At 72.2% G+C, this 55,541-nt stretch carries 56 protein-coding genes and 1 pseudogene (1 of these 57 running past the window's edge); 37 read left to right on the top strand and 20 right to left on the bottom strand.

Annotation, left to right across the window (positions count from 1 at the left end; all coding sequences use genetic code 11):
- The 4 genes from hpxO to MHO01S_RS13210 form a co-directional block, all read right to left on the bottom strand.
- Positions 1-84, bottom strand: the 5' portion of a protein-coding gene (hpxO, locus tag MHO01S_RS13225; protein ID WP_060960213.1) for an FAD-dependent urate hydroxylase HpxO. Its footprint begins 1,107 nt before the window's first position; only the first 84 of its 1,191 coding nucleotides appear in the window; the start codon lies at positions 82-84; the stop codon falls past the left edge of the window.
- 96 nt (positions 85-180) lie between these two features.
- On the bottom strand, positions 181-501 hold the full coding sequence (gene uraH, locus MHO01S_RS13220; protein ID WP_060960212.1) for a hydroxyisourate hydrolase: 321 nt from the start codon (positions 499-501) through the stop codon (positions 181-183).
- The gene (uraD, locus tag MHO01S_RS13215; RefSeq protein WP_061782428.1) at positions 498-1,004 is read right to left on the bottom strand and encodes a 2-oxo-4-hydroxy-4-carboxy-5-ureidoimidazoline decarboxylase; all 507 of its coding nucleotides are present in this window, start codon (positions 1,002-1,004) and stop codon (positions 498-500) included. Before uraD ends, uraH begins: the two co-directional genes overlap by 4 nt.
- A 1-nt stretch (position 1,005) precedes the next feature.
- Positions 1,006-1,650, bottom strand: a complete 645-nt coding sequence (locus MHO01S_RS13210) for a helix-turn-helix domain-containing protein (protein ID WP_061782427.1) — start codon at positions 1,648-1,650, stop codon at positions 1,006-1,008.
- Between the two features lie 224 nt (positions 1,651-1,874).
- Here MHO01S_RS13210 and allB point away from each other — a divergent pair, with 224 nt between their 5' ends.
- From allB to MHO01S_RS13185, 5 genes are all read left to right on the top strand, one after another.
- On the top strand, positions 1,875-3,335 hold the full coding sequence (allB, locus tag MHO01S_RS13205; protein WP_061782426.1) for an allantoinase AllB: 1,461 nt from the start codon (positions 1,875-1,877) through the stop codon (positions 3,333-3,335).
- Positions 3,332-4,501 (top strand): acetamidase/formamidase family protein, encoded by a 1,170-nt coding sequence (locus MHO01S_RS13200; protein ID WP_060960209.1) that lies wholly within the window; start codon positions 3,332-3,334, stop codon positions 4,499-4,501. Before allB ends, MHO01S_RS13200 begins: the two co-directional genes overlap by 4 nt.
- Positions 4,502-4,838: 337 nt before the next feature.
- Positions 4,839-6,422 carry an AtzH-like domain-containing protein gene (locus MHO01S_RS13195; RefSeq protein ID WP_061782425.1) on the top strand — a complete coding sequence of 528 codons (1,584 nt, stop codon included), beginning with the start codon at positions 4,839-4,841 and terminating at the stop codon, positions 6,420-6,422.
- Positions 6,419-7,699, top strand: coding sequence for a pyridoxal-phosphate-dependent aminotransferase family protein (locus MHO01S_RS13190; protein ID WP_061782424.1), 1,281 nt, complete (start codon positions 6,419-6,421; stop codon positions 7,697-7,699). The genes MHO01S_RS13195 and MHO01S_RS13190 overlap by 4 nt, the downstream gene beginning before the upstream one ends.
- Positions 7,696-8,988 carry an allantoate amidohydrolase gene (locus MHO01S_RS13185; protein WP_061782423.1) on the top strand — a complete coding sequence of 431 codons (1,293 nt, stop codon included), beginning with the start codon at positions 7,696-7,698 and terminating at the stop codon, positions 8,986-8,988. The genes MHO01S_RS13190 and MHO01S_RS13185 overlap by 4 nt, the downstream gene beginning before the upstream one ends.
- A gap of 117 nt (positions 8,989-9,105) precedes the next feature.
- Here the strand turns inward: MHO01S_RS13185 and MHO01S_RS13180 are convergent, their stop codons facing one another.
- Positions 9,106-9,723: an LOG family protein gene (locus MHO01S_RS13180; protein ID WP_060959426.1), complete on the bottom strand. Its 618-nt coding sequence runs from the start codon at positions 9,721-9,723 to the stop codon at positions 9,106-9,108.
- Between the two features lie 93 nt (positions 9,724-9,816).
- Here MHO01S_RS13180 and MHO01S_RS13175 point away from each other — a divergent pair, with 93 nt between their 5' ends.
- A complete protein-coding gene (locus MHO01S_RS13175; protein WP_060959427.1) occupies positions 9,817-11,193 on the top strand; it encodes an amidohydrolase family protein in 1,377 nt (458 codons plus the stop codon).
- A gap of 626 nt (positions 11,194-11,819) precedes the next feature.
- Here MHO01S_RS13175 and MHO01S_RS13170 read toward each other — a convergent pair.
- Positions 11,820-14,540 (bottom strand): molybdopterin-dependent oxidoreductase, encoded by a 2,721-nt coding sequence (locus tag MHO01S_RS13170; RefSeq protein WP_061782422.1) that lies wholly within the window; start codon positions 14,538-14,540, stop codon positions 11,820-11,822.
- Positions 14,537-15,340 carry an FAD binding domain-containing protein gene (locus MHO01S_RS13165; protein WP_060959429.1) on the bottom strand — a complete coding sequence of 268 codons (804 nt, stop codon included), beginning with the start codon at positions 15,338-15,340 and terminating at the stop codon, positions 14,537-14,539. The genes MHO01S_RS13170 and MHO01S_RS13165 overlap by 4 nt, the downstream gene beginning before the upstream one ends.
- Before the next feature lie 146 nt (positions 15,341-15,486).
- Between MHO01S_RS13165 and MHO01S_RS13160 the strand changes: the two genes are divergently transcribed.
- The 7 genes from MHO01S_RS13160 to add all read left to right on the top strand — a co-directional run bounded on the left by MHO01S_RS13160 (position 15,487) and on the right by add (position 21,850).
- The gene (locus MHO01S_RS13160) at positions 15,487-16,566 is read left to right on the top strand and encodes an XdhC family protein (protein ID WP_061782434.1); all 1,080 of its coding nucleotides are present in this window, start codon (positions 15,487-15,489) and stop codon (positions 16,564-16,566) included.
- Entirely contained in the window at positions 16,563-17,126 is a 564-nt protein-coding gene (locus MHO01S_RS13155) for a nucleotidyltransferase family protein (RefSeq protein ID WP_061782421.1), read from the top strand. Before MHO01S_RS13160 ends, MHO01S_RS13155 begins: the two co-directional genes overlap by 4 nt.
- Before the next feature lie 125 nt (positions 17,127-17,251).
- Positions 17,252-18,325, top strand: a complete 1,074-nt coding sequence (locus MHO01S_RS13150) for an ABC transporter substrate-binding protein (protein ID WP_061782420.1) — start codon at positions 17,252-17,254, stop codon at positions 18,323-18,325.
- Between the two features lie 58 nt (positions 18,326-18,383).
- Positions 18,384-19,172 carry an ABC transporter ATP-binding protein gene (locus MHO01S_RS13145; RefSeq protein ID WP_060960779.1) on the top strand — a complete coding sequence of 263 codons (789 nt, stop codon included), beginning with the start codon at positions 18,384-18,386 and terminating at the stop codon, positions 19,170-19,172.
- Complete coding sequence (locus tag MHO01S_RS13140; RefSeq protein ID WP_231735184.1) at positions 19,162-19,998, top strand: ABC transporter permease; 837 nt, start codon at positions 19,162-19,164, stop codon at positions 19,996-19,998. The genes MHO01S_RS13145 and MHO01S_RS13140 overlap by 11 nt, the downstream gene beginning before the upstream one ends.
- Entirely contained in the window at positions 19,995-20,795 is an 801-nt protein-coding gene (locus MHO01S_RS13135; protein WP_060960770.1) for an ABC transporter permease, read from the top strand. Before MHO01S_RS13140 ends, MHO01S_RS13135 begins: the two co-directional genes overlap by 4 nt.
- Before the next feature lie 23 nt (positions 20,796-20,818).
- The gene (gene add / locus MHO01S_RS13130; protein WP_060960769.1) at positions 20,819-21,850 is read left to right on the top strand and encodes an adenosine deaminase; all 1,032 of its coding nucleotides are present in this window, start codon (positions 20,819-20,821) and stop codon (positions 21,848-21,850) included.
- 11 nt (positions 21,851-21,861) lie between these two features.
- Here the strand turns inward: add and MHO01S_RS13125 are convergent, their stop codons facing one another.
- The 3 genes from MHO01S_RS13125 to purS all read right to left on the bottom strand — a co-directional run bounded on the left by MHO01S_RS13125 (position 21,862) and on the right by purS (position 23,490).
- On the bottom strand, positions 21,862-22,458 hold the full coding sequence (locus MHO01S_RS13125) for a nucleoside deaminase (protein WP_060960768.1): 597 nt from the start codon (positions 22,456-22,458) through the stop codon (positions 21,862-21,864).
- A gap of 82 nt (positions 22,459-22,540) precedes the next feature.
- On the bottom strand, positions 22,541-23,248 hold the full coding sequence (purQ, locus tag MHO01S_RS13120) for a phosphoribosylformylglycinamidine synthase subunit PurQ (RefSeq protein ID WP_061782419.1): 708 nt from the start codon (positions 23,246-23,248) through the stop codon (positions 22,541-22,543).
- Positions 23,245-23,490 (bottom strand): phosphoribosylformylglycinamidine synthase subunit PurS, encoded by a 246-nt coding sequence (purS, locus tag MHO01S_RS13115; protein ID WP_060960766.1) that lies wholly within the window; start codon positions 23,488-23,490, stop codon positions 23,245-23,247. Before purS ends, purQ begins: the two co-directional genes overlap by 4 nt.
- A gap of 342 nt (positions 23,491-23,832) precedes the next feature.
- Between purS and MHO01S_RS13110 the strand changes: the two genes are divergently transcribed.
- The 5 genes from MHO01S_RS13110 (at position 23,833) to MHO01S_RS13090 (ending at position 29,769) form a co-directional block, all read left to right on the top strand.
- Complete coding sequence (locus MHO01S_RS13110) at positions 23,833-25,107, top strand: ABC transporter substrate-binding protein (protein WP_060960765.1); 1,275 nt, start codon at positions 23,833-23,835, stop codon at positions 25,105-25,107.
- A gap of 126 nt (positions 25,108-25,233) precedes the next feature.
- Complete coding sequence (locus MHO01S_RS13105) at positions 25,234-26,298, top strand: carbohydrate ABC transporter permease (protein ID WP_061782418.1); 1,065 nt, start codon at positions 25,234-25,236, stop codon at positions 26,296-26,298.
- Positions 26,295-27,212: a carbohydrate ABC transporter permease gene (locus MHO01S_RS13100; protein ID WP_060960764.1), complete on the top strand. Its 918-nt coding sequence runs from the start codon at positions 26,295-26,297 to the stop codon at positions 27,210-27,212. The genes MHO01S_RS13105 and MHO01S_RS13100 overlap by 4 nt, the downstream gene beginning before the upstream one ends.
- A 29-nt stretch (positions 27,213-27,241) precedes the next feature.
- A complete protein-coding gene (locus MHO01S_RS13095) occupies positions 27,242-28,753 on the top strand; it encodes a GH1 family beta-glucosidase (protein WP_061782417.1) in 1,512 nt (503 codons plus the stop codon).
- A 2-nt stretch (positions 28,754-28,755) separates the two neighbouring features.
- Positions 28,756-29,769 carry a LacI family DNA-binding transcriptional regulator gene (locus tag MHO01S_RS13090; RefSeq protein ID WP_060960762.1) on the top strand — a complete coding sequence of 338 codons (1,014 nt, stop codon included), beginning with the start codon at positions 28,756-28,758 and terminating at the stop codon, positions 29,767-29,769.
- Positions 29,770-29,791: 22 nt separating this feature from the next.
- On the opposite strand, the gene MHO01S_RS13085 is transcribed toward MHO01S_RS13090, so the two are convergent.
- The 3 genes from MHO01S_RS13085 to MHO01S_RS13075 form a co-directional block, all read right to left on the bottom strand.
- The gene (locus tag MHO01S_RS13085) at positions 29,792-31,147 is read right to left on the bottom strand and encodes a uracil-xanthine permease family protein (protein WP_060960761.1); all 1,356 of its coding nucleotides are present in this window, start codon (positions 31,145-31,147) and stop codon (positions 29,792-29,794) included.
- Positions 31,148-31,275: 128 nt separating this feature from the next.
- On the bottom strand, positions 31,276-32,175 hold the full coding sequence (locus MHO01S_RS13080) for a hypothetical protein (protein ID WP_061782416.1): 900 nt from the start codon (positions 32,173-32,175) through the stop codon (positions 31,276-31,278).
- Between the two features lie 42 nt (positions 32,176-32,217).
- Positions 32,218-32,532 (bottom strand): hypothetical protein, encoded by a 315-nt coding sequence (locus MHO01S_RS13075; RefSeq protein ID WP_060960759.1) that lies wholly within the window; start codon positions 32,530-32,532, stop codon positions 32,218-32,220.
- Between the two features lie 378 nt (positions 32,533-32,910).
- On the opposite strand from MHO01S_RS13075, the gene MHO01S_RS16705 reads away from it, so the two are divergent.
- Together MHO01S_RS16705 and MHO01S_RS13065 are read left to right on the top strand one after the other, a co-directional pair.
- Positions 32,911-34,137 carry a peptidoglycan-binding domain-containing protein gene (locus MHO01S_RS16705; RefSeq protein ID WP_060960758.1) on the top strand — a complete coding sequence of 409 codons (1,227 nt, stop codon included), beginning with the start codon at positions 32,911-32,913 and terminating at the stop codon, positions 34,135-34,137.
- The gene (locus MHO01S_RS13065; protein WP_060960757.1) at positions 34,134-36,104 is read left to right on the top strand and encodes an ABC transporter ATP-binding protein/permease; all 1,971 of its coding nucleotides are present in this window, start codon (positions 34,134-34,136) and stop codon (positions 36,102-36,104) included. Before MHO01S_RS16705 ends, MHO01S_RS13065 begins: the two co-directional genes overlap by 4 nt.
- A gap of 45 nt (positions 36,105-36,149) precedes the next feature.
- Here MHO01S_RS13065 and MHO01S_RS13060 read toward each other — a convergent pair whose 3' ends face one another.
- Together MHO01S_RS13060 and MHO01S_RS13055 are read right to left on the bottom strand one after the other, a co-directional pair.
- Entirely contained in the window at positions 36,150-37,106 is a 957-nt protein-coding gene (locus tag MHO01S_RS13060; RefSeq protein ID WP_061782415.1) for a phosphoribosylaminoimidazolesuccinocarboxamide synthase, read from the bottom strand.
- A gap of 40 nt (positions 37,107-37,146) precedes the next feature.
- The gene (locus MHO01S_RS13055) at positions 37,147-37,473 is read right to left on the bottom strand and encodes a hypothetical protein (protein WP_060960755.1); all 327 of its coding nucleotides are present in this window, start codon (positions 37,471-37,473) and stop codon (positions 37,147-37,149) included.
- 91 nt (positions 37,474-37,564) lie between these two features.
- Here MHO01S_RS13055 and MHO01S_RS13050 point away from each other — a divergent pair, with 91 nt between their 5' ends.
- Together MHO01S_RS13050 and MHO01S_RS13045 are read left to right on the top strand one after the other, a co-directional pair.
- On the top strand, positions 37,565-38,188 hold the full coding sequence (locus MHO01S_RS13050; protein WP_060960754.1) for a PadR family transcriptional regulator: 624 nt from the start codon (positions 37,565-37,567) through the stop codon (positions 38,186-38,188).
- Positions 38,185-39,669: an MFS transporter gene (locus MHO01S_RS13045; RefSeq protein ID WP_060960753.1), complete on the top strand. Its 1,485-nt coding sequence runs from the start codon at positions 38,185-38,187 to the stop codon at positions 39,667-39,669. Before MHO01S_RS13050 ends, MHO01S_RS13045 begins: the two co-directional genes overlap by 4 nt.
- Positions 39,670-39,706: 37 nt before the next feature.
- Here the strand turns inward: MHO01S_RS13045 and purD are convergent, their stop codons facing one another.
- Positions 39,707-40,981, bottom strand: coding sequence for a phosphoribosylamine--glycine ligase (gene purD, locus MHO01S_RS13040; protein ID WP_061782414.1), 1,275 nt, complete (start codon positions 40,979-40,981; stop codon positions 39,707-39,709).
- A 151-nt stretch (positions 40,982-41,132) separates the two neighbouring features.
- Between purD and MHO01S_RS13035 the strand changes: the two genes are divergently transcribed.
- Positions 41,133-41,501: a sterol carrier family protein gene (locus MHO01S_RS13035; RefSeq protein ID WP_060960751.1), complete on the top strand. Its 369-nt coding sequence runs from the start codon at positions 41,133-41,135 to the stop codon at positions 41,499-41,501.
- Positions 41,502-41,527: 26 nt separating this feature from the next.
- Here the strand turns inward: MHO01S_RS13035 and MHO01S_RS13030 are convergent, their stop codons facing one another.
- On the bottom strand, positions 41,528-42,451 hold the full coding sequence (locus MHO01S_RS13030) for an NADP-dependent oxidoreductase (protein ID WP_060960778.1): 924 nt from the start codon (positions 42,449-42,451) through the stop codon (positions 41,528-41,530).
- 68 nt (positions 42,452-42,519) lie between these two features.
- On the opposite strand from MHO01S_RS13030, the gene MHO01S_RS16810 reads away from it, so the two are divergent.
- From MHO01S_RS16810 to MHO01S_RS13000, 6 genes are all read left to right on the top strand, one after another.
- Positions 42,520-43,497, top strand: coding sequence for a Gfo/Idh/MocA family protein (locus MHO01S_RS16810; protein ID WP_060960750.1), 978 nt, complete (start codon positions 42,520-42,522; stop codon positions 43,495-43,497).
- Between the two features lie 50 nt (positions 43,498-43,547).
- Positions 43,548-43,931 (top strand): helix-turn-helix transcriptional regulator, encoded by a 384-nt coding sequence (locus tag MHO01S_RS16805; RefSeq protein ID WP_223849541.1) that lies wholly within the window; start codon positions 43,548-43,550, stop codon positions 43,929-43,931.
- Positions 43,932-43,936: 5 nt separating this feature from the next.
- Positions 43,937-44,356 (top strand): VOC family protein, encoded by a 420-nt coding sequence (locus tag MHO01S_RS13015; protein ID WP_060960749.1) that lies wholly within the window; start codon positions 43,937-43,939, stop codon positions 44,354-44,356.
- 28 nt (positions 44,357-44,384) lie between these two features.
- Entirely contained in the window at positions 44,385-44,822 is a 438-nt protein-coding gene (locus MHO01S_RS13010) for a hypothetical protein (RefSeq protein ID WP_060960748.1), read from the top strand.
- 99 nt (positions 44,823-44,921) lie between these two features.
- A complete protein-coding gene (locus MHO01S_RS13005) occupies positions 44,922-45,590 on the top strand; it encodes an acyl-CoA synthetase (RefSeq protein ID WP_060960747.1) in 669 nt (222 codons plus the stop codon).
- Positions 45,587-45,922 carry a hypothetical protein gene (locus MHO01S_RS13000; protein ID WP_060960746.1) on the top strand — a complete coding sequence of 112 codons (336 nt, stop codon included), beginning with the start codon at positions 45,587-45,589 and terminating at the stop codon, positions 45,920-45,922. The genes MHO01S_RS13005 and MHO01S_RS13000 overlap by 4 nt, the downstream gene beginning before the upstream one ends.
- Positions 45,923-45,959: 37 nt before the next feature.
- Here MHO01S_RS13000 and purB read toward each other — a convergent pair whose 3' ends face one another.
- A complete protein-coding gene (gene purB, locus MHO01S_RS12995; protein ID WP_167626534.1) occupies positions 45,960-47,348 on the bottom strand; it encodes an adenylosuccinate lyase in 1,389 nt (462 codons plus the stop codon).
- Between the two features lie 58 nt (positions 47,349-47,406).
- Entirely contained in the window at positions 47,407-47,910 is a 504-nt protein-coding gene (locus MHO01S_RS12990; protein WP_082734313.1) for a low molecular weight protein-tyrosine-phosphatase, read from the bottom strand.
- Positions 47,911-48,068: 158 nt separating this feature from the next.
- Here MHO01S_RS12990 and MHO01S_RS12985 point away from each other — a divergent pair, with 158 nt between their 5' ends.
- Positions 48,069-48,320, top strand: a complete 252-nt coding sequence (locus MHO01S_RS12985) for a hypothetical protein (protein ID WP_060961135.1) — start codon at positions 48,069-48,071, stop codon at positions 48,318-48,320.
- Positions 48,317-49,651 carry a hypothetical protein gene (locus tag MHO01S_RS12980; protein ID WP_061782413.1) on the top strand — a complete coding sequence of 445 codons (1,335 nt, stop codon included), beginning with the start codon at positions 48,317-48,319 and terminating at the stop codon, positions 49,649-49,651. Before MHO01S_RS12985 ends, MHO01S_RS12980 begins: the two co-directional genes overlap by 4 nt.
- Positions 49,652-49,660: 9 nt before the next feature.
- Here MHO01S_RS12980 and MHO01S_RS12975 read toward each other — a convergent pair whose 3' ends face one another.
- Positions 49,661-50,059, bottom strand: a complete 399-nt coding sequence (locus tag MHO01S_RS12975) for a phage holin family protein (protein WP_060959767.1) — start codon at positions 50,057-50,059, stop codon at positions 49,661-49,663.
- 84 nt (positions 50,060-50,143) lie between these two features.
- Here MHO01S_RS12975 and MHO01S_RS12970 point away from each other — a divergent pair, with 84 nt between their 5' ends.
- The 6 genes and pseudogenes from MHO01S_RS12970 (at position 50,144) to MHO01S_RS16920 (ending at position 55,522) form a co-directional block, all read left to right on the top strand.
- The gene (locus tag MHO01S_RS12970; protein WP_061782412.1) at positions 50,144-51,211 is read left to right on the top strand and encodes a histidinol-phosphate transaminase; all 1,068 of its coding nucleotides are present in this window, start codon (positions 50,144-50,146) and stop codon (positions 51,209-51,211) included.
- Between the two features lie 193 nt (positions 51,212-51,404).
- Positions 51,405-52,532 carry a thiamine pyrophosphate-dependent enzyme gene (locus MHO01S_RS12965; RefSeq protein WP_060959765.1) on the top strand — a complete coding sequence of 376 codons (1,128 nt, stop codon included), beginning with the start codon at positions 51,405-51,407 and terminating at the stop codon, positions 52,530-52,532.
- On the top strand, positions 52,532-53,509 hold the full coding sequence (locus MHO01S_RS12960) for an alpha-ketoacid dehydrogenase subunit beta (RefSeq protein ID WP_060959764.1): 978 nt from the start codon (positions 52,532-52,534) through the stop codon (positions 53,507-53,509). The genes MHO01S_RS12965 and MHO01S_RS12960 overlap by 1 nt, the downstream gene beginning before the upstream one ends.
- Before the next feature lie 27 nt (positions 53,510-53,536).
- Complete coding sequence (locus MHO01S_RS12955) at positions 53,537-54,865, top strand: dihydrolipoamide acetyltransferase family protein (protein WP_061782411.1); 1,329 nt, start codon at positions 53,537-53,539, stop codon at positions 54,863-54,865.
- Positions 54,822-55,115, top strand: a pseudogene (locus MHO01S_RS16925) (MarC family protein); the annotation flags it as partial. The gene MHO01S_RS12955 and the pseudogene MHO01S_RS16925, both read left to right, overlap by 44 nt.
- 128 nt (positions 55,116-55,243) lie before the next feature.
- Entirely contained in the window at positions 55,244-55,522 is a 279-nt protein-coding gene (locus MHO01S_RS16920; protein WP_255266100.1) for a MarC family protein, read from the top strand.
- Positions 55,523-55,541: the final 19 nt, after the last annotated feature.

Raw genomic sequence — 55,541 nt, 5'->3', positions numbered from 1 at the left:
GATGACGACCTCGTGCCCGAGTCTCTGCAGCGCGATCCCCGCGCTCGTTCCCCCGACACCGGCTCCGACGACGATCACCTTCATGTCCGTCACGTTACGGATGCCGTGTCACCGCGACGTTTCCCCCGGGTAACCGCGCGGCATCCCGCGCCCGGGGCGGTCCGCCGGAGCCGGAGCGGATCAGGTGCCGCGGTAGGTGGAGTAGGCGAAGGGGCTCAGCAGCAACGGCACGTGGTGGTGCCGGCCGTCGGCGACCGCGAAGGTCACGGTGACCGAGGGGTAGAAGGTCGCGGTGTCGCGCGCCGCGAAGTACGCCCCGGTCTGGAACACGAGCGCGTACGTGCCGGCGGGAAGCTCCTCCGGGCCGAGGGCGAGGCGGCCGTCGACGCCCGTGCTCCCGGCGGCGAGGGCGACGCCGTCCGCGTCGACGAGGGTCACCTCGACGCCGGATGCCGCGGTCCCGGCGGCCCCGTCCAGCACATGCGTGGTCACGTGGCTCATGCGATCGTCGCCTCCAGTCGTCGCAGCGCGATCTGGCGCAGCTGGTCGAGCGCCTCCGCGGTCTCGGTCTCGTCGTCGTTGTGCAGCCGTCGCTCGAGCTCCGCGCGCATCTCTTCGGGGCTGCGACCCGCGGCGCGAATGAGGAACACCCGGCCGAAGCGCTCCTCGTACGCGGCGTTGCCGGCCGCGATCGCGGCGGCCGTCGCGGCCTCCGCCGTCGACATCGAGGCCTGCTCGTGACGCGAGGCGTGCGCCTCGGCGCTCGCGCCCTGCGGTCTGTCGCCGATGCGCGGGTGGTGGGCGAGCGCGCCGTCCAAGTCGGCGCGCGTCCAGGCGCGCGCGAGCTCGTCCGCGCGCGCGGCCAGCGCAGCCCGCGTGCCGTAGGGGCGTCCCGCGACGACCGCGTCGATCCACGCGGGCACGGCGGCCCAGACGCGCACGAGGGATGCCGCGGCATCCGGGTCGAGGGCGTCGAAGTCGGGGAGGGCGAGGACGTCGGTCATGTCAGTGGGCTCCGTGGACGATGAGCCAGCGGGCGACGGCCGGCTCGGAGGACGTGTTGTGCAGTCGATGCGGACGCGAGCACGGATAGCTGATCGCGTCCCCGGCGCGCAGGACCACGCGCTCGTCGTCGAAGTCGACGGTCAGCTCGCCCGAGACGACCGTGCCGATCTCGTAGCCCTCGTGGCGGAACAGTCCGCCCTCGCCGTGCGCCGTCGCCCCCGGCGGATAGGTCGACTCGAAGTAGTCCACCCCGGGCGTCGCGACCGGGGAGATGCGGCGGAAGGCGACGCCGTCGTCGAGGAGGATCGCCGTGTCGTGGGCGGCGCGGCGCAGCCCGAAGCTCGTCGCGCCCGTCTGGGCCGGTGCGCCGGAGGGGTCGAACACCGACGTCAACGGCACGTCGAGCTCGTCGGTGATGGCGATCAGGCGCGACACGCTCGGCCGCATGACGCCCCGCTCGATCTGCGAGACGGCGCTGGGCGAGATGCCGAGCCGTCTCGCGAGGTCGCGCGCCGACATGCCGCGGGCGATCCGCAGCGCGCGCAGGCGCTCGCCCACGCCGTCGCCGTCTCCGGCGGCCGCGCGATCAGCGGCGTCCGCGGGCGCGGCGGTGCGCGACGCGTCGACGGCAGACAGGCGGCTCATGGTCGAGAGCGTAGCGGGCGGCGGCATCCCGTCGGCCCGGTGCCGGGGATTCGACCCGGATTCGTCATCTGTGAAGGGGCGACTTCACATGCTCGTTACACGGGAGACATCCTGCCGCGAAGATGAAGCTATAGCTTCACACTCGAGCCCGGCGCGTCCGGGCGGAAACACCCGCGAAACGACGCCTCGCTAGCGTCGGACCCATTCCCGAGAGAGGCGGCGCCGTGGCAGAGGAGAGGGTGATCCGGGCCGAGCGCGCGTGGATCGACGGAGGGTTCCGCCCCGCGCAGGTGCGCATCGTCGACGGGGTGATCGCAGAGGTGGGCGGTCTCGACGCGCTCGGCGGTCTCGACGGGCTCGACGACGCGGATGCCGCGGCATCCGCCGAGGTCGTGGTGCTCGCTCCCGACGAGGTGCTGCTGCCGGGCCTCGTCGACTCGCACGTGCACCTGGACGAGCCGGGCCGCACCGACTGGGAGGGCTTCGCGACGGGCACCGCCGCCGCGGCCGCCGGCGGCATCACGACCCTGTTCGACATGCCGCTGAACTCGGTGCCGGTGACCACCACGCCCGCGGCGCTCGCCGCGAAGCGGGCCGCCGCGGGCGGAAAGCTCGCTGTGGACGTGGGCTACTGGGGCGGCGCGGTCCCCGAGAACCTCGGCAGCCTGCGTGAGCTGGCCGATGCCGGCGTCGTCGGCTTCAAGTGCTTCCTCGTGCCGAGCGGCATCGACGAGTTCGGACACCTCGACGGCGCGGGCCTGCGCGCCGCGCTGACCGAGCTCGCCGCCTTCGACGGCCTGCTGATCGCCCACGCGGAGGACGAGGCCCACCTGCACGAGGCCGCCGTCGAGGTCGGGGCGGGACCCGACGGAGAGCTCGGTCGTCACTATGACGCGTTCCTGCGCAGCCGTCCGCCCGTCAGCGAGGAGGCCGCGATCGCGGCGGTGATCGACGCGGCCCGGGCCACCGGCGGCCGTGCGCACATCGTCCACGTCGCCGACGGGCACGCGCTCGACCTGATCCGCGCCGCGAAGGCGGAGGGCATCCGCCTCACGATCGAGACGTGCCCGCACTACCTCACGCTGTCGGCCGAAGAGGTGCCCGACGGGGCGAGCGCGTTCAAGTGCTGCCCGCCGATCCGCGACCGGGTCAACCAGGACCTGCTGTGGGAAGGCGTCGTCGACGGCACGATCGACGCGATCGTCAGCGACCACTCGCCCGCGACGCTCGCCCTCAAGACCGCGGGCGGCGGCGACTTCGGCCTCGCCTGGGGCGGCATCGCCGGCGTGCAGACGGGCTTCGCGAGCGTCTGGACCGCGGCGGCGCGCCGCGGCATCCCGTTGGAGCGCCTGCTGCCGCTGTTCACGACCGGGCCGGCGCGCATCGCCGGGATGCCGGGACTCGGCGTCATCGCGCCGGGCGCGCGGGCGAACCTCACCGTGTTCGCCCCGGAGCGGTCGTGGACGGTCGACGCACAGCGGCTGCTGTACCGGCACAAGCTGTCGCCGTGGGACGGCCGCGAGCTGCGCGGCGGGGTCGTCGCGACGCTCGTCGGCGGTACCGTCGTGTACCGCGCCGGCGATGACGATGCGCGGGCCCGGCCCGGCGTGGAACTGCTGGCCGGTGCCGGTCACCGTGCCGGCGCGTTCGCCGGTGACGACGTGCGCGAAGGAGCGACATCATGACCGAGACCCTCGAGATCCTGCAGCCCGGCGAAGGGGCGGTCGTCGGCGACCACTACGTCGCGGCATCCCCGGCGACAGTGCTGTGGGGGCGACTGCCCTGCGCCGCGGACGCACCGGTGCTGACGATCGCGGCGGGGGAGACCGTGACCATCGACACCGTGAGCCACGAGGGCATCCTCCCCGATCAGGGGCAGGATCCGCTCGGCTACTTCACGGGGCACGGGGTGCCGGCCGCGCACGTGCTCACCGACGCGATCGAGATCGCCGCCACCGTCCCGCGCGATGCGCTCGCCGACGGTCCGCACGTGGTCACGGGACCCGTCTTCGTCGCGGGCGCCGAGGTCGGCGATCTGCTGAAGATCACGGTCGTCGACCTCGCCCCGCGGGTGCCCTACGGGGTCATCTCCAACCGGCACGGCAAGGGCGCGCTGGTCGGTGTGCTCCCGCGGGGGCCCGAGAACGTCAGCGTGTTCACGCCGGTGTCGGACGGCAGCGGCATCCTGCCCCTGGTCGACGGGGGCGAGCGCGTCGTGCGGTTCCCGCTCGCGCCGTTCCTCGGGACGATGGGCGTCGCCGTCGCCGGCGAGGAGCGGCCGCACTCGGTGCCGCCCGGCGCGCACGGCGGCAACATCGACATCAACCTGCTCGTCGAAGGTGCGGTGCTGTACCTGCCGGTGCAGGTGCCCGGCGCGCTCGCCTACGTCGGCGACCCGCACTTCGCGCAGGGCGACGGCGAGGTGGCGCTGACCGCCCTGGAGGCGTCGCTGCGCGCGACGCTGCGCTTCGACGTGGTGCCGCGGGCCGAGGCCCTCGCCGCGTTCGGCGAGGTGACCGGACCGCTCGTCCGCACCGACGAGTACCTCGTGCCGACCGGGCTCGACGTCGATCTCGACGAGGCGATGCGTAAGGCGGTGCGCGCCGCCCTCGATCTGCTGCAGGCGCGGTACGGCATGGCCGAGCACCTGGCCTACGCCTACCTGTCGGCGGCGACCGACTTCGACATCTCGCAGGTCGTCGACATCGTCTGCGGCGTGCACGCGCGCATCCGCGAGGCGGACTTCGCCGCCGTCCGCCCCGCCGCCGGTCCTTCCGCCGCCGGGTCTTCCGCCGGTCCCGCCGCCGGGTCGGTGCCGGGCGCGTCGGCGCCGTCGGGAGCCCCGGCGTGAACGCGGTGGCGGGGACGGGCGCCGCGGTCGAGGTCCCGAACTCCTCCAACTTGCTGCGGTTGCGGGGCGGGGGCGCCCGGACGCGGCCCGCGCCCCCGCGCGTGGAGGAGTCCGGCGCGCGCGCGGCGCGCGAAGCCCGCGGGCGGGTCATCGGCTGCCCGAGCGACTCCGCGGCGGCGGGTTCGCGTGCCGTGTGCGCCCCGAACTCCGCCATCTCGACCGGAGTGCCCGGCCCTGAGCACCTCCCGCGGCCTGCGCGGCCTGCGGTGGAGGAGTTCGGGACGCCGCCGCCACCGCCACCACCCACGCCACAGCAACTCCGGCGGGGAGGCCACCGATGACCGCCGACCAGCCGCTGCCCGACGACCTGCGCGCGGCGTTCGAGGCGTACGAGCGGGCGATCCTGGCGAACGACCTCGACGCCCTGGAAGCCGCGTTCGAGCCCGGCGACCGCACGCTCCGCGGCGACGGCGCCGGACTGCTGGTCGGGCACGACGCGATCAGCGCGTTCCGCGGCTCTCGCGGCGGTGTGTCGGCCCGCATAATCGAGCGCGTCGAGTACCGGCCGCTCGCCGACGGGGTCGCGCTCATCGTCGCGGTGTCGCGGTTCGCCGCGGGTGGAGCCGGGCTGCAGACGCAGGTGTGGGAGCTGATCGACGGCCGGTGGCTCATCACCGCCGCACACGTCACGCCGCGTTCGGTCGCGTTCGACCGCTCGATCTGGCGTACCGTCGGCGACCCGCTGTACCAGGGCGCGTGGGACGGGCCGCTCGCCGGTCTCACCGTGGCCGTCAAGGACCTCTTCGCGATCAAGGGCTATCGCATCGGCGCCGGCAACCCGGCCTACCTCGCCTCGGCTCGCGCCGAGACGACGAGCGCCCCCGCCGTGGGCGATCTGCTGCGCGGCGGGGCATCGCTGCGGGGCATCGCCCGCACCGACGAGTTCGCGTACTCGATCGCCGGCGACAACGCACACTACGGCACCCCGCCCAACGCCGCGGTGCCCGGTGCGCTCCCGGGCGGCTCGTCGAGCGGTCCGGCCTCCGCCGTCGCCCTCGGCCAGGCCGACGTCGCCCTCGCCACCGACACCGCCGGCTCGGTGCGGGTGCCGGCGTCGTACCAGGGACTCTGGGGCCTGCGCACGACGCACGACCTCGTGCCGCGCCAGGGCCTGCTCCCGCTCGCGCAGTCGTTCGACACCATCGGGTGGCTCACCCGCGACGGCGCGACGCTGCAGGCCGTCGCGGACTGGTGCCTGAGCTACGACGGCTCCGACTCGACCGCATCGGTGTTCGGTGCCTCCGGCGACGACCTGCCGTGGCGGTTCCGCGTGCCGGTCGAAGCCCTGGCGGCGGCCGACCCGGCCACGCGCGCGGCGTTCGAGGGGATGCTCGCGGCTTCCGGTCTGCCGGTCGAGGAGATCGCGCTGGGCGACCTCGACGATTACCTCGTGCCGTTCCGGACGGTGCAGGGTGCGGAAGCCTGGCGCAACAACGGCGACTGGCTGCGCGCCCACCCCGGCTCGACCGGGCCCGCCGTGGCCGAGCGTTTCCGGACGGCCGCCGCCGTGACCGCGGCCGACGAGGCCGCGGCCCGCGCCGCCCTCGCCCCGCTGCGCGAGGCGCTGCACGCGCACGTCCGCGACGCCGTGCTCCTGCTGCCGACGGTGCCCGGACCGGCGCCGTCGCGCGCGGCCACCGGCGCGCAGGTGGATGCCGTCCGCCAGAACACCCTGCGGCTGACCACGCCGGCCGCCGTCGGCGGCCTCCCCGCGCTGTCGGTGCCGGTGCTCACGGTCGCCACCGACCGCGGCGACGCTCCGGTCGGCGTCAGCCTCGTCTCGCGCGCCGGCACCGACATCGCCCTCGTGCGCCTCGGCCGCGCCCTCCACGCCCGCATCACCGAAACGGAATCCGTATGAGCACCACCGCCCTTCCCGGCCCGATCGCCCCGCCCGCCCGCCTGCTCATGGGCCCCGGGCCGATCTCGGCGTACCCGAGCGTCCTCACCGCGATGTCGGCGCCGCTGGTCGGCCAGTACGACCCGTTCATGACGGCGACGATGACCGAGACGCAGGAGCTGTACCGCGGCGTCTGGAGCACGCACAACGACGCGACCCTGCTCGTCGACGGCACGAGCCGTGCCGGCATCGAGGCCGCGATCGTCTCGCTCGTGAAGCCCGGCGACCGGGTGCTCGTCCCGGTGTTCGGCCGCTTCGGGCACCTGCTGGCCGAGATCGCCGAGCGGGCGCTCGCCGAGGTGCACACGATCGAGACCGACTGGGGTCAGGTGTTCCCGGCATCCGTCATCGAGGAGGCGATCGTGCGCGTGAAGCCGGCGCTGCTCGCCCTCGTGCAGGGCGACACCTCGACCACGATGCTCCAGCCGCTGGAGGATGTCGGCGAGCTCTGCCGCCGCCATGGCGTGCTGTTCTACTCCGACGCCACCGCCTCGCTGGGCGGGAACGCCTTCGAGGCAGACGCCTGGGGGCTGGATGCCGCGACCGCCGGGCTGCAGAAGTGCCTGGGGGGTCCGAGCGGATCGTCGCCGATCACGCTGAGCCCGCGGGCGGTGGAGGTGATCCGGGCGCGCAAGAAGGTCGAGGCGGGTATCCGCGAGCCCGGCGACGAGTCGTCGGCCGACTTCGTCCGCTCGAACTACTTCGACCTGGGCCAGATCCTCGACTACTGGGGCCCCCGTCGCCTGAACCACCACACCGAGGCGACGAGCATGCTCTACGGCGCCCGCGAGTGCGCCCGGCTGCTGCTGGTCGAGGGTCGCGAGGCCGTGATCGCCCGCCACGAGCTCGCCGGACGCGCGATGCTCGCCGGCGTCGAGGCGCTCGGCCTCGTCGTGTTCGGCGACGTCGGCCACAAGATGAGCAACGTCGTGGCGGTCGAGATCCCGGAGGGCGTTCCCGGTGATGCCGCCCGGTCGGCCCTGCTCGAGGACTTCGGCATCGAGATCGGCACCTCGTTCGGGCCGCTCCACGGCAAGGTCTGGCGCATCGGCACGATGGGCTACAACGCGCGCAAGGATGCCGTGCTCACCACCCTCGCCGCCCTCGAGAGCGTGCTGCGGCGCTTCGGCGCCGCGGTGCCGGCGGGTGGGGGCGTCGAGGCCGCGGCCGACGTGTTCGCCGCCGCACCGGCCGCCCTGCACGCCCCTGGCGCGCCCGCTCCCACGGGGGCGCCGTGACCGCGGCATCCCTCCTGCGCGCCGCGCCCGATCACATCGCCGCCGCCGCGCGACGCGTGATGGCCCGGTGCGAGGAGCTCGCGCGGGTGAGCGCGGATGCGGCATCCATCGAGCGCGTCTACCTCTCGCCCGAGCACGCCCGCGTCAATCGCCTGGCGGCGGAATGGATGCGCGAGCTGGGCATGCGCACGTGGCAGGATGCCGCGGGCAACCAGGTCGGCCGGATCGGCGACCCGGCGGCGCCCGCGCTGATGCTGGGCTCGCACCTGGACACGGTGCTCGACGCCGGCCGCTACGACGGCATCGCGGGGGTGCTGATGGCGCTCGAGGTCGTGCGGCTGCTGCGCGTGCCGGCGGTCGAGGGCTGGACCGTGCCGCTGCCGTTCGCGATCGAGGTGGTCGCCTTCTCCGACGAGGAGGGCACCCGGTTCGGCAAGGCGCTGCTCGGATCGTCCGCCGTGGCCGGCACGTGGAACGACGCGTGGTGGGAGCTGGCGGATGCCGACGGCGTGAGCCTGCGCCGGGCGTTCCTCGAGTTCGGGCTCGACCCCGCCCGGGTCGGGGAGGCCGCGCGGCGACCGGACGAGCTGGTGGGGTACCTCGAGGCGCACATCGAGCAGGGGCCCGAGCTCGACCGGGCCGGGGAGCCCCTCGCCGTCGTCTCGTCGATCGCGTCGGCGCGGCGGTTCCAGCTGGTGGTGGAGGGTGAGGCCCGCCACGCCGGCGGGACGCCCTACGACATGCGTCGTGACGCGCTGCTGGGCGCGAGCGAGGCCGCCCTGGCCGTGGAGCGGATCTGCTCCGCCGAGCACCACATCGTCGGCACCGTGGGCCGCTTCGAGGCGTTCCCGGGGGCGGTCAACGTGATCCCGGGCGAGGTGCAGTTCTCGCTCGATCTGCGCGGCGAGTTCGACGGCGAACGCGACCGCGTGTGGGACGCGCTGGCCCGCGAGCTGGACGACATCATGGGTCGCCGCGGACTGCGCTGGCGCTCACGCGAGGTGCACAGCGCGCCGGCGGTGTTCTGCGCGCCCCTGCTGCAGGACGTGGTGGCCGGCGGCATCCGCGCGACCCTCCCGCCGCGGTCGGACGCCCCGCCCGTGATCTTCAGCCGTGCCGGGCACGACGGCATGTCGCTGGGGGCCGTGACCGACGTCGGCATGCTGTTCCTGCGCAACCCCGACGGGGTCAGCCATCACCCCGACGAGTCCGTCTCCGCGGGCGATGTGGCCCACGGCATCCGCGCCCTCGCCGAAGCCGTCCTGCTGCGCGGCACCGAGCGCGTCTGACCGCCGCGGGCCGGCCTGACGCCCCGAGAAACACCTTCCGCCCCGAGAAACCTTCGCTGCGGGGGTGTCTCGGTGCGAGAGTGGTTTCTCGCTCCGAGCCGGATGCCGCCGGAAGCGCTAGGGACGCACGGGCAGCGACAGGGCTCCGGTCATCTCGGCGCCGGGCGAGGCCGCGGTGCGCGCCGGGGGCACGTAGTCGCGCAGACGCGCCAGCGCCTCGGTTGCCTCGGTCGCGACGACCAGCATGTCGGTGTAGCGGGGGTGGGTGAAGCCACGGTCGCGCATGTTGGCGACGAACGCGAGCAGCGGGTCGAAGTACCCCTCGACGTTGAGCAGCCCCACCGGCTTGTCGTGGATGCCGAGCTGCGCCCACGTCCACTGCTCGGTGAGCTCTTCGAGGGTCCCCGGTCCGCCGGGAAGCGCCAGGAAGGCATCGGCGCGGTCGGCCATGAGCATCTTCCGCTCGTGCATCGTGTCGACGAGGATCAGCTCGGTCAGGTCCTCGTTGACGGCTTCGCGCGCCTGCAGCGCCCGCGGGATCACCCCGGTGACCTCCGCGCCGGCCGCGAGGGCGGCATCCGCCACCGTGCCCATCAGTCCGACGTGGCCGCCGCCGTAGACGAGCGCCATGCCGGAGCGTCCGATCGCCGTGCCGACGGCGCGGGCCGCCTCGACGTAGACCGGGTCGAAGCCCGGGGAGGATCCGCAGAAGACCGTGACCGTGAATCGCGACATGCACAGACGCTAATCCGCCCGTGTTTCCGGGCCGTGCACGGGTGTTTCCGTGCCGTGACAGGTCGGAAACATGGCCTGATTAGCGTGCAGAGCATGTCGCTCCTCGTCACGCACGCCCGTCTGATCACCGTCCCCGCCGGCACGGATGACCCGGGCTACATCGAGGACGGCTGGATGCTGGTGGGCGACGACAGCCGCATCGCCGCGCTCGGTGCGGGCACGCCGCCCCTCGCGACGATCGCGGACGAGACGCTCGACGTCGCGGGAGCCTTCGTCGCGCCGGGGTTCGTGTCGAGCCACTCGCATCTGTTCACGAGCGGCCTGCGCGGGCTCGGCGTCGCCGACACCCTCTACGGCTGGTGCGACGCGATGCTCGGCACCACCGCGCACATGACCGCCGACCAGCTCTACTGGGCGACGCTGCACGGCTCGCTCGACTTCCTGTCGAACGGGGTCACGACGGCGTACAACTTCACCGACCCGCTGCAGGCCTGGGAGCCGATGGTCGACGGCAAGCGCACCGGCACCGCGGGCCTGCGGGGCCTCGAGTACCACTGGCGCCAGGCGGACGGCACGCGCGACGCCGGCATCCGTTTCGTGGATGCCGCCGGCATGGACGTCACCGCCGGCACCCCCGAGGAGGTCTTCGACCGCTTCGCCGCGGAGGTCGCCCACACCCGCACGTTCGATGCCGACTTCGCCCTCGGCTCGTCGATCATGGGTCAGGTGCAGTGGTCGCCGCATCCGGATGCGGCGGCGTTCGAGGTCGAGGCGATGCGCCGGTTCGGGGTCACCAACCAGGCCCACTTCCTGGAGTCGCCGGAGGCCGTCGAGCACCAGCAGTCCAAGTTCGCGCTCTACCGGGATGCCGGTGCCCTCGAGCTCGGGCTCGTGTTCGGCCACTTCATCCAGACGACCCCCGAGATCATCGCGGAGTCGGTCGCCGGGGGTGCGGCGATGTCGTGGCAACCGGCATCCAACGGGCGCCTCGCGTCGGGGACCGCGCTCGTACCCGAAATGCTCGAGATGGGGATGAAGGTCGGCGTCGGCCTCGACGACCAGGCGTGCACCGACGTGAGCGACCCCTGGCAGAACATGCGCATCGGCATCTACGCGCAACGGGCGCGCACGAAGGACCCGCTGTCGATGATGCCCGAGCGGATGCTGCGCCTGCACACCCTGGGCTCCGCGGAGATCATGGGCGTCGCCGATCGGGTCGGTTCGCTCGAGGTCGGCAAGTTCGCCGACTTCGTGGTGGTCGACCCGCGCCGCCCCGACGTCGGACCGCTCTGGCATCCCGTGCGCTCGTACGTGCTGGCGATGAGTCCGCGAAACCTCAAGGCCGTCTACGTCGGCGGGCGTCTCGTCAACGCCGACGGGGTCTCGACCAACCCGCTGGCCGAGGAGGCGTCGGCGAAGGTGCACGAGCTGCCGGCCGCCGTCCTCCCGCTGCGCGGCCACCCGCACTGACCCCGCCGGCCGCGGTCGCCCCGCCCCGCCGGGCGTGGCCCTCGCCCGCTGCCCGCTGCCGCTGCCCGCCCCAGCTCAACCTAACTGCAAGGGATGCTGGGCGACACGCCGCATCCATGAGTCTGGGGCCGGCGTGTCGGTCGCGGGGCCTTGCAGTTCGGGTTGCACAGGGCAGTTCGGGTTGCACAGGCGCGCGCGGGCCGGCCGGACCGCGGGAGCCGGGGCCCGGAAAGGGCACCGAGTTTGCCCGCCCGCTACTCGCCCGCGCGCGGTCCTCGCCACACCTAGCTCGACCCAACTGCAAGGGGATGCTGGGCGACACGCCGCATCCATGAGTCTGGGGCCGGCGTGTCGGTCGCGGGGCCTTGCAGTTCGGGCTGCGAGGGGGCGCGCGGCAGTAGGGGATTCAGCGACGCTGCTCAGGTGCGCCTAGCGGCCGCCGCCATGCCCGACTCAGGTCAACCCAACTGCAAGGGATGCTGGGCGACACGCCGCATCCGTGGTCCTGGGGTCGGCGTGTCGGTCGCGGGGCCTTGCAGTTCGGGTCGCCGCCCCGCCCCGCCCCGCCCCACCCAGCCCCGCCCCAGCCCCACCCGACCCACCCGACCCACCCCACCCCGACCGGGTCAGGAGTCGCGGTGCGGCGACGCCAGGCGCCAGACGCGGTCGCGGCGGAACGGCTGGACGTACGGGCGGGCGCCGAGCGCGCGGGCGATCGCGTTGCCGATCGCCGGCGCGACGGGGTTGTACGGCGACTCGCTCATCGACTTCGCCCCGAAGGGTCCGAGCTCGTCGGCGGTGTCGGCGAAGTAGACCTCGGTCTCGGGCACGTCGCCGAACTGGGGCACGCGGTAGAGCCGGAAGACGGGGGTGACGACCTTGCCCTCGTCGAGCATGACCTCCTCGTAGAGCGCGCTGCCGATCCCCTGCGCGACGCCACCCTCGATCTGGCCGCGGCACTGCGCGGGGTTCATCACGAATCCGGCATCCGCCGACTGGATCGACTGGAGGATGCGGACGACGCCCGTCCGCGGATCGACCGCGACGCGCACGGCGTGCACGTTGAAGGCGAGCGAGCGCTGCTCGCCGGCCTCGCTGCCGTCGGCCGAGATCTCGCCGTCCGCCGTCAGCTCGGCGAACGACACCACTCGTGCGGGTGTGTATACGCCGTCGGGCATGAGTCGGGCGTGGGCGGCATCCGTGCCGGTCAGCGCCGCCGCGCCGTCGCGCAGTCGCGCCGCCAGGGCGAGGCACGCGGCGTGCAGCGCCTTGCCGGCGACGGTGATGCCGGCGGACGCGAACGCGCCGGTGTCGTGCGCGACCGCGTCGGTGTCGGCGTGCCACAGGGCGATCCGCGCGGGGTCGGCGGCGAGGTCGGTCGCGGCGATCTGGCGCAGCACGGTCGTCGTGCCGTTGCCGAACTCCGCCGTCCCGGCGCGCACCAGGTAGGTGCCGTCGGCGCGCAGCGTCGCGCTCGTGTGCGCGATGTGGCCGAAAGGCGCCATCGTGGCGATCATCGCGGCGGCGACGCCCTCACCGACGAGCCAGCCCGCGGGCGCCTCGACGCCGTTGCCGCGCCGCAGCGCCGACTCGGCGAGGTCGAGGCACTGGTCGAACCCATAGCTGCCCCAGACGAGGTCGTCGTGCTCCGGATCGTCCTCCGGCGTCACGGCATTGCGGCGCCGCAGCTCGAACGGGTCGATGCCGAGCCGCTCGGACAGCATGTCCATGGCCGACTCCACGCCGAGCACGATCTGCCCGAGCCCGTAGCCGCGGAAGGCGCCGGAGGGGACGTTGTTCGTGTAGACCACCTCGGCGTCCAGTCGCTTGAGCGGCACCCGGTAGATCGTCGTGGACTCGGCGAGCGAGTGGAACATCACGCCGCGGGAATGGTTGCCGTAGGCGCCCGTGTCGCTCAGCACGTCGATCGCCATGGCTGTGAGCAGGCCCTCGTCGTCGGCGCCCAGCGTGACGCTCACCCGCATCGGATGCCGCACGGCGGCGCGTTGGAACTCGTCCGCGCGCGTGAACTCGAACGCGACCGGCCGGCCCGTGCGCAGCACCGCGAGGGCGACGAGGTCTTCGGTGAACAGCTCCTGCTTGCCGCCGAAGCCCCCGCCCAGGCGCGCGGCGTGCACCCGCACGCGGTCGCGGTCGAGCCCGAGGATGCGGGCGAGCTCGTCGCGCGTGAGGAACGGCACCTGCGTCGAGGAGCGGATGACGAGGCGACCCTCGTCATCGATCCAGCCGATCGACCCGTGGGTCTCGAGCTGCGCGTGGCTCACGCGCGAGGTCTGCCAGGTGCCGCTGACGGTCACGGCGCTCGCGCGGAGGGCCGCGGTGACGTCGGGGCCGGTGTGCACGCTCGCGATGACGTTGCGTCCCGCCTCGTCGACGCGGTCGTCGGGCGTGCGCTCGGGGTGCAGCAGCGGGGCGCCGGGTCGTCGGGCCTCGTCGGGATCGAACACGGCGGGCAGCGGCGCGTAGTCGACGCGGACGAGCCGGCACGCCTCGTCGGCGGCCTCGGCGGTCTCGGCGACCACCGCGGCGACCCGCTGGCCGATGTGGCGGACGACGTCGTCGAGCATGCGCGTGTCGTCGGGGTCGTCGGTGCGGTGCTCGTGCCGACCCGTGGAGTAGCGCACGTCGGGCACGTCCCGGTGCGTCAGGACGGCCACGACGCCCGGAACGGCGCGAGCCGCGGAGACGTCGATCCCGGTGATCCGCGCGTGGGCGTGCGGGCTCGTGACCAGCCGCAGCACCAGCGCGTCGGTCGCCGGATGACCGGGCTCGAGGTCGAAGGTGAAGGGCTCGCGTCCCTGCGTCAGCCGCGGCCCGGCCTCCGGCGGTACCGAGCGCCCCACGAGCGGCGCCTCCGGCGGAGCGACGACCCGCTCGCGGTGCGACGGTCCGGTCTCGAGGACGGCCGTCATGATCGCCTCGCGGATCGGACGGTAGCCGGTGCAGCGGCAGAGATTGCCCTTCATGCGTCGGTCGAGGTCGTCGAGATCCGACGCGCACAGGGTGGAGGCCGTCACGCTCATGCCCGGCGTGCAGAACCCGCACTGGAAGCCGAAACCGGAGGCGAGCGCCTCCTGCACGGGGTGCAGCTCGTCGCCGGGTGCGAGCCCCGCCGCCGTCGTCACGGCGCGTCCCTCGACCCGGACCGCGGGGATGAGGCAGGAGTGCACCGGCTCGCCGTCCAGCAGCACCGTGCAGGCGCCGCAGTCGCCGGCGTCGCAGCCCTTCTTGACCTGCGTGTGCCCCGTCTCGCGCAGCAGCGTGCGCAGGCACTGGCCGGGGCGGGGGTCGGCATCCCTCTCGGCGCCGTCGACGGTCCACCTCATGTCAGCTCCCTCCGGATCTCCTCGGCGAGCACGGCGCTGACGCCGCGGCGCCAGTCCGCCGACCCGAGGGGGTCGGTGTAGTAGCCCGCGGCGCCGTGGACCGCCGCGGCGAGGACCGCGGCATCCGGCACGGCGGGGAAGCGCAGCACGGTCGGGCGCCACGTGGCCGCCGTGACGGTGAAGACGCTCGTGCCGTCGGGGTCGACGCGGCCCGTGACGACGGCACCCGAGCGCCCGTGCTCGGCGAGGGCGATCTTGCGCAGCGCGGCGCGCGAGCGCAGCGCGGCGGCCGGCAGGCGGATGCTGCGCAGCACCTCACCGGGAGCGAGCGCCGTCGTCCCGTTGCCGGTGACCAGCTCCGCGACCGGCAGCTCGCGATCGCCCGCCCCGCTCCAGATCTCGGCGACACCGTCGAGGGCGACGCACAGCGACACCATGGCGCCGGCGGCGAACGCCCGGCAGACGTTCCCGCCGACGGTGGCGGTGTTCCAGATCTTGAACGAGGCGAGGAGGGCATTCGCGGCATCCGGGATCAGCGCCGCGGCGGTCCACTCGATCGGTGCCTCCGCGGCGAAGGCCACGAGACGCGCGATCGTGCAGGTGGCTCCGATGCGCAGGCCGTCCGCGGCGACTTCGATGTCGGGCCAGCCCATCCCGGTCAGGTCGACGAAGCCGGTCACCCCCGGCTGCGGCTCGCTCATCAGCCACGTGCCGCCCGCGATGACGACCTCTCCGGGCGCGAGCACGAGGTCGTCGCGGGTGTGCGCGAGGCGGAACGCGCGGACGGTGGTGATGTCCATGGTGCTGCTCCGTTACTCGTTCGATGGGTGCGCGGCGCGTTCGCCTGCGCGGGCCCGATGGTGATCGAGTGAAACAGAGCCCCGTTTCGCCCGTGTTTCACGCGCCCGCAACAGGCCCGCAACGAGCGGTGGTTAGCGTGGCGGCCATGCGCGAGATCCTGTCCCCGGCGGCCCGATGGGTGCGCGAGGGGCGAGCGTTCGCGATCGCCACGGTCGTCGGCACGTCGGGCAGCGCGCCGCGTCCGGTCGGCTCGAGCATGATCGTCTCGGCGGCCGGGGTGTTCGGCAACGTGTCCGGGGGCTGCGTCGAGGGCGCCGTCTACGAGCGCGCTCTGGAGGCGATCGCGACCGGTGACGCCTCGGTCGAGACCTTCGGCTACAGCGACGGCGAGGGCCTCGCGATCGGCCTGACCTGCGGCGGGGCGGTGGACGTCCTCGTGCGCCCGGTTCCGCCGACCGGTGCGGCGGCGGCGCAGCTGGCGCTGCTGGCCGAACGGGATGCCCGCGGCATCCCGACCCGGTTCCGTCTCGTCACGTCGGGGCCGCTCACCGGCGCGGGATTCGTCATCGAGGCCGGGGACGAGGACGGCGATGCCGGTACGGATGCCGACGCGGTCGTCGTCGAGGTCGGCGCGCGGCCACGGCTCATCGTGGTCGGCGCCGTCGAGTTCGCCGTCGCGCTCGCCCGGCTGGGCGCCGCCCTCGGCCACCGCGTCGTGGTCGTCGACCCGCGGGAGGTCTTCGCGAGCGTCGACCGCTTCCCGGGAGCCGATGTCGTGGTCGACTGGCCCGACCGCTACCTCGCGACGCAGAGTCTCGAAGGCCCGACCGCGATCTGCGTGCTCAGCCACGACGCGCGCCTCGACGTTCCCGCGCTGCGCGTCGCGCTCGCCTCCGGTGCCGACTACGTCGGCGCGATGGGCAGCCGGCGCACGCACGACGACCGGATGCGGCGGCTGCGCGAGGCCGGTGTCGGCGACCGCGAGCTCGCGCGCCTGCGCTCTCCGATCGGCCTCGACCTCGGCGCCGTCTCGGCCGACGAGACGGCGCTGTCGATCCTGGCCGAGATCGTCGCCGACCGTCACGGCGGATCGGGAGCTGCGCTGTCGACCCTCGCCGGTGCGATCCACGGCGGCACCGCCCCGGCGCCGCCGACGCGCGAGCAGCCCGGAGCGCCGCGCGCGGTGATCTGCGCGGTGCCGCGGGCTCCGATGGCGCGTCTGTGACCGTCTGCGCCATCGTGCTCGCGGCGGGTGCGGGCACCCGCTTCGGCGGGCCGAAGGCGCTCGCGCGCGACGCCGCGGGCGAGCCGTGGCTGGCCCGCGCGGTGCGGACGCTCCGGGCCGCCGGGTGCGACCCGGTGCTCGTCGTGCTGGGCGCCGCGGCCGACGACGCCGCCGTCCACGTGCCCCGCGAGGCCGTCGTCGTCCGCGCCCCGCGGTGGCGCGAGGGGCTGTCGGCCTCCGTCCGGGCCGGTCTCGACGCGGCCGCCGGGACCGCCGCCGCGGCCGCGCTGCTGGTGCCGGTCGACGTCCCGGAGCTCCCGGCATCCGCCTGCCGTCGGGTGATGCGGGATGCCGAACCGAGCAGTCTCCGCCGGGCGCGCTACGCCGGCGCTCCCGGGCATCCCGTGCTCATCGGCCGTGACCACTGGGGCCCGCTGGGGGCGTCGCTGCGTGCCGACCGCGGCGCCGGCGGCTACCTGCGCGCGCACGGCGCGGAGGCGGTGGAGTGCGCCGACCTCTGGCACGGGCGCGATGTCGACCGTCGTCCGACGGAGGCGTAACCGCCCCGAAACAGACCCCCGATGTCCGCGAAACGTGCATCTCCTAGCGTCGCTTGCAGTCGCGCCGGTGGCGCACGAGGTCCTCGCCCCGAAGAGAACCGTCAAGAACACGGAGATCACAGCACATGAGCATCCTTTCCTCGCGACGCGCTCGCCGCGCCGCCGCCGCCCTTGCGGGCACCGCCCTCGCCGTCGCCGCCCTCGTCGGCTGCTCCTCCTCGTCGGCGTCGTCGTCCGACCCGTCCGCGTCGGCCGCGGCCGACTACGGCGACCTCACGGTGCAGCTGAGCTGGATCAAGAACGAGGAGTTCGCCGGCGAGTACATCGCCGACAGCAAGGGGTACTACAAGGAGGCCGGGTTCTCCTCGGTGAACCTCGTCCCCGGTCCGTCCACCGGTGTGGCGGAGCTCGCCAGCGGCACGGCCACGGTCGCCCTCAGCGACTCGGTGTCCGTCGGCGCCGCCGTCGCGAACGAGGGGGCGCCGGTCAAGATCATCGGCGCGACGTTCCAGAAGAACCCCTTCACGATCCTCTCGCTCAAGAGCGGCGGCAACATCTCGACCCCCGCCGACCTGAAGGGCAAGAAGATCGGCGTGCAGGACTCCAACGCGTCGCTGTTCAAGGCGCTGCTGAGCGCGAACGGCATCGACCCCTCCGAGCTGACGATCGTCCCCGTCCAGTACGACCCGGCACCGCTGGTCAACGGCGAGGTCGACGGCTTCGTCGCGTACCTCACGAACGAGGCGATCACGCTGGAGATGAAGGGCATCGCGACCACCAACCTCCCGTTCGCCGAGAACGGCCTCCCCTTCGTCGCGGAGACCGTCGCGGCGACGGACGACACCATCGCCAACAAGCGCGACATGCTCAAGGCGTTCCTCAAGGCCGAGATCCGCGGCTGGAAGGACGCGCTCGCCGACCCGCAGGAGGGTGCCGACCTGGCCATGTCGACGTACGGCGCCGACCTCGGGCTCGACCCCGCCAAGACGCTCGCCGGATCGAAGGCGCAGAACGAGCTCGTCGTCTCGGACGAGACCGTCGCCAACGGCCTGTTCACCATCTCCGACAAGCTCCAGAGCATGACGATCGAGAGCCTCGCCGGCGCCGGCATCACGCTCAAGGCATCCGACCTGTTCGACCTCAGCCTCCTCTCCGAGGTCTACGCCGAGGACCCGAGCCTCGTCGCGTACGCGGGCTGAGGCCGGGGACGACGGAGCTTTCGTGACCGACACGGCCACCCGGACCGGTGCCCAGGCGATGAGCCCGGGCACCGGTCTGCAGATCACCGCACTCAACAAGACCTTCACGGTCGGTCGCACGCAGGTGGTGGCGCTGCAGGATGCCGATCTGCACACCGATCAGGGATCGTTCCTGTCGCTGCTCGGGCCGTCCGGTTGCGGCAAGTCCACGATCCTGCGCATCCTCGCGGGGCTGGAGGAGCCCACGAGCGGAACGACGCGCGTCGACGGCAAGAGCCCGAAGGAGCTGCGCAAGGCGGGGGAGCTGGGCATCGCGTTCCAGGACTCGGCGCTGCTGCCCTGGCGCAGCGTGCAGTCCAACATCCAGCTCCCGTTCGAGGTGGCGGGCCGTCCCGTCGACCGCGACTACGTGCGCGAGATGATCGAGCTGGTCGGGCTCAAGGGCTTCGAGAAGGCGAAGCCGGCGCAGCTGTCGGGCGGCATGCGTCAGCGCGTGTCGATCGCGCGCTCGCTCATCATGAAACCGTCGGTGCTGCTGTTCGACGAGCCCTTCGGCGCCCTCGACGACATGACGCGGCAGAAGCTGAACCTCGAGCTCCTGCGCATCTGGACCGAGAAGCCGGCGACCACCCTCATGGTGACGCACGGCATCTCCGAGGCGATCTTCCTCTCCGATCAGGTGGCGGTGATGAGCCCGCGTCCGGGTCGCGTCAAGGAGGTCATGGAGATCGACCTGCCGCGTCCGCGGCTGCCCGAGATGATGCGCACGCCGGAGTTCCACGCCTACGTCGACCGGGCATCCGAGCTGCTGTTCGGCGCGGGAGGCGCCGCGGCCGATGACCACTGACCAGGCGATGACGCGCGGCCTCACCCGCCGCGCCGTCCGCCTCCCGGCCTGGCTCACGGGCGTGCTGGGCGGCGTCGGGATCATCCTGCTGTGGTGGGTGCTCGCCGCCACCGTGTTCGCGCGCGTCGGCCCGGGCGGGGTCCAGGCCATCCCCACCCCGCCACAGGTCGTCGCCGAGATCGTGGACAGCGGATGGTCGTACTTCGCCCGCAACTTCTCCGTCACGATCAGTGAGGCGGGAACCGGGTATCTGTGGGGCAACGGCCTCGCGCTGCTGCTCTCCGCCCTCGTGCTCGTGGTGCCGCGCCTGGAGGGGGTGGTGATGCAGCTCGCGATCATCACCTACTGCATCCCGATCGTCGCGATCGGCATGCTGCTCGTGGTCATCATCCCGGTGCCCAAGCCGGGCGAGCCGTCGGGGACGGCATCCTTCCTCGCCGCCCTCGCGGTCTTCTTCACGACCGTCGTCGGCGCGCTGCTCGGCCTCAAGGCCGCCGACCGGGCCAGCCTCGACGTGGTCGCCGTCTACGGCGGATCGCGGCTGACGCAGCTGCGGAAGATCCGGCTGATCGCGGCGCTGCCGTCCGTGCTCAACGCTTTGCAGATCGCCGTGCCGGCGGCCTTCCTCGGCGCCGTGCTCGGCGAGTTCTTCGGCAAGGTGGAGCTCGGTGTGGGGCCGGCGATGATCGCCGCGCAGCAGGCGCTCGACGCCCCGCGGGTCTGGGCGCTCGCCCTCGTCTCCGGCGCCGTCGCTCTGGTCGGCTACGCGCTGCTCGGCCTCGTGGCCCGCCTCGTGGCGCCCTGGGCGAAGGGAGCGCGCCGATGAGCGGCACGGGCGCATTGCGCGCGCTGGGGTCGAGCGTGCTCACCCTCGTGCTGACGGTCGTGACCGTGCTCGTGCTGTGGGCCGGTGCGCTGTGGGCGTTCCGGGTGAGCCCGTACGTCGGCAAGGGACCGCTCGACGTCTGGAACTACCTCTTCACCGTTCCCGCCGCGGAGGCCAACCGCGCCACCGTCTTCGGCCAGCTGTGGGTGTCGCTCGGCCACGCCGCGATCGGCTTCGTCGCCGGGCTGCTCGTGGCGATCCTGGTCGCCGCGCTGTTCCAGCTGAGCGCGGGCGTCGAGCACGCCCTGATGCCGCTCGCGATGCTGCTGCGATCGGTGCCGCTGATCGCGATGGCCCCCGTCATCATCCTGATCTTCGCCCGCGACTTCGCGACGATCGCGGTGCTCGGCGGCATCGTCGTGCTCTTTCCCGCCCTCGTCACGATCGCCTTCGGCCTGAAGTCCGCGCCGGCGCACATGAACGACCTCGTCGAGGTCTACGGCGGATCGTCGTGGACGACGCTGCGCAAGGTCGCGCTGCCCAGTGCGCTGCCCTCGCTGCTCGCGGCGGTGCGCATCTCGGTGCCCGGCGCCATCACCGGGGCGCTGCTGGCCGAGTGGCTCGCCGTCGGCGGCGGCATCGGCGGCGCGTTCGGCGGCTACATCGCCGCCGCGCAGTTCTCTGCCCTGTGGTCGTCGGTCGCGGTGATCACCGTCGCGGCGCTGCTGCTGTACAACCTCGTCCATATCCTGGAGGCGGTCCTCCTCGCCCGCATGGGCATGTCCGACCGCGCCTGATCCCCCGCCCCGAAAGGTCCACGATGTCCGACCTCGCCGAGTTCGCCTTCGGCCTGCCCAAAGCAGAGCTCCACCTCCACCTCGAAGGCACGCTCGAGCCCGAGCTGAAGTTCGCGCTCGCCGAACGCAACGGCATCCGCCTCGCCGAGACGAGCGTCGCCGAGGTGCGCGCCACCTACGACTTCACCGACCTGACGAGCTTCCTCGCCGTCTACTACCCGGCGATGGAGGTGCTGCAGACGGCGGACGACTTCCACGACCTGGCCTGGGCGTACCTGCTGCGCGCGAAGGAGCAGGGCGTCGTCCACGCCGAGATGTTCTTCGACCCGCAGGCGCACACCAGCCGCGGCGTGCCCTTCTCCGCCGTCATCGGCGGCTACCGCCGCGCCGCCGTGCGGGCTCAGGACGAGCTGGGCATCTCCGCCGAGCTGATCCTCTGCTTCCTGCGCGACTTCTCCGCCGAGTTCGCCATGGCGACCCTCATGGAGGCGCTCCCCTACAAGCAGTGGATCGTGGGCGTCGGGCTCGACTCCGACGAGCGCGACAACCCGCCGTCGAAGTTCGCCGCCGTCTTCGCGCGGGCGAAGGCCGAGGGCTTCTTCCTGACGATGCACTGCGACATCGACCAGGTCGGCTCGATCGACAACATCCGCGAGGTGCTCCGCGACATCCGCGTCGACCGCATCGACCACGGCACCAACATCGTCGAGGACCCGGAGCTCATCGCGCTCGCGAAGGAGCGCGGCCTCGGCTTCACGTGCTGTCCCGTGTCGAACTCGTTCGTGACCGCCCAGATGAAGGCCGACGAGATCGTGACGCTGCTGCGGGAGGGCGTGCGCGTGACGATCAACTCCGACGACCCGGCCTACTTCGGCGCGTACGTCGCGGAGAACTACGTCGCGCTCGCGCAGCAGGCCGGGCTCACCGAGGCCGACCTCGCCCAGCTGGCGATCAACTCCTTCGAGGCGTCCTGGCTGACCCCGGCGCGCCGCGCCGCGTTCGTCGCCGCGGTCCAGGAGTACGCGGCCGAACGTGGTGTGAGCCTGCCGCGCTGACGGCGCGCGGGTCAGACCTCGACGGCGCCGCGGGCGTTGTAGACCACCGCGTCGCTCGCGCCGTAGGCCCGGTAGACGGCGACGGCGTCGTCGTAGCCGACGCCGGTGCGCACCCGGATGCCGCGCCGCTCGAACTGCGCGGCCCAGTCGTCGACCATCGGGCCCTCGTCGAAGCCGGTGAGCTCCTCCAGGAGGTCGCCCTCGCCCGCGACGACGAGAGAGCGCACACCGCTCCACATCGTGGCCCCGTAGCACTGCACGCACGGGCGCCAGTTGACCACGAGCGTCAGGTGGGCGCCGCCCGCGCCGAGGTCCCACCGTCCGAGGGCGCGCTGGGCGAGCGCGAGCGCCATGACCTCGGCGTGGGCCGAGGTGACGCCGGATTCGAGCACGACGTTGACGCCGACGGACACCAGCGCGCCCGTCGACTCGTCGACCACGATCGCGGCGAAGGGGCCGCCGTTGCCCGCGCGCCAGTTGCGGTCGGCGAGCTCGTTCACCAGGCGCATCTGCTCCTCGGCCGAGGGCAGAGCCGTCGGCAGGGCGTCCAGGTCGGCGATGAGCCAGCCGGGCAGGGAGGCCGTGTAGGAGGTCGCGAGTGCCGTCATGCCGCGACGATATCGGCGCCATGTTTCGGCCAGGCTACGCCCCGGCGAGGGCCGCGACCGCAGGGGCGCCCGCGTCGCGGATTTACGCGGCGGCGCCCACCACGGCGGCGATCGCCGACGTGAAGAAGGCCAGACCGTCCACACCGGAGCGCATGGCCTCGGGGGTGTCGGGGCCGAAGCCGGGCTCCACCGCGTGCTCGGGGTGCGGCATGAGCCCCACCACGTTGCCGCGCGTGTTGGTGAGACCGGCGATGTCGTCGAGCGAGCCGTTGGGGTTCACGCCGAGGTAGCGGAAGGCGACGAGCCCCTCGCCCTCGATCCGCTCGAGCGTCTCGGTGGAGCAGATGTACCCGCCGTCGGCGTTCTTCAGCGGGATCGTGATCTCCTGGCCGGCCTCGAACTGCGAGGTCCAGGCGGTCGTCGCGTTCTCGACGCGCAGGCGCTGGTCGCGACGGATGAACTGCTGGTGGGCGTTGCGGATGAGCCCGCCGGGCAGCAGGTGCGCCTCGACGAGCATCTGGAAGCCGTTGCAGATGCCGAGGACGGGCATGCCCTGCGCCGCGGCATCCTTCACCTCGGACATGATCGGCGCGAGTGCGGCGATCGCGCCCGCGCGCAGGTAGTCGCCGTAGCTGAAGCCGCCCGGGAGCACGAGGGCGTCGACGCCCTCGAGGTCGTGCGAGCCGTGCCACAGGGCGACGGGCTCGGCGCCGGCGAGGCGGATCGCGCGGTGCGCGTCGCCGTCGTCGAGCGAGCCCGGGAAGGTGATGACCCCGATGCGGGCGGTCACTCGACGACCTCGATGCCCACGACGTCCTCGATCACCGCGTTCGACAGGATGTCGGCGGCGAGGGTGCGCACGGTCTCCAGGGTCTTCTCGTCGGCGACGTCGACGGTCAGCTCGAAGCGCTTGCCGATCCGGACGGACGAGAAGCCCTCGACGCCGAGGCGGTCCAGGGCGCCGGCCACGGCCTTGCCCTGCGGGTCCAGCAGCTCGGCCTTGGGCATGACGTCGACGACGATGGTGGGCATTCGGTCCTCCTGTGGGCCGCGCACGGCCGCGGCTTCCGGTCGCCCCGCGATCGCGGATGCCGGTGGGCCGGCGCGCCGCGGATCGAGGGAGGGGTCGGCACCAGTCTACGGGCGCGCGCGGCCTTCGCGGAGCCGACCGGGAGGGCGGCCGCGGCCGGATTGTCACGGCTGCCGTTACACAACCGTGATGCACTCATGGGAGCGCTCCCTTGTGTTCCTGGGAGCGATCCCATAACGTCGTCGCTGTCCGGTGAGAGCGCTCCCATTCCCACATCGATGCGATGGCGCGGGAGGGCGGGAACGCGAACACGCACCTGCAACACATCCACAAAGGAGTGACACGTGAACACACGCGCACTGCGGCGCATCGGCCTCGTGGCCGGCGCCCTGACCACCTCCGCCCTCGTGCTCGCCGGCTGTGCCGGCGGCAGCGGCACGGCGGCGACGGCCGATCCCAACGAGAAGGTCACGCTGACCGTGGCGACCTTCAACGACTTCGGATACTCGGACGCCCTGTTCGCCGAGTACACGAAGGAGCACCCGAACGTCACGATCGTCCACAACAAGGCAGCGACGAGCAACGACGCACGCGCCAACTACTTCCAGAAGCTCGGCAAGACGGGCCTGGCCGACATCGAGGCGATCGAGGTCGACTGGCTGCCCGAGGTCATGAAGTACTCCGACCTGCTCGCGCCGGTCCCCACCGACCTGAAGAGCCGCTGGCTCGACTGGAAGGTCAAGGCGGCCACCGACGCGCAGGGCAACCTCATCGGCTACGGCACCGACATCGGGCCGGAGGGCGTCTGCTACCGCTCCGACCTGTTCGCCGCCGCCGGCCTGCCGACCGACCGCGAGGAGGTCGCGAAGCTGCTGACCGGCGACTGGAAGACCTACTTCGACACCGGCGCGAAGTACACCGCCGCGACCGGCAAGGCGTTCTTCGACTCCGCCGGTGGCACGTACCAGGGCATGGTCAACCAGATCGAGGCCGCGTACGAGAACCCCTCGGACGGCAAGATCGACATCGACCCGAAGGTCGAGACCATCTACAACCAGGTGCTCGACGCCTCCGCGACGCAGTCCGCGCACCTCAGCCAGTGGTCCGACGACTGGATGGCGGGCCTGTCCAACGGCTCGTTCGCCACGATGCTCTGCCCGGGCTGGATGCTCGGCGTCATCTCCGGCAACGCCAAGGACGTCAAGGGCTGGGACATCGCCAACGTCTTCCCCGGCGGCGGCGGCAACTGGGGCGGCTCGTACCTGACCGTTCCCGCGAACGGCAAGAACGTCGCGGCCGCGCAGCAGCTCGCCGACTGGCTCACCAGCCCCGACACGCAGCTCAAGGCGTTCGAGGCGGCCGGCACGTTCCCGAGCCAGGTCGACGCGATGAAGTCCGACACCCTGCTGAGCTCGAAGAACGAGTTCTTCAACAACGCTCCGGTCGGCCAGATCCTCACCGACCGTGCCAACGCGGTGACGGTCTCGCCCTTCAAGGGACAGTTCTACTTCCAGATCAACGACGCGATGCAGAAGGCTCTGACCCGCGTCGAAGAGGGAACGCAGGACAAGGCGGCCTCGTGGGCCCAGTGGCAGACGGAAGTCGCCGCCATCAAGTAATCCCCTTCACCGGTCGTTGAGCGAGGATGCCGTCGGCATCCGAGTCGGAACGCCCGCCCGCTCGGGCGTTCCGACTCGCCCCGCTCGCTCAACGACCGGTGCCCATCGACTCCCGAAGGACATGCCGTGACCACCACCACCTCCCGCGCCCCGAAGCGCATCGGCTTCGGCAGCCGGCTGAGCTCGTGGGATCTCAAGCTCTCGCCCTACCTCTACATCTCCCCGTTCTTCATCCTGTTCCTCGTCGTCGGGCTCTTCCCGATCGGGTACACCGCGGTGATCTCCTTCATGGACTGGGACCTCGTGCGCAACTCGGGAACCTTCGTCGGGTTCGACCAGTACGCCACGGTGATCTCCGACCCGAAGTTCTGGGCGGCGCTGCGCAACACCTTCAGCATCTTCCTGCTCTCGTCCGTGCCGCAGCTCATCGCCGCCGTGGTCATCGCGGCGCTGCTGGACCAGAACATCCGCGCCAAGACCTTCTGGCGGATGGGCGTGCTCGTCCCGTACGTGATGGCGCCCGTCGCCGTCGCCCTGGTCTTCTCCAACATGTTCGGCGACCAGTACGGCATCATCAACACCTGGCTCAGCAGCATCGGCCTGCCCCCGGTCATGTGGCACTCCGACACCTTCGCGAGCCACATCGCCATCGCCACGATGGTGAACTTCCGGTGGACCGGGTACAACACCCTCATCCTCCTCGCGGCGATGCAGGCCATCCCGCGCGACTACTACGAGGCCGCGACCGTCGACGGCGCCGGCAAGGTGCGTCAGTTCTTCGCGATCACCCTGCCCAGCCTCCGGCCCACGCTGATCTTCGTCATCATCACGTCCACCATCGGCGGCCTGCAGATCTTCGACGAGCCGCGCATGTACGACCAGACGGGCACCGGCGGCGCGAACAACCAGTGGTTGACGATCTCGCTCTGGCTGTACGACATCGGGTGGGGGCAGTGGAACCTCGGCCGCGCGGCGGCGCTGGCGTGGATCCTCTTCCTCATCATCCTGGTGATCGGCATCATCAACCTCTTCATCACCCGCAACCTCGTGCGTGACGAGGGCAGTCGCAACAGCCTCACCCGCGCCCAGATGCGCGCCGCGGCGCGGGCCGCCCGCGCGGCGGTGGCGGCCGACCGCGCCGCGGCATCCGAACCCCGTCGCACGAACGAATCAGCGGAGGTGACGCGATGAGCGTCCTCAACGAACAGGCCGTCCCCGTCGTCGACGACGCGCTGCCCGCCCCCAAGAAGGGTGCGAGGACGCGCCGTCCTCGCCACGTCAAGGGCACCCGCCCGGGCTGGATCGTCTACGCCTGCCTCGCCGCCGTGCTCGTCGGCAGCCTCTTCCCGTTCTACTGGTCGCTGCTGATCGGCTCGGGCGACTCGTACACGATCCGCGACCCCAACATGTCGTGGATCCCGGGCGGGAACTTCCTCGCCAACGCGGCGAAGGTCGTCAACGACCCGGCCGTGAACTTCTGGGTCGCCCTGTGGAACTCGATCATCAGCTCCGGCCTGATCGCGATCTCGGTCGTGTTCTTCTCCACCCTGGCCGGGTGGGCGTTCGCGAAGCTGAAGTTCAAGGGCTCCAGCTGGCTGCTGGTGTTCGTCATCGCGACGATGGCCGTTCCCACGCAGCTCGGCGTCGTGCCGCTGTACATCCTCTTCAGCGACCTCGGCTGGACCGGCCAGCTCGGCGCGATCATCGTGCCCGCGCTCGTGAGCGCCTTCGGCGTGTTCTGGATGACGCAGTATCTCCGCCAGGCCGTGCCCGACGAGCTCATCGAGGCGGCTCGGGTCGACGGGGCGAGCTCGTTCCGCACGTTCCTGACCGTGGGCCTTCCCGCCGCGCGTCCCGCGGCCGCGATGCTGGCCCTGTTCACCTTCGTGTCGGCGTGGAACAACTTCTTCTGGCCGTTCATCGTGCTCGATCGGCAGAACCCCACGCTTCCGGTGGCTCTATCGTTGCTGCAGTCCAACTACTTCATCGACTACTCGATCGTGCTGGCGGGGGTGCTCCTGGCGACCATCCCTCTGCTGATCCTGTTCGTCTTCGCCGGCAAACAGTTGGTCAGCGGCATCATGCAAGGCGCGGTCAAGGGCTGAGGCCCGGACCGCTTCAGAAAGGTCGATTCATGACAGAGTTCTCGCGCCCGTTCCCGAAGGGCTTCCTCTTCGGCGCGGCCACCGCCGCCTACCAGATCGAGGGCGCGGCCTTCGAGGACGGCCGCACGGCCTCCATCTGGGACGCGTTCAGCCGGGTGCCCGGAGCGGTCATCGCCGCCGACAACGGCGACGTCGCGTGCGACCACTATCACCGCTTCCGCGACGACGTGGCCCTCATGAAGGACCTCGGGCTCGACACCTACCGCTTCTCGGTCTCGTGGTCGCGGGTGCGCCCCGACGGCGGACCGCTCAACCGCAAGGGGCTCGACTTCTACGAGCGTCTCGTGGACGAGCTGCGGGCGGCGGACATCCTGCCGTGGCTCACCCTGTACCACTGGGACATGCCGCAGGCCATCGAGGAGCAGGGAGGCTGGACCGTGCGCTCCACGAGCGAGCAGTTCGTCGAGTACGCCCTGAGCGTGCACGACGCCCTCGGCGACCGGGTGCAGAACTGGACGACCCTCAACGAGCCGTGGTGCTCGTCCTTCCTCAGCTACACCGCCGGCATCCACGCGCCGGGACGCTACAGCGTGACCGACGGCGTGCTCGCCGCGCACCACCTCCTGCTCGGCCACGGCGCCGTCGTCCGCGAGCTGCGCGAGCGCGACGCCGACCTGAGCCTGGGCATCACGCTCAACCTCACGGTGGCCGACGCGGTCGACCCGGCGGATGCCGCGGACGCGGACGCCGCCCGGCGCATCGACGGCCAGTTCAACCGCTGGTTCCTCGACCCGATCTTCCGGGGGGAGTACCCGGCCGACGTAGTCGAGGACATCCGCGCCGTCGCTCCGGAGGCGATCGAGGCCCTCGTGCAGGCGAACCGGCCGGGCGACCTCGCCACGATCTCCCAGCCGCTGGACGCGCTGGGCGTGAACTACTACCACGGCGAGTTCGTCGGAGGATCCCCCGACCCCGAGCCGCCGCTTCCCGGCGACGCGCCCACCGACCGCCCGGCGGCATCCCCCTTCCCGTCGCACGGGGGGATCTACTGGCACGACCGCGGCCTGCCGCGCACCAACATGCACTGGGAGGTGCAGCCCGAGGGGCTCACCCGCCTCCTGCAGCGCGTGGGGGACGAGTACGCCGCGCCCGCGGGCACCGCCCTGTACGTCACCGAGAACGGCGCGTCGTACGACGACGAGCTCGTCGTGGAGGACGGCGTCGCGCGCGTGCACGACGTCGAGCGCACCCGCTTCCTGCTCGGTCATCTGGAGGCGATCCTCGACGCGGCGGATGCCGGCGTGGACGTGCGCGGCTACTTCTACTGGTCGCTCCTGGACAACTTCGAGTGGGCCTGGGGATACGCCAAGCGCTTCGGCATCGTGCACGTCGATTACGCCACCCAGGTGCGCACCGCGAAGGACAGCGCGCTGGAGTATCGTCGGGTCATCGACGCTCGCGCGATCGAGGACGCGGCGGTGCCGCTGCCCCGACCCGCCGTCCAGATCACCCCCACTCAGATCTCCAGCCTTCAGAGGTAGCCGTGACCATCGACACGCCGCGAGTCGCACCGACCATCGAAGAGGTCGCCGCCGCCGCGGGGGTGTCCCGGTCGACCGTCTCCCGCGTCGTCAACGGCTCCACGGCCGTGAGCCCGGCGGCGCTGGAGGCGGTCACGCGCGCCATCGCCGAGCTCAACTACGTGCCCAACCGGGCCGCGCGCTCGCTCGCCAGCCGCGCGACGATGGCGATCGCCCTCGTCGTCCCGGAGGACACCACGCGGTTCTTCGGCGACCCGTTCTTCGCCTCGATCGTCTCGGGCATCAACGCCCGGCTCAGCCGCTCGGAGTACGTGCTGAACCTGATCATCGCGAGCGACGACCCGGGCGACAAGACCTCGGCGTATGTGCGCAGCGGTGCCGTCGACGGCGCGATCGTCGTGTCGCACCACACCAGCGACACGTTCATCGACCGCATCGCGCACGTCGTGCCGGTCGTGTACGGCGGTCGCCCGGTGCGCGAGCGCGAGCGCGACTTCTACGTCGACGTCGACAACGTCGCGGGCGGCCGCGAGGCCACCGCGTACCTGATCGGACGCGGATTCCGCCGGATCGCCACGATCGCGGGGCCGGTCACCATGCCGGCCGGCATCGACCGTCTCGTGGGCTACCAGGAGGCGCTGTCGGACGCGGGGCTGGAGGCGGCCGCCGTCGAGGACGGCAACTTCACCGCCGACGGCGGGGCGGCCGCGATGCAGCGCATCCTGGACTCCGGCGTGCCGTTCGACGCCCTGTTCGTCGCGAGCGACCTCATGGCGCGCGGCGCCCTCGCCGCGCTGGGGCGGGCGGGCGTGCGCGTGCCCGAGGACATCGCGATCATCGGCTTCGACGACTCGCCCGTCGCGCGCACGGTCAACCCGCTGCTCACCACGATGCGCCAGCCCTCGCACGAGCAGGGCGAGAAGATGGCCGACGTCCTGCTGTCGATCCTCGCCGGCGGCACGCCGCCGCACGTCACCATCCTGCCCACCGAGCTCGTCGTCCGCGCCTCCGCCTGATCCGGCGGCGGATGCCGCGGGCTCAGCCCACGTTCTCGGGATCGCCGCCCAGCGGGCCGATGGGCACGATCGGGCCGCCGTCGTCGGCGCCGGTCTTGCGCGCCCGCGCGATGGCGTTGCCGAGGTGGTAGATCACGAGGGCGGCGACGGTGCCGAGCACGATGGCGCCGAAGCTCAGCGTGCCGAGGTTCATCGTGAACCCGGCGATCGCGATGACGAACGCGACGGCCACGGTGTATTGGTTGACCGGGCGGGAGAAGTCCACCTGGTTGTCGACCCAGATCTTGATCCCGATGACGCCGATCAGGCCGTAGAGGGCGGTCGTCACGCCGCCGAGCACGCCCGCCGGCATGGCGAAGATGACCGCGCCCACCTTGGGGGAGAACGCGAGCAGGATCGCGACGATGCCGGCGACCCAGTAGGCCGCGGTCGAGTACACGCGGGTCGCGGCCATGACGCCGATGTTCTCGCCGTAGGTCGTGGTGCCCGAGCCGCCGCCGAGACCGGCGATCGTGGTCGCGAGGCCGTCGGCGATGAGCGCACGCCCGGTGCGCTTGTTGATCGAGGGGTCGCCGGTCATCGTCGCGACACCGCGGACGTGGCCGACGTTCTCGGCGATGAGCACGAGGATCACCGGCAGGAACATCGGGAGCATCGCCCAGGCGTGCGCGTCGCCGAAGGCCGGCAGGTGGAACTGGGGGAGGCCGATCCAGGCGGCATCCGCCACCCCGGACCAGTCCACCCGGCCGAGGAGGGCGGCGACGACGTAGCCGACGACGACGCCGAGGAAGATCGAGATGCGCCCGAGGAACCCGCGGAAGAACACCGCGAACAGGATGCAGGCGGCCAGCGTGATCGCGCCGAGCAGTGCGTCCTGCTGGAAGTTGGTCCACGCCACCGGCGCCAGGTTCAACCCGATCAGGGCGACGATCGCGCCCGAGACCACGGGCGGCATGAGCCGCTCGATCCAGCCGGTGCCGGTCGCCTGCACGAGGAAGCCGATGCCGGCCAGCAGCACACCCGCGACGAACACGCCCAGCAGCGCCTGGCTGATCTGCTCACCGGTCTGCAGGGCCTTGCCGTCGCCGGGGCCGAGCGCGAGGATCGGCGCGATGAACGCGAACGAGCTGCCGAGGTAGCTCGGCAGACGGTTGCCCGTCAGCAGCAGGAACAGCAGGGTGCCGAGGCCGGAGAACAGCAGCGTCGTCGACACGGGGAAGCCCGTCAGCAGCGGCACGAGGAACGTGGCGCCGAACATCGCGACCACGTGCTGGGCGCCGATGGCGATCGTGGCCGGCCATCCGAGCCGCTCGTGCGGCTTGACGACGGCACCGGGCTCGACGGTGCGGCCGTCTCCGTGCGGGGTCCAGATGGGCATGCGCGTGCTCCTCGGTCGTCGAGATCCGGTGGTCGTCGGGGTGGCGGGATGCCGAGGTCAGGCTACCTGGGAGCCGGCTGTGAGCCGCGCACGCGCGCCGTGAAAGTCGGTCGGTGAGAAATCGTGCGTCAGCCCGCGGGCCGCGAAGCCCACGCGGCATCCGGATCGCGAAGCACCTCGTCCAGTCGCGCCTCGACCGCTGTCGCGTGCTCCTCGAGGGCGACGAACTGCGCCTCGCGCTGGTCGATGTACGCGGCTTGATAGCGCGCAGTGAGGTCGTACAGCTCTTGGATGGCCCCGGTCTGCTCGCTGCATTGGGCGGCGACCACGGCGACTCGCACCATCGTCTCGTCGGCCCGCTCTCCCGTGCCGTAGTCGGAGCTCGGCATGGATGTCTCGGGATCGACCACGACGCCCTCGTTCTCCATGCACGTGGTGCGCTTCTGGAGGGCGGCCTTACCCTCGGGGGAGTCCAGCGTCGCGCGCGCCGCCTGGCGGTAGACCTGATAGTCGACGTTGGTCGAGCTCTCGATGAACGTGAGCTCCGGCGCGAGCACTTCCTGCATCCCGTCCCAGCACGGGGTGAGCTGCGAGTTGTAGGCGACGCCGCGCGCCACGGTGTCGATGCGGAACCCTTCGAGCGTGTCCGGTGACGGCACCGCACCGAATCGACTCGCGAGCGCCGTGCTCCAGCGCCCGTAGAGACGATCCTCGTCGGGGGCGATGGCGGGCCAGGAGACGTCCGCGCTCACCCGCGGGTGCCCGTGCTCGGCCATGCACGCGTCCGTGACGGCCCAGATCGCGCGGCGACTCTTGTTGGCCACTTCGGGGGTGACGGCTCGCACGGCGTCCAACGGCATCTCCACGGTGCCGGTCTCATAGTTCAGACGCGCCGTGACGTGCGAATAGTCGGCGATCGAGACCTCTCCCCAGTCGTCCTCCGTCTGCGGGCTGGTGGGGGAGCAGCCGCTCAGTGCGGCCATCCCCACGATCGCGAGCAGGATCACGGATGCCGAGCGGGATGTCATCGATCGCCGACCAATCTCTTCGCGGTGTGGTGCCGTGCGGCGTCAGTAGACGCTGCTGGTGAGGTCGTTGAAGTGGTGGTCGACGAGGTTGGACTTGTTCGAGCTCCACGTCGGCGTGGAGGCGCCGCCGTAGTTCTCGTGCTCATACAGCTTCGCGGTCGTTCCGCTGATCTTGACGGCGCTCGCGCGGTCGTTCCAGCTCCCGAGTGCCACCTGCAGGCCGTTGCCGAGGTCGCGCGATCCCCCTCCGTACATGATGTCGTCGTAGATGACGATGGAGGCCTGCGCGGGCGAAGCGAATGCGACGACGCCGGCGACGGCGGCCGCGATGGCGAATCCGAGACGTGCTTTCTTCATGGTCGATCTCCCCTTTTTGTGTCGTGCCTGTCGGCGACGGGCGAGCGTGGCATCGGCTCGCTGGCGGCAAGCTAGCGCCAATGCGGGTGGCGGGGTTCCGGCGCGTCGACGGCCTCTCCCGCGCCCGCCGCGTGATCGCGCGGATCGGAGCGGGTCCGCGAGCGAAATCCGTCGCGAGATTTCACTCGGTCGGATGAAAAAGGCGCGCGGATTCGGCGGCCCCGGCCCACGGCACGATCCGCGAGCAACGCCGGAAGTCCGCGTCATCTCGGGTCGTCCGCGCCGTGGCGCGATGCTCGCGACCGCGCGGGGCACGCCGACGCCGCCGCGTGCGGTCGGTTACGGTCGAGCCGTCCGGCTCCCAGGAAAGCGACGACGATGGTACCCACCGATTCATCCGAGCCCACCGGTGACGACGCCTCCGAGACGAGAGGCTCCGCGACGGGAGCGATCGTCCGGCTCCGCCGCGTGCAGCACCCCGGACGGGTCATCGCCTTCGTGGCGGTGGTGATCGTCATGCTGGCCGCGTCGTTCGTCGCCGGAGCCATGCTGGTGGCGCCGGAGAGAGAGGCGGTCGACAACGCGACGACGCGCGTCGAGCCGACGTTGTTCGTCGAAGAGCGGGTCGTCGCCGCCGAGCTCCAACTGTCGGCCGGTGTCGTCGCCGGTGCCAGCTACGACATCGTCCGGGGCCCCGAGTACCTTCTGGGCGCCGAGCGGAGCGTCGTCAGCGCGATGCGCGTCCTGCCGGGCGATCTCATCGACTACGGGACCGTCGTCGCCGAGGTCTCCGGTCGGCCCGTCATCACCGTGCCGGCGGCCACTCCGCTCTACCGTGATCTGCAGGTCGGCGCCGAGGGGGCCGACGTGCGCGCCTTGCAGGTGATGCTGGCCGACCTCGACTACCGCGGCGTCACGGTCACCGGCGTCCTCGACGAGGGGACGATCGACGCGATGCGTCGCCTGTACACGGCGAGCGGCTACCAGCTGTCTCCGGATACGGAGGGGAAGACGATTCGCTGGCGGGAGTTCGCCCGGATTCCCGTCGATCACGGCACCCTCGTGCGGGCGGCCGAGGTGGGTACCGTTCTCGACGGTGAGACGCCGCTGATGACGGTGCAGACCGCGCCCCCGACGCTCGTCGCCCGGGCGACGCTGCTCGAAGCCGACCGGCTCACCGTCGGCCAGGAGGTGATGGTGTCTGCCGGCGGCGGCGCCCCCGTCTCGTCCACGGTGCTGGCCATCGGCGAGTTCAGCACGGATGCGGTCTCCGGGGCCGGGGGCAAGCAGATCTCCGTCGCGTTGCCGCCGTCGCTGGTCGCGGACGCCGGGCAACCGCTCACCGTGCGCTCGCGTGCGCCGGAGCCGACCGGTCTCGCGGTCCCGCTGGTGGCCGTCCAGACCGACGATGAGGGCACGTTCGTGCGGGAGTTCCGCAGCGCCGGCGAGCGTGCCGCCGAGGCCGAGGAGGGCCTTGAGGAGAGCGCGGCCGCCGCGGCGGAGGGCCGGATCGCGGTCGAGGTGACGGCACAAGCCGGCGGATGGGTCGCGGTGGCTCCGAACGATCGGCTTCGCGTCGGCATGCGGCTGGGGATGCCGGAATGAGCGGATCGGGCGCGCCGGGTCGCGCTCCCCTGCTGAGGCTGCGGGGAGTCGGACGCTCCTTCGGCGGTTCCGGCGGTTCCGGCGATACCGTGCAGGCGTTGCGCGACGTGAGCTTCGACGTCTACGAGGGCGAGTTCGTCGCCATCGTCGGCCCGTCCGGAGCCGGGAAGTCCACGTTGCTGAATGTGCTGGGCCTCCTGGACGAGCCCGATGCCGGCGAGTACGTGGTCGACGGTGTGGATGTGCGCTCGCTCAGCGAACGACAGCGCGACGCGCTGCGCTCGCGGGCGATCGGGTTCGTCTTCCAGGCGTCGCACATCATGGGAGATGCCACCGCCGCCGAGAATGCGGCGCTGGGTCTGCGGGTGCAGTCGGTGTCGTTGGCGCGACGACGTGTGGAGGTCGCGCTGGCGCTGGAGCGTCTCGGCCTGCTCTCGCGCGCCGGGGCACTCGGTCGCAACCTCTCAGGAGGTGAGCGTCAGCGGGTCGCCATCGCTCGTGCGATCGCGACGTCACCCCGTCTGATCCTCGCGGACGAGCCGACGGGCGCGCTCGATTCCGCGAACTCCCGGCGTCTGCTCGACTACCTCCGTTCGTTGAACGAGGCGGGGACGACCATCGTGATGATCACCCATGACGAGCGCGTCGCCGCGCAGGCGGGCCGACGATTCCGGCTGTCCGATGGGCGTCTCACGGACGCGGAGCCGGTCGCCGACGACCCGTTCCGCCTCCGCCCCGACGCGGGCCCGGACGGGCCGCCCCCCGAAGCGCGGGCCGGTAGGTTGCGCCGCGGAGTGCGCACGGTGGTGGACGAGACGCTCGAAGCCGTGTCTCACCACGCCAACGCGCCGGTGCGCGCGCTGCTCCTGCTCCTCGCGTTCCTCCTCGGCACGGCGGGGTTGGTCGCCTCCCTCGGCATCAGTCAGAGCGCCGCGGCCCAGGTCTCCCAGCGCATCACCACCGCCGGTCTCGATGAGATCACCGTGGAGCCGACGGGATCCACGCTGGAGGACATCGATCGAGACCTGAGCCGGATCCGTCTGCTCGACGGCGTGGAGGAAGCGGGGTTCTCCGCGGCGATCACCTCGGGGGACGCCACCGTCACGGCCCTGGCGCAGAGCCCTCGGCTGGGTCAGGACCGGTTCACCGGGAACGTCGTCATCGCGGATGCCGCTTACCTGGACGCTCAGGGCATCGAGGTGTCTCCCGCCCACGCCGCTGCGCTTCTCGACAACGACTGGGCGGGGCCGGTGGCGATCCTCGGAGCGGACGCCGCCGCACGGCTCGGCGTGGTCGGTTCCGGTTCGACGCAACGGATCTGGATCGACGACGTCGCCGTGGACATCGTGGGCGTCGTCAGCGCACCGGGGCGCGACAGCGGGGTGGCCGGCGGGGTCATCGCGTCGGCGGCTCTCTACGACACCGTGCACCACGGCGCACCGCAACTGCTCGTGCGCACTCGGGTCGGTTCGCCGGCACCGGTAGCGGAGGCCATCCCGCTCAGCCTCGACCCCGGCAACCCCGCCGCGGTGCGCGTGTCCACGGTCGCCGACCTGCGCCGGCTGCGCACGGGCGTGGGGGAGGATCTGGCGACGTTGATCGGTGTCAGCTCGGTGGTTCTGCTCGCGCTCGCGTCATTGAGCGCCGCCACGGCGATGTACCTCTCCGTGCGCAGCCGAGCGCCCGAGATCGCCCTACGCCGTGCCATCGGGTCGAGTCGATCGGCGATCTGGCGCATGTTCACGTTGGAGGGAGCGGTGATCGGCGCGGCCGGGGGCATCGCCGGAGGAGCCGTGGGGATCCTCACCCTTCTCGTGACGGCCGCGATACAGGGGTGGGTGCCGGTCCTCGACCCGACCTTGCCGGCAGTGGGGCTTCTGCTCGGCACGGTGACCGGCGTGGTCTCCGCCACGTATCCCGCGCTCGCGGCGGCTCGCGCGAACCCGGCGGAGGCGATCCGGGGCTGAGCATCCCGCCCGCTCACGCACCGACCGGTGCCGCGCGCATCTCCGTCAGCCGGTGAGCTTCTCGAGCAGCTCGCGATACTTGTCCGCCGTGCGATCGACGATCTCCGCGGGCAGCTCGGGGGGCGTCCCCTGCCCGTCCCACGCGGCGGCGAGCCAGTCGCGGACGATCTGCTTGTCGAAGCTCGCCATCCGCTCCGCGGGGGTGGAACCGGCCGCCCAGGCCGCGGCATCCCAGTACCGCGACGAGTCGCTCGTGAGCACCTCGTCCGCCAGGGTGAGCACGCCGTCGGCATCCACGCCGAACTCGAACTTCGTGTCGGCGAGGATCAGGCCCTTCGCCTCGGCGGTCGCGGCGGCGCGCCGGTAGATCTCGAGCGAGAGGTCGCGCAACTGTGCCGCGCGCTCCGCGCCGACGAGCTCCTCGGTGCGGGCGAACGAGATGTTCTCGTCGTGCTCGCCCATCGGCGCCTTGTACGCCGGGGTGAACAGCGGCTCGGGGAGACGGTCGCCGTCCTGCAGGCCCGCCGGCAGGGGGATGCCGCAGACCGTCCCCTCGGCGACGTACTCCTTCCAGCCCGAGCCGGTCAGGTAGCCGCGCACGACGCACTCGATCGGCAGCATGTCGAGGCTGCGCACCACCATCGCCCGTCCGGCGACGGCGGCGGGGACGAGGTCGACCGCGTCGTCCGACGCGGGCGCGAGCGCATGCGTGGCGGCGAGGTGGTTGGGGATGCGGCGGCCGCCGTCCGCGCCCGCGAGCTGGTCGAACCACCACAGGCTGAGCGTGGTGAGCAGCTCGCCCTTGCCGGGGATGCCGGGGCTGAGGACGTGGTCGAACGCGCTCACGCGGTCGCTCGCGACGACGAGCATCCGGTCGGCCCGTGCGCCCGCCGCCGGCTCGGGCCGGTACAGGTCGCGCACCTTGCCGGAGTAGACGTGGGTCCAGCCGGGCAGGTCGGTGGCGGGGGAGGTCGCGTCGGAGTTCGAGGAGGCGTCGGTCACGCGTCCATTATCGCGGGGTGGCGCGGTGCGCGCGGGATGCTCAGCGCGGCGTGATGCGGTCGACGAACGCGTACGCCTCCGCGACGATGTCGGGCCAGAGGTCGACGGCGTCCGGACCCGCGAAGACCCACTCTCGCATCGTGCGGCCGCGCATGGTCATGCGTTCGGCTCTGCCGGTCCGCTCGAGCGCGGTGACCCGCTCTTCGGGCAGCTTGGCTATCAGTCCCGACCGATGGCCCATGAACGCGAAGACCTTTCCGCGGATGCGCAGGCCCTCGCTGCCGAACATCGGACCGATGTCGACGCCCGGGAGCATCATGTACTCCGCGGCGATGTCGTCGAAGACGGTGCGCGCGTCGGGGCCCATGAGCAGACGCTAGCGCGCCGGGAGAAATCCCGGTATAGTCCACGTGGACTAGTCGATATGGAGTAGTCGAACGATCATCGAAGGAGTCGCCGTGAAGACCGCCATGAACCGGCTCACACCGCTGGGGGTGATGGTTCTCGCGCTGCTGCGGGAGGACGACATGCATCCCTACGAGATGATCCGGCTCCTGCGTCACCGCCGCGACGACCGCATCGTCGCGATCACCAACGGCACGGTCTACCACACCGTCGCACGGCTCGAGAAGCACGGGCTGGTGGCCGAGATCGGAGTCGACCGCGACGGGAACCGCCCGGAGCGCACGACCTACGCCCTCACCGACACCGGGCATCGCGCCGTCGAGGAGTGGGTGCGCCGCGAGCTCCCGCTGATCGACCGGCCCGTCGAGTTCCGGGTGGCCCTCGCCGAGGCCCACAACCTCGACCGCGACGAGACCGTGGCGCTGCTGACGGCACGCCTGGCGGCGCTCGCCGCCGCGCGGGACGAACTGGCCGACGGCATCCGCGGCGCGCGGGATGCCGGGGCGCCCGTCGTCGAGCAGTACCTCCTCGAGATCGACCGCGAACGGGCCCTGCTCGCCGCCGACCATGACTGGCTCGCCGCCCTGCTGGGCCGGCTCGCCCACCCCGACTTCGTGTGGGGATCACACGAGAAAACCGATCGCTACCTGGCACAGAGAGAAGCCGCACGCTCATGACCGAACAACGCACGCGCGACGTGACCGCGCCCGCGCCCACCCCCGAACGCAGCCCGTGGCCGGCCCTCTGGGCGCTCGTCATCGGGTTCTTCATGATCCTGGTCGACACCACGATCGTCTCGGTGGCGAACCCCGCCATCAAGGCGGCGCTCGACCCGTCCACCAACAACCTCGACAACGTCGTGTGGGTCACCTCGGCCTACCTGCTCGCGTACGCCGTGCCGCTGCTGATCACCGGGCGCCTCGGCGACCGGTTCGGCCCGAAGCGCATCTACCTCATCGGACTCGCGATCTTCACGCTCGCCTCCCTCGGCTGTGGGCTGTCGGGAACCCTCGAGATGCTCATCGTGTTCCGCGCGGTGCAGGGCCTCGGCGCGGCACTCATGACGCCGCAGACGATGGCCGTCATCACCCGCACCTTCCCGCCGAACGCCCGCGGCGCCGCCATGGGCCTGTGGGGTGCCACCTCGGGCGTCGCGATGCTCGTCGGCCCGCTGGCCGGCGGCCTGCTCGTCGACGGCCTGGGATGGGAGTGGATCTTCTTCGTCAACCTGCCCGTCGGTGTCATCGGCTTCGTGCTCGCGTGGATGCTGGTGCCGAACCTCCCGACCCACGAGCACCGTTTCGACCTGATCGGCGTCGTGCTCAGCGCGATCGGTCTCTTCCTGATCGTGTTCGGGCTGCAGGAGGGCGAGCACTTCGACTGGGCCGCGTGGGTGTGGACGATGATCGCGGGCGGTGTGCTCGTGATGGCCGTGTTCATCTGGCAGCAGGCCAAGACGCGCAGCGAACCGCTCGTGCCGCTCGGGCTCTTCCGCGACCGCAACTTCTCGGTCGCCAACATCACGATCGCCACGGTCGGCTTCACCGTGACGAGCATGTCGTTGCCGCTCATGTTCTTCGTGCAGCTGGCCCGCGGTCTGACCCCCACCGAGTCCGCACTGCTGCTCGTGCCGATGGCCGTGGCCGCCGGTGTGCTGTCGCCGCTCACGGGACGTCTGCTCGACCGCGTCGACGCGCGCGTGCTGTTGGTGCCGGGTCTTCTCCTGGTCGCGGGATCGTTGTTCTGGTACGCGTCGCTCATGCACGCCGACACCCCGATCTGGATGTTCCTGCTCCCGTCGCTCATGATGGGCATCGGCAACTCGGGCATGTGGGGGCCGCTGGCGACGACGGCCACCCGCAACCTGGAGCCGCGTCAGGCGGGCGCCGGCGCCGGCATCTACAACACGACGCGCACGATCGGCTCGGTGCTGGGCTCGGCCGCCATCGCCGCCTTCATGCAGTCGCGGCTCGAGGCCAACCTCCCCGGAGCATCCGACGCCGGCGGCGACTTCGGTTCGGGGCAGCTGCCCTCGTTCGTCGTCGACGGGTTCTCCAGCGCGATGGCGCAGACCATCCTGCTGCCGGCGATCGTGATGCTGATCGGCGTCGTGGCGGTGCTGTTCATGAAGCGCCCGCCGCACCTCGACAAGCGCTGATCGCGCGCCGCCGCGCACGCCATCGCCGTCCGGGCCGTCAGTCGACGGCGACCCGGGCGGCGATGTCGCGTCGGAAGTGCGCGCCGTCGAGCGCGATCTCGCCGAGAGCGGCGTAGGCGCGCTCGCGAGCCTCGGCGAACGTGCCGCCCGTCGCGACGACGTTCAGCACCCGGCCGCCGGTGGCGACCAGTGCGCCGTCCCGGTCGGCGGTGGCGGCGTGCGCCAGGTGCACGCCGGCGACGGATGCCGCGGCATCCGTGCCCGTGATGACCCGGCCGGTCTGCGGCGCCTCGGGGTAGCCCTCGCTCGCGAGCACGACCGTGATGGCCGCGGTGTCGGCGAACGTGGGCGCGGGCTCGTCCTCGAGCGTGCCGGACGCGGCCGCCATCAGCAGCCGGGAGAGCGGGCTCGTCAGACGCGCGAGGACCACCTGGGTCTCGGGGTCGCCGAAGCGCGCGTTGAACTCGATGACCTTGATGCCGTCGGCCGTCAGGATGAGCCCCGCGTACAGCAGCCCGATGAACGGGGTGCCCTCGGCATCCAGGGTGCGGATGACCGGCTCGGCCACCGTGCGGGTCACCTCGGCGACGAAGGCCTCCTCACCGCCGAAGCCGTCGGCCAGCCACGGCAGGGGAGAGTAGGCGCCCATGCCGCCGGTGTTCGGGCCGGCGTCGCCGTCGAAGGCGCGCTTGAAGTCCTGGGCGGGACTGAGTGCTCGCACCGTGTCGCCGTCGCTCACGAAGAACAGGGAGACTTCGGGGCCCGAGAGGAACTCCTCGACGAGCACCGGTCCGGTGGGCAGGTAGGTGTCGGCGTGCGCGAGGGCCGCGTCGCGGTCGTCGGTCACGACGACGCCCTTGCCGGCGGCCAGACCGTCGGCCTTGACGACGTGCGGTGCGCCGTAGGCGGCGAGGGCCGCCTCGACCTCGGCGCGGGTCGTCGCGCGCGTCGCGCGCCCGGTCGGCACCCCGGCGGCATCCATGATGCGCTTCGCGAAGGCCTTCGAGCCCTCCAGCTGGGCCGCCGCCTTCCCGGGCCCGAATACCGGGATGCCGTGCTCGCGCAGGGCATCGGCGACGCCCGCGACCAAGGGCGCTTCGGGGCCGATGACGACGAGGTCGATGTCGTGGTCGTTCGCGTACTCCGTGACCGCGGCGGGCGCGTTCGCGTCGAGGTCGGCGACGATCGTCGCGTCGGCGGCGATGCCGGCGTTGCCGGGGGCGGCGAACAGCTCGTGCCCGGCGCCCTCTCCCTTCAGTGCGAGGAGGATGGCGTGCTCGCGGGCACCGGAACCGAGGACGAGAATGCGCACCCGGCCAGCCTACCGACGGGCCCGTCGCGCCGCGGCTGCGTGACGATCGTCGGAACTCCCGGCCGCCCGGCGCCGCACGCCGCGCCAGGGCGCGGGCCGCGCCGTCGCCGGGACCGCAGATCCGACGATCGTCACGGGCTAGCGTGGAGGGATGGTCCGCAAGATCTCCACCGGCGACGGCCGCGACGCGCTCGCCGCGGTGGCCCAGGCCGCGGATGCCGGCACGCCGCCGGCGCGCACCGCCCTCGCCACCGCGGTGCGCTACCTCCTGCAGCTGCTCGCCGAGAAGGCGCCCGGCAACACGGTCGAGGTCCGGGTGCCGCCCTTCGGCGCGGTGCAGGTCGTCGAGGGCCCGCGGCACACGCGCGGCACGCCGCCGAACGTCGTCGAGACGGATGCGGCGACGTGGATCGCTCTCGCGACCGGCGTCGAGCGGTGGGCGGATGCGGTGGCCGCCGGCCGGATCCACGCGTCGGGCACGCGTGCCGACCTCGCCGCCCTGCTGCCGCTGCGCCCCTGAGCCTCAGCCGGCCCCGCCCGTCGGGATCAGACGGTGACGACGATCTTGCCGCGGGTGTGGCCCTGCTCGAGTTCCGCGTAGGCGGCGGCCGCCTCGTCGAGCGGGTAGGTCGACGCGATCTCCACGCGCAGGTCGCCGGCCGCGGCCAGCTGCGCGAGCTCGCCGAGCTGGGCGGCATCCGGTCGCACCCAGATGTAGTGCCCGCCGAACTCGGTGCGTGCCCGGCTGTCGGCGATGGAGGCGACCACGCCTCCCGGGGCGAGGAGCTCGCGCGTGGTGTCGAGGGTCGACCCGCCGACGAAGTCCACGATGACGTCGAACCCCGACGGCACGAGCGCGCGGGCCGCGTCCACCAGCCCGTCTCCGTAGACGACCGGTTCGGCGCCGAGCTCTCGCAGGTACGCGTGGTTGCGCTCGGAGGCGGTCCCGACCACCCGCGCGCCGCGCAGCCGCGCGAGCTGCACGCCGAACGACCCGACGCCGCCCGCGGCGCCGTGGATGAGCACGTTCTGCCCCGCGCCGACCGCGGCGCGCTCGAGCGTCTGCAGCGCCGTCAGCCCCGCGAGCGGGAGCGCGGCGGCCGCTTCGAAGGAGAGCCCGTCGGGCTTGCGGGTGGCGGCGCGCACCGGCACCGGCATCAGCTCGGCGACCGACCCGTGGCCGACGACGTCGGCGCGGGCGTAGGCGAGCACCGGGTCGCCGACGGCGAACTCGGGCGTGTCCAGTCCGGCCTTCTCGACGATGCCCGCGACGTCCCAACCGGGCACGGCCGGCAGCTGGGTGTCGATGAGGCCGCGCAGGTAGCCCTCGCGGATCTTGTAGTCGACCGGGTTGATGCCCGCGGCGACGACCCGCACGACCAGCGTGTCGGGCCCGACGTGGGGCTCCTCCCGCTCGGTGAGCTCGAAACGATCGTTTCCGCCGAAATCTGAGTAGACGAGTGCCTTCATGCTCAGGCCCAACCCTCGGCGCGCGGCATCCATTCCGGAGGCGACGCCCGCGCGCCTATCCTGGGGGCGTGATCAGACTCGCCACGATCGGCACCAGCACCATCACCGAGAAGTTCGCGGATGCCGTCGCGCAGACGCCCGGCATCCGCATCGACGTCGTGTTCTCGCGCGATGCCGACCGCGGGCGGGCCTTCGCCGACCGGCTCGGGATCGACCGGGTGAGCACGGATCTCGACGCGCTGCTGGCGACGGGCGAGGTGGATGCCGTCTACGTCGGCTCGCCGAACGGGGCCCACGCGGCGCAGGCCGCCGCGGCGATCGCGGCGGGGGTCCACGTGTTCCTGGAGAAGCCCGCGACCCCGACGGCGGACGAGTTCGCGCGTCTCGTGGACGACGCCCGCGATCGCGGGGTCGTCGTGTTCGAGGGGATGCGCAACGTCTACGACCCGGGGATGAGCCGCCTGCGCGAACTGCTGCCGCGGGTGGGCGCGGTGCGCCTCGTGTCGTTCGGGCAGAGCCAGCGTTCCGCGCGGTACGACCTCGTGCTCGCCGGCGAGACGCCCAACATCTTCGATCCGGCGCTCGCCGGCGGAGCGCTCTTCGATCTCGGGGTGTATCCGCTCAGCGCCGCGATCGAGCTGTTCGGGGCGCCCTCCCGCGTGCTCGGGGCGACGGTCGCGATCGCGACGGGTGCGGACGGCGCCGGTGCCGCCGTGCTCGACTACGACGGTTTCGTCGCGCAGATCGCGTTCTCGAAGATCGGGGCCTCGCGCCGACCGAACGAGATCCAGGGCGAGCTCGGCACGATCGAGATCGACGAGATCACGGCGCCCCGCCGTCTCGTGCTCGACCTCTTCTCCGGCATCCGCGAGGAGATCGAGATCGACGGCCCCGACAACAACATGCGGTTCGAGGTCGCCCGCTTCGCCGCGCTCGTGCGCGGCGACGCCGACCCGGCCCCGGACCAGCGCCGCAGCCTGGAGGTGCTCCGGACGGTGGAGGCGATCCGCGCCGGCGACGGTGCCCGGGGGCCCGCACGGCCGTGACCTCGGGGATCGACCTCGACACGCTGGTGCGGATGCGGAGGGTCCGCGACATGATGGACCGCGACTACGCGCAGCCCCTCGACCTCGCCGCCCTGGCGCGCGCCGTGCACGTCTCGGCCGGTCACCTGTCACGCCAGTTCCGGCGGGCGTACGGGGAGACGCCGTACTCCTACCTCATGACCCGGCGGATCGAGCGCGCGATGACGCTGCTGCGCACCACCGAGCTGAGCGTCACGGAGGTGAGCCTCGCGGTCGGGTGCGCGTCGCTGGGCACGTTCACGACGCGTTTCACCGAGCTCGTCGGCGTCTCGCCCGGGCGCTACCGGGAGCGCGGTGCTCCCGTGCGCGCGGGGATGCTGCCGTGCATCGCGCGCCGGCTGACCAGACCGATCAGGAATCGAGAAGCGGAGGGCCCGCGACCGGGCCTATCGTGAGCCGCATGGGTATCAGCATCCACTCCTCCTTCCTCCCCCACGTCGATGCCGAGGCGTCGCTGGAGTTCTACCGCGACGTGCTCGGGTTCGAGGTGCGTCTGGACGTCGGCTACGAGGACCTCCGCTGGATCACCGTGGGTCCCGTGGGTCAGCCGGACACCGCGATCGTCCTGCATCCGGTCGCGGTCGGCACCGACATCAGCGACGACGAGCGGCTCGCCCTGCAGGAGCTGGTCGCCAAGGGGAGCTACTTCGGCGTGAACCTCGCCTCGGACGACCTCGACGCCGAGTTCGCCCGCATCGCGGCCGCGGGCGCCGACGTGGTGCAGGAGCCGACCGATCAGGACTACGGTCTGCGGGATGCCGCGATCCGCGACCCCGCGGGCAACCTCATCCGCATCCAGCAGACCCCTCCCGCGGCCTGAGCGCCGACCAGGAAAGAAGAGGACCGACATGGCCGACACCACCGGCGGATTCAGTGACGACGAGCGCGCGGCGATGCGCCAGCGCGCCGAGGAACTGCGCACGACGAAGGGCCTCAAGGGCGCCGCGAAGCTCGCGAAGGAGCTGGAGGCGTGCGTCGAGGCGATCGAGGGGCTGCACGGCACCGACCGGGAGGTGGCGACGCTGCTGCACCGCGTGGTCTCCGAGGTCGCTCCCCAGCTCGAGCCCAAGACCTGGTACGGCTTCCCGTCCTACGCCCGCGACGGCAAGGTGGTCGTGTTCTATCAGCCGGCGAGCAAGTTCGCGACGCGCTACGGCACGGTCGGCTTCCAGGAGGACGCCTTCCTCGACGACGGCGACATGTGGGCGACCTCGTTCGCCGTGGTCGCGGTGACTCCCGCCGTGGAAAAGAAGCTCCGCGCCCTCGTGGAGGCGGCCGCCGGCTGAGGCCGCGCCGGCGCGGTGCCGTGGCGGTCGGAGGCGGATCCCGGCGGCGGACGACCTAGACTGGTGAGGTTCCGCCTTCCCCGATCCGATGAGTCCGACGTGTCCGACGACGCCCCCGCTGCCTCCCGCACCACCGGTGCCGGTGAGCGCCCGACGCGCGCCTTCGACGTGCGCCATGTGCAGCTCGGCCGCGCGCTCCTGGCGGCCGTCGCCGCGGTGATGGTCACGTTCTCGCCCGACCATTCGGCCGCCGTGGGCCTCGCGGTCTTCAGCGGCTGGGCGATCGCGACCGCCCTCGTGCTGCTGATCGGCGCTTGGCTGGTGTACCCGCGGGAGCGCCGCGCGGCGCCCGTCCTTCTCGGTGTCCTGACGCTCGTGGCCGGGATGGCGACCGGCATCCCGGGGTTGCGCTCGACCGCGCTCTTCTTCGTCGTCGTCATCGTCTGGGCGGCGGCGTCCGGGATCGCCGAGCTGGTCGGCGGCATCCGCCTCCGGCGGGGCGAGTACCGGGATGAGGGTCGCGACGGCATCCTGATCGGTGCGGTGACCCTCGCGCTCGGCGTCGCCCTGCTCCTCGTCAATCCCGCCTACAGTCTCGAATACTTCATCTCCGAGGCCGGGCGCAGCTTCACGCTGACCGGCATCACGATCGGGGTCGGTCTGTTCGGCGGGTACGCCGCCGTCATCGCCGTCTTCCTCGGCATCGCCGGCTTCTCGCCGCGCCGCCCGATCGCCGCGGAGCCCGTCTCGTCAGGAGAATCCGCATGAGCACGCCGCGCACCACCCGCCGTGATCTCCTCAAGCCGGTTCAGCTGTTGGGCTTCGCCTTCGCCGCGGCCCTCTTCGCCGGTCTCGTGACGCTCGTGTCGATGGGCTTCTTCCAGGACCTGACGGGCGACGAGCGCGTGCACGTCGTGGTCGTGGCGCTCGTGGTGGCCGGGATCGCGTTCATCGCCACCCTTGTGATCATCGCGCTGTGCATGCTCGCCGTCGACCCCGCCCAGGTGACCCGCGAGGTCGACCACGGCGTGCTCGTCGACGATGCGGATGCCGCGGCATCCCCCGACGCGTCCGACGACGGTTCCGCGCCGCGCGACTGACCTCTCGCGGGACCCGCAGAGCCGCGTCGAAACGCCCTCAGACGCGGTCGACGAGCTCGTCGGCGAGGCCGATGTAGCCGGCGGGGGTCAGCGCCAGCAGGCGCTCCTTCGCGGCATCCCCGATGTCGAGGGTGCGCACGAACTCCGCCAGCTCCGCGCCGCCCACCCGGCGGCCCCGCGTGAGCTCCTTCAGGAGCGCGTACGGGTCGGTGATCTGCGATCGGCCCGCCACGATCTCGGCGCGCACGACGGTCTGGATGGCCTCGGCGAGCACCTCCCAGTTCGCGTCGAGGTCGGCCAGCAGCACGTCGCGCGAGAGGGAGATCTCGGTGAGACCGCGCTGCAGGTTGTCGAGCGCGAGGAGGGAGTGGCCGAAGGCGACGCCGATGTTGCGCTGCGTCGTCGAATCGGTGAGGTCCCGCTGCATCCGGCTCGTCACGAGCGTCGAGGCGAGGGTCGTGAACAGGCCGCCCGAGATCTCCAGGTTCGCCTCGGCGTTCTCGAACCGGATGGGGTTGATCTTGTGCGGCATCGTCGACGACCCGGTGGCCCCGGCGACCGGGATCTGCGCGAAGAAGCCCATCGCGATGTAGGTCCAGATGTCGGTGGCCAGGTTGTGCAGGATGCCGCCGGCGTGGCGGACCCGGTCGTACAGCTCGACCTGCCAGTCGTGCGATTCGATCTGCGTCGTCAGCACGTTGAAGTCGATGCCGAGGCCCTCGATGAACGTGCGCGACAGCTCGGGCCAGTCGACCTCGGGAGCCGCGGCCAGGTGGGCCGACCAGGTGCCGGTCGCGCCCGAGAACTTGGCGAGGTACTGGCCGCCCGCGATCTGCGCGGCGACGCGCTCCAGGCGCCACGCGAAGACGGCGAGCTCCTTGCCCATCGTCGACGGCGTCGCCGGCTGACCGTGCGTGCGTGAGAGCATCGCGGCATCCCGGTGCTCGTGCGCGAGGGTGCCGAGGGCATCGATGACGACACGGAGCTTGGGCAGCCACACCTCGTCGACCGCACGCTTGACGGTCAGGGCGTAGGAGGCGGAGTTGATGTCCTCGCTCGTGCAGGCGAAATGCGTGAGCTCGGCGACAGCCTCGAGCCCGAGGGTCTGCAGTCGGTCGCGGACGAGGTACTCGACGGCCTTGACGTCGTGCCGGGTCACCGACTCGGTCGTGGCGAGCCAGTCGATCTCCGTCTGCCCGAAGTCGCGGTAGAGGGCGCGCAGCGAATCCTTCTGCGCGTCGGTGAGCGGTGCCGAGCCGAAGAGGGAGCGATCGGTGAGGGTGATGATCCACTCGACCTCCACCTCGACGCGTGCGCGGTTGAGGCCGGCCTCGGAGAGGTACGCGGACAAGCCCGAGACGGCGCCGCGGTAGCGGCCGTCGAGGGGGCTGAGGGGCTGGTGGGCGAGGGTGTTCGCGGTGGTCACGACGCGGGCTCCGATCACGGTGTCTGTCGACGCGCGGCCGGTGCTCAGGGTGACGTGCTCAGCACGGGCGGATGGCCGGTTCGAGCTGCCGGAAGAGCGCCCGACTCGCGCTCTCGATCATACCGAGCACGTCGTCGAACATCTCCGGCCCCGCGTAGTACGGGTCGGGGACGTCCAGGTTGCCGTGGGCGTCGGCGTCGAACGACAGCAGGAGCGCGAGCTTGTCGGCATCCGCCGTCGTGCGCGCCCAGGTCGACAGGATGCGCTCGTGGGACCGGTCGAGGGCGACCACGAGGTCGTTGCTCTCGAAGTCGTCGAGCGTGAACTGCCGGGCGCGGTGGCGCGCGCCGTCGTAGCCGCGGCGCTGGAGCGCGTCGAGCGTGCGCGCGTCGGCCCGTTCACCGACGTGCCAGTCACCCGTTCCCGAGCTGGTCGAGACGACGCGGTCGCCGAGTCCGGCGCGCTCCGCGACGTCGCGGAAGACGATCTCGGCCATGGGGGAACGGCAGATGTTGCCGGTGCAGACGAACACGACGCGGAAAGGTGCGGCGCGGCGAGTCACCTCCCCATTGTGGAGCAGGTCGCTCCCGCGCCGAAAGTGCTCCGTGCCCGGACTCGCGTCGTCGCCGAGTCCTCCTCCCCCGCGGCGGCGTGCGCCGGAACGTCCACATTCCCCCGGACGTCGTCCGCGGCCGCCGCTGCTTCCGGGACGATCGGGGGGTGAACCGCGTCGACGACATCGACCGCGCCCTCGCCCAGGTGCGGGAGGCGAGCGCGCTGCTGGCGGAGGTCCGTGCCCGCGCTCCCGCGCTGATCGACGAGGTTCCGGGCGGCAACTCCGCCGTGGCGCCGCTGCGCGATGAGCTCGTCGCCTGGACCCGGCTGCTGGCGGCCGCGGCGGCGGAGACCGACGAGTGGGAGCGTTCGCTGCGGCGCGAGCGTTGCCGCGCCCTGGCGGAAGCGGCGGGATGACGGGGGACGTCGACATCCGATCCGGCGGGCTGGTGGTCGTCGACACGGACACGCTCCGACACCTCGCGGCCACGCTCGCCCTGTTCGCGGCACGCCTCGCGGAGGCGGGGGAGGTGCTCGGACGCGCGCACGCGTCGTCGCTCGCGGGCGGGCTCTGGGTGGCGTCGCCGCAGGGCGGGGCGCGCGCCGCCGAAGACGCCGCCGCCGCTCTGGCGCACAGCGTGCGCAGACTCGCGGAGGTCTACGAGCTCGCGGAGCAGGAGGCGCTCGCGCGCATCCGCGGCGCGGGCGGCGCGGACGGCGCGGACGGCCTGCGGCTCGCCGCCCGGCGGCTCGCCGTCGCCCCCGACGTCGCCGCCGAGGCCGCGCACCTCGCGGAGGCGTGGAGCGAGGGCCGCCACGCCGAGATCGAGGGTCAGATGCGCGCCGCCGCCGGGATGCTCGGCGTCTACGGCCCGCTCGGCCCGAGCCTCACGCTGCTCACGGGTGCCGTCCGCGCGGCCGGCCGGGGCACGATCCCCGCCGACGCGCCACCCCTGCGGCCGGTGGGGGCGACGGCATCCGTCGTGGAGCTGAGCCGGCACCGGGCCCCCGGCGCCGCGGCGGCTCCGCGCTCGCTCGTCGAGATCATCGACCGGATGCCGGGGGAGGACGGGCTCGACGGGGCGCGCGTCCGCGTCGAGGAGTACCGGTTCGCGTCCGGTGAGCGCGAGTTCTTCGTCTACATCGGCGGCACGCGGGCGGCCGTCGACCGCGACGAGCCGTGGGACATGGCATCCAACGTGCAGCTGTACTTCGGCGAGGAGTCGTCGTCGTACGAGGCGGTCGAACGGGCGCTCGCGGCGGCGGGAGCGGTCGCGGGCGATCGGCTGCACGTCGTCGGGCATTCGCAGGGCGCGATGATCGGAGCGCATCTGGCCCGTCAGGGCGGTTACGACGTGCGCACCCAGATCGGCATCGCGGGTCCCGTGCAGGCGGAGCTTCCGGCGGGGGTGCTGTCCCTGACGATCCGCCACACCGACGATCCGGTCGCGGCCCTGGCGGTGGGCGGTCCGCCCGGGGTGGCGGGCTCGCCGCAGAGCCTGGTCGTGGAGCGCACCGCCCACCCGGCTCCGGCGTGGACCGATGCGACGCTGGTCGTGCACGGCCTCGACGCGTATCGCGACACCGCCGGGCTCGTCGACGCCGCGCCCGATCCGCGTGTCGCCGCGGTGCGCGACCGCCTCGCGCCGCTCGCGGGCGCGGTGACGGTCACGTCGATCGTGTACGGGGCCCGCCGCACGTCGTCGGCGGACGACGCACGCGTGCGTCGACGCTCCGGCGGGCTCTGAGGCCGCCGGTCAGCGGCGCTTCTTCTCCTGGGGTCGCAGCAGGATGCCGAAGACCCAGTTGATGAGCGAGATCACGATCGCCGCGACGACGCCGAGCCAGAAGTCCCCGACGGTGAGCCCCCAGCCCCACGAGCTCGTGACCCACGCGGTGATCCAGAGCAGGAGGCCGTTGATGACGAACGAGATGAGTCCGAGCGTCAGGATGTACAGCGGGAAGGCGACGATCTTGATGACCGTCCCGATGATCGTGTTCACCAGGGCGAAGATGGCCGCGACGGCGAGCAGGGTCAGCACGAGCTGCAGCGTCTCGCCGGGGGCGAACGGGGTCACCCCCACCTCGAGGGCGGGCAGGAGCGTCACGACCCAGAGGGCGAAGGCGTTGACGACGACGCGGACGATGAAGCGCATGGTCCCTCCAGTGTTCCACGCGGCCGCGCCGCCGGGAAGGCGTCGTCCCGCACGCGTCGAGCGGCGCCCTCGTAGACTCGTCCCGTGACCGAGCTGCCCGTCCGCATCCGCCCCGAGATCGCCGCCCTCCCCGCCTACAAGCAGGGCAAGCAGGCCGGTGCGGAGGCGTTCAAGCTGTCCAGCAACGAGAACCCGTTCCCGCCGCTGCCGAGCGTCGTGGCGGCGGTGCAGACGGCGGTCGCCGTCAACCGCTACCCCGACGCGTCGTCGCCGCGCCTGCGCGCGCGCCTGGCGGAGCGCTTCGGGGTGGGCGACGACGCCGTGCACATCGCGGCCGGATCGGTGTCGATCCTCTTCCAGCTGGCACAGGCCACGAGCGGACCGGGCGACGAGATCCTCTTCTCGTGGCGCTCCTTCGAGGCCTACCCGAGCCTGGCCACGGTCGCCGGCGCCACCGCCGTCACGGTTCCGAACGACGTGGACGGCGGCCACGACCTCGAGGCGATGGCGGATGCCGTGACCGACCGCACCCGCATGGTCATCGTGTGCAGTCCGAACAACCCGACGGGTCCCGTCGTCACCGCCGCGGGTTTCGACGCCTTCCTCGCCCGGGTGCCGGCCGACGTCCTGGTCGTCCTCGACGAGGCCTACGCGGAGTTCGTCACCGATCCCGACGCCGTCTCCGGTCCCGCGGTGCTGGCCGCCGGGCACCCGAACGTCGTCGTGCTGCGCACCTTCTCGAAGGCGTACGGCCTCGCGGGCCTGCGCGTGGGCTACGCCGTGGGCGATCCGCGCATCCTCGCGGCCGCGCGCAGCACCGGCATCCCCCTGTCGGTCACGGCCGCCGCCGAGGAGGCGGCCCTGGCGAGCCTCGACGCCGAGGACGAGCTGCTCGAGCGCGTGCGCACCCTCGCCGGGCACCGCGACGACCTCGCCGCGCGGCTGCGCGAGACCGGCTGGGACGTCCCCGAGGCGCAGGGCAACTTCGTCTGGCTGCCCGCCGGGGAGCGCGCGCTCGAGGTCGCCGCGGCGTTCGAGGAGGCCGGGCTGATCGTCCGCCCGTTCGCGGGCGACGGTGTGCGCATCTCCATCGGCGAGCACGAGGCGCTCGACACGATCGTGCGCGTCGCCGCATCCGTCGCGCCGCGCTGAGGCCTCCTCGCCCGAGTTTCGGACGCCACGAGCGCCCGAAACCCGCCCCCACGCCGTTTCGGTCGCCAGAGGCGTCCGAAACTCCCCGTCGCGCGGTTTGCCCCGGCGCGTTGTGGCGCGGGCACGGCGGATCGCGGCTCCCGTTGTCGATCCCATGCAGTACGACGCATGCGGAGGGCGTTAGCGTGGGAACATGACCCCGCCTGACGACCCGGCCCTCGTGCGCGTCCTGGCGGCGGACGGGACGTTCGCCCCCACGCCCGAAGCCGAGCGCTACCTGCCGCTCATCGACGCGCTCTCCGATGCCGAGCTCGAGACGTTCTACCGCGACATGGTCGTCGTCCGCGCGTTCGACCGGCAGGCCACCAACCTGCAGCGGCAGGGCCAGCTCGCACTGTGGCCGCCGTCGCTCGGTCAGGAGGCCGCGCAGGTCGGGTCGGTGCGCGCCGCCCGCCCGCAGGACCACCTCTTCCCCTCGTACCGCGAGCACGTCGTCGCCACGACCCGCGGCGTCGACCCGATCGACATCATCCGCGTGATGCGCGGTCTCACCCACGGCGGGTGGGACCCCACCGACCCGAAGAACGGCAACGTGCGCATCTACACGCTGGTGCTCGGGTCGCAGACGCTGCACGCGACCGGCTTCGGCATGGGGCTCGTGTTCGACGGCCGCACCGGCACGGGTGACCCGAACCGCGACGAGGCCGTCGTCGTCTACTACGGCGACGGCGCGTCCAGCCAGGGCGACGTGCACGAGGCGATGGTGTTCGCCAACACGTACCGCACGCCCCAGGTCTTCTTCCTGCAGAACAACCATTGGGCCATCTCGGTGCCGGTCGCCACCCAGTCGCGCGCTCCGCTGTACCGCCGCGCCGAGGGCTACGGCATGCCGTCGATCCTCGTCGACGGCAACGACGTGCTCGCCAGCTACGCGGTGTCGCGGCTCGCGCTCGACGAGGCGCGCGCCGGCGACGGTCCCCGCGCGATCGAGGCGATGACCTACCGCATGGGCGCCCACACCACGAGCGACGACCCCACCAAGTACCGCACCTCCGACGAGGAGCAGTCGTGGGCCCGCCGCGACCCGATCGCGCGGATGCGCGCGTACCTCGAGGGCCGGGGGGCCGCGGCATCCTTCTTCGACGAGGTGGATGCCGCCGCGCAGGCCTACGCCGACGACGTGCGGGTGCGCACCAACGCCCTGGGCACGATCGAGCCGGACTCGATGTTCGCCCACGTCTACAGTGAGGACCACCCCCTGATGGTGGAGCAGCGGCGCTGGCTCGCCGCCTACGAGGCATCGCTGGAGGGAGGCGTCTGATGGTCGAGTCCATGCCCCTGGCCAAGGCCCTCAGTGCGGGCCTGCGCGCCGCGATGGCCGCCGACGACCACGTCCTGCTGATGGGCGAGGACATCGGTCGTCTCGGCGGCGTGTTCCGCGTCACCGAGGGCCTGCAGGCCGAGTTCGGCGACCGGCGGGTGCTCGACACGCCGCTGGCGGAGTCGGGCATCGTCGGCACGGCGATCGGTCTCGCGATGGCGGGTTTCCGGCCGATCGTGGAGATCCAGTTCGACGGCTTCGTCTTCCCCGCGTTCGACCAGATCACGACGCAGCTCGCGAAGCTGACGAACCGGCACGAGGGCGCGCTGCAGATGCCCGTCGTCATCCGCATCCCCTACGGCGGCCACATCGGCGCGGTCGAGCACCACCAGGAGAGTCCGGAGGCGTACTTCACGCACACGGCGGGCCTGCGGGTCGTGTCGCCGTCGACGGCGAACGACGCGTACTGGATGATCCAGGATGCCGTGCGCTCCCCCGACCCGGTGATCTTCCTCGAGCCCAAGGCGAAGTACTGGATGAAGGGCGACGTCGACGTCGACGAGCGGCCGCTGCCGTTGCACGCCTCGCGCCTCGTGCGCCGGGGCACCGACGTCACGCTCGTCGGCCACGGCGCGATGGTGACGACGCTCCTGCAGGCCGCGGCGCTGGCCGAGAGCGAGGGCACGTCGTGCGAGGTGATCGACCTGCGCTCGCTGTCGCCGATCGACTACGGCCCCATCCTCGACTCGGTGCGCCGCACGGGCCGCATGGTCTACGCGCAGGAGGCGCCGGGCTTCACCTCGGTCGGCTCTGAGGTCGCGGCGACCGTCATGGAGCGCGCGTTCTTCGCGCTCGAAGCGCCCGTGCTGCGCGTGTCGGGCTTCGACGTGCCGTTCCCGCCCGCCAAGCTCGAGGGCACGTACCTCCCGGATGCCGACCGCATCCTCGAGGCCGTGGACCGCGCCCTCGCCTACTGAACGTCCGCCGCGAAGGAGAACCACGACATGAGCGAGCAGATCTTCCACCTGCCGGACGTCGGTGAAGGACTCACCGAGGCCGAGATCGTGCAGTGGCGCGTCGCGCCCGGTGACGCCGTCGAGGTCAACGACGTGCTGGTCGAGATCGAGACCGCGAAGTCGCTCGTCGAGCTGCCCTCGCCGTTCTCCGGCACCGTGGGCGAGCTGCTCGCGCCCGAGGGGCAGACCGTCACGGTCGGCGCGGCGATCATCACCATCGCCGGCGGCGCGGGGGATGCCGCGGCATCCGCTCCCGCCCCGGCCGAGCAGGCCGCGGCATCCGACGACGACGGCGGTGCGGTGCTCGTCGGCTACGGCACGGGTGCCGGGGCCACCTCCCGCCGCAAGCGCCCCGCCGAGCGGGGCGAGACGGTGCGGGCGTCGGTCGGCGTGGTCGCCAAGCCGCCGGTGCGAAAGCTCGCGCGCGACCTCGGGGTCACGCTGTCGGAGGTCACCCCGACCGGTCCCGCCGGAGAGGTCACCCGCGACGACGTCGTGCGCCACGCGGAGCAGGCGAGCGTCTTCCGCAACATCGCGACGCCGGTCGCTCCCGCCGAGCGCGAGCAGACGATCCCGGTCTCCGCGCCGGCGCCCGCCGCTCCGCCCGTGGGCGAGCGCGAGGAGGCGATCCCGGTCAAGGGCGTGCGCAAGGCCACGGCATCCGGCATGGTGCGCTCCGCCTACACGGCGCCCCACGTCTCGGTGTGGACCGATGTCGACGCGACCCGCACGATGGAGCTCGTCAAGCGGCTGAAGGCCTCGCCCGACTTCGCCGACATCAAGGTGTCGCCCCTGCTGATCATGGCGCGCGCCGTGATCTGGGCGGTCCGGCGCACGCCCCTGATCGGCGCCGCGTGGATCGACAAGGAGGACGGCTCCGCCGAGATCCGCGTGCGCAACTACGTCAACCTCGGCATCGCCGCGGCGACGCCCCGCGGCCTGCTCGTGCCCAACATCAAGGACGCGCAGGACCTCAACCTCCGCGAGCTCGCGAAGGCGCTCGAGAAGCTGACGCTGACCGCCCGTGAGGGCAAGACGACGCCGGCCGACCAGCAGGGCGGCACGATCACGATCACGAACATCGGTGTGTTCGGGATGGATGCCGGGACCCCGATCATCAACCCGGGGGAGTCCGGCATCGTCGCGATGGGCACGATCCGCCAGAAGCCGTGGGTCGTCGACGGCGAGGTGCGTCCGCGGTTCGTGACGACGGTCTCGGGCTCGTTCGATCACCGCGTCATCGACGGTGACGGCATGAGCCGGTTCATCGCCGATGTCGCGTCGATCCTCGAGGAGCCCGCGCTGCTGCTCGACTGATCGAGCGGGCCGGCTGCGCCACAATGAAGGCATGCTGAGCGTCTTCGTCGCCGCGCTCGCGGCGCTCGTCCCGATCACGAATCCGATCGGCGCGGTCGCCGCCTACGCGGGTCTGGCGGCGCATCTCGACCAGGCGGACCGCCGCCGGCAGTCGTGGCTCACGGGCGTCTACGTCGCGGTGATCCTGACCGTCTTCGCGCTTCTCGGCACGCTGATCCTCGAGTTCTTCGGCATCTCGCTCGGGGCGCTGCAGATCGCGGGCGGCCTGGTCGTGATGCACGCCGGGTTCGGCATGGTCGTGCCGCGCGCTCTGGGGGCGGGGCCTCGGATGCCGAGAAGGAGCACGCCGCGACGAAGACGGACATCAGCTTCTCGCCCATGGCGCTGCCGCTCATCGCCGGCCCGGGCGCGATCGGCGTCGTCGTCGGTCTCGCGGCGCGCAATCCCGGCATCCTGGACCGTGTCGCGATCGTCGCGGCCGTGCTCGTCATCGCCGCCGCGATCGCGGTGCTGCTGCGCTACGGGACGCCCCTCACCGAGAAGCTCGGTGCGACGGGCGTCGGCGCCATCACGCGCGTGATGGGCTTCCTCATCCTCGCGATCGGCGTGGAGATCCTCGTGCACGGTCTCGCGGCGGCGCTTCCGGGCCTCGCGTGAGCGGACCGTATCGATGTCG

Origin of the sequence: Microbacterium hominis NBRC 15708 (assembly GCF_001592125.1) — a bacterium.
GTDB classification, from domain to species: Bacteria; Actinomycetota; Actinomycetes; order Actinomycetales; family Microbacteriaceae; genus Microbacterium; species Microbacterium hominis.
The sequence above is the reverse complement of the archived record's forward strand: the minus strand, read 5'-3'. Positions and strand labels throughout refer to the sequence as shown.

Bases quoted from the DNA above. Each gene is read 5' to 3' on its own strand.
- uraD (WP_061782428.1), bottom strand. From the start codon at position 1,004: ATGACCGACGTCCTCGCCCTCCCCGACTTCGACGCCCTCGACCCGGAT.
- MHO01S_RS13080 (WP_061782416.1), bottom strand. From the start codon at position 32,175: ATGACATCCCGCTCGGCATCCGTGATCCTGCTCGCGATCGTGGGGATG.
- MHO01S_RS13085 (WP_060960761.1), bottom strand. From the start codon at position 31,147: ATGCCCATCTGGACCCCGCACGGAGACGGCCGCACCGTCGAGCCCGGT.
- MHO01S_RS13000 (WP_060960746.1), top strand. From the start codon at position 45,587: ATGAGCACGCCGCGCACCACCCGCCGTGATCTCCTCAAGCCGGTTCAG.
- MHO01S_RS12965 (WP_060959765.1), top strand. From the start codon at position 51,405: ATGACCCCGCCTGACGACCCGGCCCTCGTGCGCGTCCTGGCGGCGGAC.
- add (WP_060960769.1), top strand. From the start codon at position 20,819: ATGTCCGACCTCGCCGAGTTCGCCTTCGGCCTGCCCAAAGCAGAGCTC.
- MHO01S_RS13055 (WP_060960755.1), bottom strand. From the start codon at position 37,473: ATGGGCCCCGACGCGCGCACCGTCTTCGACGACATCGCCGCGGAGTAC.
- MHO01S_RS13010 (WP_060960748.1), top strand. From the start codon at position 44,385: ATGGCCGACACCACCGGCGGATTCAGTGACGACGAGCGCGCGGCGATG.
- MHO01S_RS13200 (WP_060960209.1), top strand. From the start codon at position 3,332: ATGACCGAGACCCTCGAGATCCTGCAGCCCGGCGAAGGGGCGGTCGTC.
- MHO01S_RS13065 (WP_060960757.1), top strand. From the start codon at position 34,134: ATGAGCGGATCGGGCGCGCCGGGTCGCGCTCCCCTGCTGAGGCTGCGG.
- MHO01S_RS16920 (WP_255266100.1), top strand. From the start codon at position 55,244: ATGGCGCTGCCGCTCATCGCCGGCCCGGGCGCGATCGGCGTCGTCGTC.
- MHO01S_RS13030 (WP_060960778.1), bottom strand. From the start codon at position 42,451: ATGAAGGCACTCGTCTACTCAGATTTCGGCGGAAACGATCGTTTCGAG.
- MHO01S_RS13190 (WP_061782424.1), top strand. From the start codon at position 6,419: ATGAGCACCACCGCCCTTCCCGGCCCGATCGCCCCGCCCGCCCGCCTG.
- MHO01S_RS13140 (WP_231735184.1), top strand. From the start codon at position 19,162: ATGACCACTGACCAGGCGATGACGCGCGGCCTCACCCGCCGCGCCGTC.
- purS (WP_060960766.1), bottom strand. From the start codon at position 23,490: ATGCCCACCATCGTCGTCGACGTCATGCCCAAGGCCGAGCTGCTGGAC.
- MHO01S_RS13045 (WP_060960753.1), top strand. From the start codon at position 38,185: ATGACCGAACAACGCACGCGCGACGTGACCGCGCCCGCGCCCACCCCC.
- uraH (WP_060960212.1), bottom strand. From the start codon at position 501: ATGAGCCACGTGACCACGCATGTGCTGGACGGGGCCGCCGGGACCGCG.
- MHO01S_RS13170 (WP_061782422.1), bottom strand. From the start codon at position 14,540: ATGAGGTGGACCGTCGACGGCGCCGAGAGGGATGCCGACCCCCGCCCC.
- MHO01S_RS13125 (WP_060960768.1), bottom strand. From the start codon at position 22,458: ATGACGGCACTCGCGACCTCCTACACGGCCTCCCTGCCCGGCTGGCTC.
- MHO01S_RS13160 (WP_061782434.1), top strand. From the start codon at position 15,487: ATGCGCGAGATCCTGTCCCCGGCGGCCCGATGGGTGCGCGAGGGGCGA.
- MHO01S_RS13150 (WP_061782420.1), top strand. From the start codon at position 17,252: ATGAGCATCCTTTCCTCGCGACGCGCTCGCCGCGCCGCCGCCGCCCTT.
- MHO01S_RS12960 (WP_060959764.1), top strand. From the start codon at position 52,532: ATGGTCGAGTCCATGCCCCTGGCCAAGGCCCTCAGTGCGGGCCTGCGC.
- MHO01S_RS16805 (WP_223849541.1), top strand. From the start codon at position 43,548: ATGATGGACCGCGACTACGCGCAGCCCCTCGACCTCGCCGCCCTGGCG.
- MHO01S_RS12980 (WP_061782413.1), top strand. From the start codon at position 48,317: ATGACGGGGGACGTCGACATCCGATCCGGCGGGCTGGTGGTCGTCGAC.
- MHO01S_RS13195 (WP_061782425.1), top strand. From the start codon at position 4,839: ATGACCGCCGACCAGCCGCTGCCCGACGACCTGCGCGCGGCGTTCGAG.
- MHO01S_RS12955 (WP_061782411.1), top strand. From the start codon at position 53,537: ATGAGCGAGCAGATCTTCCACCTGCCGGACGTCGGTGAAGGACTCACC.
- MHO01S_RS13145 (WP_060960779.1), top strand. From the start codon at position 18,384: ATGAGCCCGGGCACCGGTCTGCAGATCACCGCACTCAACAAGACCTTC.
- MHO01S_RS13210 (WP_061782427.1), bottom strand. From the start codon at position 1,650: ATGAGCCGCCTGTCTGCCGTCGACGCGTCGCGCACCGCCGCGCCCGCG.
- MHO01S_RS13095 (WP_061782417.1), top strand. From the start codon at position 27,242: ATGACAGAGTTCTCGCGCCCGTTCCCGAAGGGCTTCCTCTTCGGCGCG.
- MHO01S_RS13175 (WP_060959427.1), top strand. From the start codon at position 9,817: ATGTCGCTCCTCGTCACGCACGCCCGTCTGATCACCGTCCCCGCCGGC.
- MHO01S_RS13075 (WP_060960759.1), bottom strand. From the start codon at position 32,532: ATGAAGAAAGCACGTCTCGGATTCGCCATCGCGGCCGCCGTCGCCGGC.
- MHO01S_RS13035 (WP_060960751.1), top strand. From the start codon at position 41,133: ATGGTCCGCAAGATCTCCACCGGCGACGGCCGCGACGCGCTCGCCGCG.
- MHO01S_RS12975 (WP_060959767.1), bottom strand. From the start codon at position 50,059: ATGCGCTTCATCGTCCGCGTCGTCGTCAACGCCTTCGCCCTCTGGGTC.
- MHO01S_RS13165 (WP_060959429.1), bottom strand. From the start codon at position 15,340: ATGGACATCACCACCGTCCGCGCGTTCCGCCTCGCGCACACCCGCGAC.
- MHO01S_RS13015 (WP_060960749.1), top strand. From the start codon at position 43,937: ATGGGTATCAGCATCCACTCCTCCTTCCTCCCCCACGTCGATGCCGAG.
- MHO01S_RS13180 (WP_060959426.1), bottom strand. From the start codon at position 9,723: ATGTCGCGATTCACGGTCACGGTCTTCTGCGGATCCTCCCCGGGCTTC.
- MHO01S_RS16705 (WP_060960758.1), top strand. From the start codon at position 32,911: ATGGTACCCACCGATTCATCCGAGCCCACCGGTGACGACGCCTCCGAG.
- MHO01S_RS13135 (WP_060960770.1), top strand. From the start codon at position 19,995: ATGAGCGGCACGGGCGCATTGCGCGCGCTGGGGTCGAGCGTGCTCACC.
- MHO01S_RS13100 (WP_060960764.1), top strand. From the start codon at position 26,295: ATGAGCGTCCTCAACGAACAGGCCGTCCCCGTCGTCGACGACGCGCTG.